Consider the following 48693-nt stretch of genomic DNA (forward strand, 5'->3'; position numbering starts at 1 on the left):
CCGGAAGCTAAGACCCACAGCGCCGATGGTACTGCACCCGGGAGGGTGTGGGAGAGTAGGTCACCGCCGGACATCTTTTGAAAGTGAAGGGCTCCACCATGACGGTGGAGCCCTTCACCCATTTAAAACGGCGAACGAGGTAGGTCGACCCCGTTAGGCTTGGGGTATGAGCCCATCGCTGTTCTCGCACGCTGCTGAAGAACCTCAGCCTTCCAAAGTCTTGGAACCGATTACCTTTGAGGTCACGGTCCCGCACGCGCCGGAACAGGCCTTTGAGGGTTTCACCGACCTGATCCACCTCTGGTGGCCGGTGGATACCCACAGCATCTTCGGCGACGGGTCCCACGTTGAGTTCGAAGAGACAGTCTTGACAGAGACATCGGACAGGGACGAGGTCCGCAACTGGGGCGACATTCTTGAATGGGAGCCGGGCCGGCTGCTATCCCTGACCTGGCACCCCGGAGCAGGGCCTTTAACGGCCACCAGACTCGAAGTCCGGTTCACGGCTGAGGGCCAGAGTACCGTCGTACGGCTGAGACACTCAGACTGGGGCCAAGCGGCCGATGGTGCAGAACGGCGACTAAAGTACCAGCAGGACTGGCCGTCCGTGCTGAGCAAATATGCGAGGTTCATGGGGGCCATTCGCTGAAGTAGCGCTCCCCTGAAATCGACACGGCAAGGACTCCTGGCTCTGGCCAGCTTCCCCAGCCGTGCACAGCCCGCGTCTTTGGACCGGAAATATCGAACGACAAGATTCGGAAGGCCCTACCTAATGACTGACTCCATCATTAGCGCACTGCAAGCAGCGCTGCCGGCGGAACAGGTTAGCGTCCGTGAGGATGTACTGGCCGCACATGCCCTGGACCAGGGGCCGGTCATAGACCACAAACTGCCCATCGCCGTTGTGTGGGCGAAAAGCGTTGAAGACGTGCAAGTCGTCATGAGGCTGGCGCATACGCACAGCGTGCCGGTAGTTTGCCGCGGCGCTGGTACAGGTGTGTCCGGCGGCGCCCATGCCACGACCGGCTGCCTCGTGCTGAGCCTGGAACGAATGGACCGCATCCTCGAGATCCACCCCGAGGACGAAATCGCCCGTGTGGAGCCTGGCGTCGTCAACGCCGATCTGAATACTGCAGTGGCCCAATACGGGTTGATGTACGCTCCCGATCCAGCCAGCTACAAGACATCCACGATCGGCGGCAACGTCGCGACGAACGCGGGAGGACTGCGCTGCGCCAAGTACGGCGTGACCCGTGAATCAGTCCTGGCTCTCGACGTCGTGCTTGCTGACGGCACACTTATCCGGACCGGGCGCCGGTCCTTCAAGGGCGTGGCGGGCTATGACCTGACGGGTCTTTTCGTGGGCTCCGAGGGCACCCTCGGCGTCGTTGTAGGGGCCACGGTGCGGCTGCGCTACCTGCCTGCCGATGTACAGACGATTGCCGCATTCTTTCCGGAAGTGACGACGGCGGCCGCCGGTGTGCTGGCCGTCGGCAAGGCGCGTGTGCAGCCGGCCATCATGGAGTTGCTCGACGGCAACACGCTGCTCCAGCTGGACGCAGAACAGGGCTCCGACCTGCGCCAGCGCGGCGGTGCGCTGCTGTTGATCCAGACCGATGGCTTTGCGGCCGAGACCGAAGCGAAGATCGTCCGGCAGGTGCTGCAGGGTCTCGGTGCCACTGTTACCGCTGAAGTCAGTGAGGAAGCCGTCCGTTTGGTGGAGCTGCGCCGGCACAGCCGCGGTGCGGAAGTCGACGATGTCTACCGCGTGGGCGAGGACGTTGCTGTGCCTCGGTCCCAGCTGGTCCACTACATCGCCGAACTCGAGCGGATAGCCGCTGACCATGAAGTCGGGCTCAAAGTTGTGGCGCATGCCGGCGACGGGAACCTCCATCCAACCTTTTGGGTGTCGGCCGGAGAGGCGGAGAAGGTTCCGGTACTTAACGCCGCGCTGGATGAGTCCATTGAGGTGGGCCTTGCGCTGGGCGGCACCATTACCGGCGAACACGGTGTCGGTCAGTACAAAGTGCGTTGGCTCCCGCTTGAACAGCGGGAAGAAGTGCTGGAGCTGCAGCGCGGGATCAAGGCGCTGTTCGACCCGAAGGGGCTGCTGAACCCGGGCAAGGCATTGCCGGAACGGATCGAGGCGTAGGCTGTGGTTGTGCGTAAAGAGACATTATGGGAAGCCCAGAAGCGTGAGAACCCGGGCCATTCGGCCTGGTACATCCAGCGTTTCGAGAATATGCGAGCCCAAGGAAACGACCTTCACGGCGAGGCCCGGCTGATCGATGCCATGGCAGAGCGGGGCAGCCGGATCCTGGACGCCGGCTGCGGCCCGGGCCGGCTGGGCGGTGAGCTGGCGGTCCGCGGCCACCAAGTGGTGGGTGTCGACGTCGATCCGGAGCTGATCGAAGCCGCGCGGCGCGACCACCCGGACGTCAACTGGTTCGTCGGAGACCTGACCGAACTGGACCTGCCTTCACAGGGGGTTGCCGAGGCCTTCGACCTGATCGTTTGTGCGGGCAACGTGCTCACATTCCTGGCTCCCGGTACGGCTCCGGAAGTCCTGGCGGGAATGGCGCGGCACCTGGCACCGGAAGGCCGGCTGGTGACTGGGTTCGGCGCCGGCAGGGGATACGACTTCGACCAGTTCATGGCAGACGCATCCGGTGCCGGCCTGGCCGCCGACCACAAGTTCGGGACCTGGGACCTGCGTCCCTTCACACCGTCCTCGGACTTCCTGGTGGCCGTCTTCAGCCTGGCCAGGTAAAGCCTGTCGCCGGCCCTGCACTGATCAGTGCGTGGTCCAGGGGCCTTACACAACTCCGGGGGTTCCCTCGCGGGGCCTATTCGTCGTCGTTGTTGTTCTCGTTGTCGAGTGAGTTCGCGGCGAGCAGCCTGGCGGTCTTGTCATCGGGGTTGAGCAAAATCGCCGCTTCGTCCCGGCGGTGGCGCAACACATCGTCGATATAAGCCTGGACCGCTTCCGCCAGCGGCACATTGCGGCGCTGGCTCTCGGAGATGTACCAGCGGTGCTCGAGCACCTGGTGGACCACCTCAGCCGGTTCCAGCTTGCCCGCCAGCTCGCGCGGAATGGCTCGCACCACCGGCTCGAAGACGTGGCGGACCCACGCGTGGGCGCTGATTTCCTCGTCCAGATCCGGATTGTTGTCCGCGCGGTAGCCGTCCAGGTCATTGAGCAGCCGCCGCGCCTGATTTTCCTGCACGTCCAGTCCGGTCAGGCGGATCAGCCGGCGCTGGTGGTGCCCGGCATCCACGACTTTGGGCTGGAGCTGGATCTGGGACCCGTCCGGCGTTGTTTTGATGGAAAACTCTTCGACATCGAAACCGAGATCATTCAGCCGGCGGATACGGGCATTGACCCGCCAGCGGTCGCCCAGCTCGAAGGACTCCTTCTCGGTCAGTTCCGCCCACAGCTTGCGGTAGCTATCCATGATCCGCTCGCTGGTGGCCAACGGGTCGACCTTGTCCTCAATCAAGCCGCCTTCAAGCAGATCCATCAGCTCGCCGGCGATGTTGACCCGGGCTATCTCCAGATCGTACTCGCGCTGGCCGTTGGACAGCTTCGGGTAAAGCTCACCCGTCTCGGCATCCACCAGATAGGCGGCGAACGCGCCGGCATCCCGGCGGAACAAGGTGTTGGACAGGGAGACGTCGCCCCAGTAGAAGCCGACCAGATGCAGCCGGACCAGCAGCAGGGCCTGGGCATCGATCAGCCGGGTCAGCGTGTCCCTGCGCAGGGTCTGGGAAAACAGCGCCCGGTAGGGGAGCGAGAACTTCAGGTGCCGGGTGACCAGCACCGGATCCAGCTCCGCACCGTCCGTGGTGTGCCGGCCGCTGATGACGGCGACCGGTTCCACGCAGGGCACATCCAACCGCTGGAGCTTGCGGAGCATATGGTATTCGTGCCGGGCGATATGCTCGCTGGTTTCCTTGATGGCAATCACGGAACCGCTCAGATGCGCAAACCGGACAATATGCCGGGAAATACCGCGTGGAAGAGCGGCCAGGTTTTTCGCCGGCCACTCTTCCAACGCAATATGCCAAGGCAGGTCAAGCAGGCTCTCGTCCGTGGTGGCCGAGGTGATGTTCAGCGAACCCAGTGCCGCGGCCGCTCCGCCATTGTGCGAGCGGGGCAGTTTTCCCACCTGCCCGAAGTCGGTGGGTTCGTTGTGCCAGTTGGCGTCCATCTGCACCGGTCCGTTGAAAGAGCTGTCGGAATTCAGGCCTTGTCCGCCTCCAACGGCCGCTCCAGATCAGCCAGCGATGCATGAGGCGCCGCCGGCGCATTACCGCCCAGGCGCAGGCCGGTCTGAGTGTCGAACAGGTGCACATGGCCCTGCTTCGGGCGCACATACACGGTGGTGCCGGCCTTCGGCGGCGTGCGGCCGTCCACGCGGCCCGTGATGTCATGGCGGCTGCCGTTGACTTCGGTATGGCCATACACATAGGCGTCGGCGCCAAGTTCCTCGACCACATCGATCTCAACGGCCAGACCCTGGCCGTCCGGGGCCTGCTCCAGGTCCTCCGGACGCACGCCGAGCATGACGGTGCTGCCGTGCGCCGAACCGAGCACGTCGCGCGGCACCGGATAGACCGAACCGCCGAACTGGACGCCGCCGTCGGCCACCGGCAGTTCCAGCAGATTCATGGCCGGCGAGCCGATGAACCCGGCCACGAAGATGTTGGCCGGGGTGTCGTAGAGGTTGCGAGGGGAGTCCACCTGCTGCAGGATGCCGTCCTTGAGCACGGCGACGCGGTCGCCCATGGTCATCGCTTCGACCTGGTCGTGAGTGACGTAGACGGTGGTGACGCCGAGGCGCCGGGTCAGCGAGGCGATCTGCGTCCGGGTCTGGACGCGCAGCTTGGCATCCAGGTTGGAGAGCGGCTCATCCATCAGGAAGACCTGCGGATTACGGACAATCGCACGGCCCATGGCAACACGCTGGCGCTGGCCGCCGGAGAGCGCCTTCGGCTTGCGGTCCAGGTAATCCTCGAGGTCCAACAACTTGGCCGCCTCGCGGACGCGCTGGGCGCGCTCCTCCTTGGCGATGCCGGCGATCTTGAGCGCGAAGCCCATGTTCTCGGCCACCGACATGTGCGGGTAGAGCGCGTAGTTCTGGAACACCATTGCAATGTCCCGGTCCTTCGGCGGAACGTCGGTGACATCGCGGTCGCCAATCAGGATCCGTCCGGAGTTCACATCTTCCAGGCCTGCCAGCATCCGCAGGGAGGTGGACTTGCCGCAGCCGGAGGGGCCGACAAGGACGAGGAATTCGCCGTCCGCGATCTCCAGGTCAAGCTTGTCTACGGCGGGCTTCTCTGTGCCCGGGTACAAGCGCGTAGCATTATCGAACGTTACCGTTGCCATGGTGTTTCCCTTCACGGGCAGGTACGTGCCCGACGATCCGTTGTGATGGGTTGATATTCAGTTAGGTGAGCTGGCTCACGGAACCAAGTATTGCATGCGGAGGCAAATTCCTTGTTTGCGGCTTAGCACTGGGCATCCGGTAAGTTCAGTGGGGAAGCCGGTTCAGCCCTGCGGTGCGGCCCGGCGCAGTTCCGCCAAGGTTTCGAGCACCCGGGCAAAAGCGACCGGGGAGTCGACCCGGAAGGCCGCCCCGGAGTCCCCGGGGCCGATCTTGACGCCAAGATCCTGGGGCTGCAGGGCCTTGATGGCGTCCTCATCCGTGACGTCGTCGCCCGCGAAGAACACCGCGGTAGCCTCCGTAAACGCGCGCAGGAGTTCCAGGCCCTGCCCTTTGTCGGAGCTCAGGACCGAGGTCTCGAGTACCCGCTTGCCGTCCGTCAGGTGCAGTCCCTCGATGGCCGACAGCTGGCGGCGTGCTTCCTCGGTGGCCGCTTCGGCCACCGAATCTTCCGCGGTGCGGGTATGGAGCACGACGCCGGCCGGCTTGGCTTCCAGCCTCGTTCCCGGGTGGGCAGCAACCACCGTTTCGATCACCGCGGTGGCCTGGCGCAGCGCCAACGCCTGCGCCTGATCCAAGGTCAGGGCGGGGCTGCCGGGTCCGGTGAAAACTTCGGCGCCGTGCGAACCGATGAGCAGGGTTCTATCGTCCGGCGAGGCGACCAGCCGCAGACTCTCGAGAGCACGGCCGGAAATGAACGCCGTTGTTGTTTCTGGTAGTTCGAGCAGTTCCTTGACGGCGGCAGCGGCGGCCGGAAGCGCCCGGGCGTCTTCGGCGCGGGCGACAATTGGCGCCAACGTGCCGTCGAAGTCCAGCGCCACGAGCAGCCGCGGCGTGCTGCTGATTTTCTCCAGCGCGCGGAGCAAAGCCGGATCCAGCTCCACGCTGTTCTCGTTCATTGCGGACTGGTTGTCATTCATTGCTGCTCCCCGGTGTCTTGCCCAGGGTTTCGCCATCGAGGGCGCGGAGGAAGCTCTGGGACCATTGCTCGACGTCGTTCTGCAGGATCTGGCGGCGCATGACGCGCATCCGGCGGGTCGATTCGCCGGGGGCGATTTCGACGGCGCGCATGATGGCGTCCTTGAGCCCGTCGATATCGTGCGGGTTCACCAGGATGGCCTGTTTCAGGTGGTCGGCGGCGCCGGCGAACTCGCTGAGCACCAGTGCACCGTTGACGCCGGTCCGGGAGGCGACGTATTCCTTGGCGACCAGGTTCATCCCGTCCCGCAGGGCGGTAACCAGCATGACGTCCGCGGCAAGGTAGAGGGCCACCATCTCTTCCTTGGGGTAGCTGTGGTGGAGGTAGCGGATCGCGGTGTTGCTCAGGGTGTCGTAGGTGCCGTTGATCCGGCCCACCGCGCCCTCGATCTCCTCGCGCAGCAGCCGGTAGGACTCGACGCGCTCCCGGCTCGGGCTGGCCACCTGGATCAGGGCCGCATCTTCCACCGTCACCCTGCCGTCCTCGAGCAGTTCGCCATACGCCTTGATCCGGTGCTGGATGCCCTTGGTGTAGTCCAGCCGGTCCACGCCCAGCAGTACCGTCTTGGGGTTGCCCAGCTCCTCGCGGATCTGCCTGGCCCGTTCGATGACTTCGGGGCTCTGGGCCAGCTGGTTGATCTGGTCCACGTCGATCGAGATCGGGAAGGCACCGGCCCGGCAGATCCTGTCGCCGTCGTCGGTCCTGATGTTCACATGCTGGGACTTGATCGTGTGTCCGCTGAAACGCCGGACGCAGCGCAGGAAGTTGCTTGAGTCGCTGGGACGCTGGAAGCCCACCAGATCCGCCCCCAGCAGCCCCTCGATCACTTGGCGGCGCCAGGGCAGCTGGGCAAATATCTCCAGCGGCGGGAAGGGGATGTGGTTGAAGAATCCGATTTTCAGGTCTGGCCGCAGTTCGCGCAGCAGTTTGGGGACCAGTTGCAGCTGGTAATCCTGGACCCAGACGGTGGCTCCTTCCGCCGCGGAGTCGGCAGTGGCCTCGGCGAAGCGCCGGTTGACCGCCTTGTAAACTTCCCACCAGGTGCGGTGGAACTCCGGCGGGGCGATGACGTCGTGGTAGAGCGGCCACAGCGTCGCGTTGGAGAATCCCTCGTAGTACAGCTCCACATCATCGGCACTGAGCTCAACCGGCACCAGACGCATATCGTCGTGGTCGAAGGGCTTCAAGACTTCATCCGCGGCACCGTGCCAGCCGATCCAGGCCCCTTCCGTTTTTGCCATCACCGGTGCCAGGGCGGTGACCAGGCCTCCCGGCGATCGGCGCCAGCTATTGTCGCCGTCCTCGCCTGTAACGCGGTCTACCGGTAACCGGTTGGAGACTACGATGAAGTCATAGTCTCCAAAGCCGGATCCGTCTGTCGCGCCAGAATTGTTCGCCTTGGTTTCCGCCATGTGACTCTCCTGACCGTAGTGAATCCTGATATTGACTCTATAAGACAGGAACCATCCGGCAGTCCCGGTGCGTTAATAATGAATGTAAGTGCGGTGAGCTGCACCACGAGAACACCGCGAATATTGTAGTTTCAACTAAGCTTTTGTTCGGACGGCAGGACGTGGCCGCCAGCAGAGCCGAAAGACTTGAGGACATATGGCATCCCAGAACACCCCCAGGCCCACGAAGGCCGAGCGTACCGCCGAGGCGCGTGAAAAGGCCCGTCAAATGCGTGAAACGCAGCAACGCAAGGAAAAGCGCAATTCGCTGCTGGTCCGCTGGGGTGTTATTGGTGCTGTTGTCGCGATCGTCGCCATTGTCGCCATCATCGTGGCAACCAACCAGCGCGGGGACTTCCCCGATGCCGGTCCCACGCCGGCCAACGGCAACGAATACGGCGGCATCACGCTGACGTCCAGCACCGAGCTGGAACCGACCACGCAGACCACGGTGGATGTGAACAGCATCGACGCCGAGGCGGAGTCGCCGGCAGTGCCCAGCGGCATCGCCGAGGCCCCCGAGGGCGAGCCGGCCCAGATCGTGATTTACGTGGATGCAGCCTGCAGCCATTGCGCCACGTTCGAAGAGACCAACGGCGATCAGCTGAAGGAGTGGCTGGACAACGGCGATGCCACGGTTGAATACCGCGCTGTGGCGTTCCTCGACCAGCCGGCTACCGGCAACTACTCTTCCCGCGGCGCCAACGCCCTGGCTTGCGTGGCCGAATCTTCGCCGGAGAACTACCTCTCGTTCATGGAGTTGCTCTTCGAAAAGCAGGTACCCACCGGTCTCTCAAGCGATGAGCTGGCCGCCACTGCTGCCGAGGCTGGTGCCGAAGGTGCAGAAAGCTGCATCCAAGACGGGACCTACCGTCCCTACGCCGCGTACGCCGATGCTCTGGCCCGCGCCGACGGCGTCGGGGGAACCCCTGCTGTCTACGTCGACGGCCAGGTCTGGGATAACACCGGCGACTTCGTTGAGTTTGCCCAGCCGATCATCGACGCCCGCTCCTAATCCACATTCCGAAGGGGATGCCCGGTTGGATGCTTTGCGTTTCGCGCGAAGCGCCCAACTGGGCTAACCTTATCTAGCTGGAATTTCCAGCAGAGCTGGCTGCGAAGCCAGTGCGCCTCCTTAGCTCAGTTGGCCAGAGCACCTGTCTTGTAAACAGGGGGTCGCCGGTTCGAATCCGGCAGGGGGCTCCAGCGCGGAAGGCTTCGGTTCCTGAAGGTTAGGAACCGAAGCCTCTTTTCGTTTTTGGCAGTCCCGGCTGTGCGGACGTCCTGATGGTCTCCATGCGATGCGGCCGATGCGGCTTCCCCGGAAGCCCAACGAGGGGAAGAATGAAACGATGACGGATGCGCGCGGTCCTGCCGTGCCCCGGGAGAGCGGCGCCGGGGCAAGTGGGGGAGCAGGAGCAGGTCCATGAAATCCGTGCCGATCGGCGTCATTCTGGTCATCGGCGGGACAGTCGTCGGCGCCATCGTCGGTGCGTTCTACGGGTTCGTGCCCACAGCATTGTTTGCGTTCGCCAATGCACCGGCAACGGGTCGCGCCGGTGGCGTGGACATGGGGCAGTTTGCCCTGATGCTCGGCGCCATTGCCGGGGCTTTCATCGGGATCACGGCCAGCATCGTATCAATCACGGCTCTTCTCATCAGCGGGCGCCGGTTGCAGGGCAGGCTGTGGCTCAGGGCGGCGGTTGCCGGAGCCGGAGCACTGCTGGGTGCTGCTTTCGCATTCATCCTGATGATGACAGTACTGGGCGGCGGGGGTCCGTCCTGGTCGGAACTGCCCTCGGCCGCACCTGTCTTCCTCGCCGCGGCAATGTTGGCGGCCGTGGCCGTCTTGCTTCTGGACCGAATTTCGGGACTAAAAGCGGACACGCCGGAGCGTCATCCTTGACCCGATGAGGAGATGTGGTTAAAGGATTTCTAAAAAACGTTCCATCAAAGGAAGTAAGCATCTAAGCTTCTACTTGTGCAAAAAACTGTTAAACCATTCATTGCCTTGGCTGTGCTGCTGATGATGCTCCTGTCCGGGATGGGGCCTGCGTCCGCGGTCACCCGGACGGCCAGCGACCCCTTCGTCAAAGAGGTGTTGCGCCTGATCAACGAGGAGCGGGCCGGCCATGGACTGTCGCCGGTGGTCTGGAACCAGAGCGTCGGCAACGTCTCCCAGCAATGGGCGGAAGAGCAGAACAATCGCATCAACAGGGACAAGTACAGCCTCTCGACGATCCACCGTCCCGGCTACGGAAGCCAGCAAATCCCCGACGGTTACGACTGGTACACGGAAATCATCGGCATCAACAACAACGCCCAGCAGATCGTGGACTGGTGGATGAACTCTCCCGCGCACAAGGCAGGCATGTTGAGCCCAAGCGCCACGGACATCGGCATCGGCTACATGAAGACGACCAAGTCCGGCTGGTACGGCATGTACGTCGTTGTTGCCAATATCGCCGGCTATCCCGGCACACGTGCGGAACTGCCGCCGCATCCGGGCATTGACATGGCGTCCTTCAAAGACGGCGACGTCGCCGCCGTCGATTCCGCCGGAAACCTGTACAACTATCCCACCGCCTTCGGCGGCGACCTGTGGAAGCGCAGCTACATCGCCTCCGGGTTCAAGGGCGTGCTTGAAGTTGAAGTTGCCGACTGGAACGCTGACGGTATTCAGGACGTTGTAGCCAGGTGGAGCTCAGGGAAGCTGACCGTGCATTACGGGCTGGCGCGAGGAGGTCTGGCAGCGGCCCGTACCGTGGGCAGCTCCGGCTGGGCCAACTACGACATTACGGTGACCGATTGGCAACAGGGGGACCTGTACCCGGGAATGGTTGCCAAGAACGAGTCGAACGGCAGGCTCTATTACTACAACAATCCTTACGGTGAACGGCACGGCTCCCGCTTGCAGATCGGCGCCTCGGGCTGGGCGAACCTGGAAATATTCGCGCTGGACTTCGATTACGACGGCAGGATGGACCTGGTCGCCAAGACCCCGCAAGGCCAGCTGAAGCTGTACCGCACCCACGGCAACGCACGGTTCGTTTCCGAATACCGCAGGATCATCGGTGCGTCCGGCTGGAACACCATGCACCATCTGTCTTCCATTAACAATCATCTGGGGAATAGCAGGCCCGGCATTCTGGCACGGGATAGGTACGGGAACCTGCATCATTACCCGGTCTCGCCGAACCAGGTCAACCGGCGCAGCACCATCGGCCAAGGCGGCTGGGACACACTCATGCTGGGGAGCTAGCAGCGGGTTTGATCCGTTCAGGTTTCACGGTTTCGCCCTGAAGATCAGCAGGTCCCGCTTATAGTGGGCGGAGTGAGTCAAGGAGGCGGATGGTGAGCGAAGATAAACCGGAACTGGATCCGGAGATTGACCAGCGCGAAGACGGAGTGGTCATTGAACCCGGGTCCGAGATCGACGAGGACCTGGAGGACACGTTACCCCCAGCTTCGGAGGGAACGGGCGACGCAACGCCCTGACTGCAGTGCCCGGGGCACTGGGCGTGCCGGCCGAAGGCCCCGCTCCCGCGGGACCCTGTGTCCGTCCGGTCAGGAAGCCTTGGCTATCGCTGGGTAATGGCCCCAGGTGCCGTGGTCTACCTCGAGGACCGTGCCGCGCTCGCCGTAGAGGACGTTGACCGATTCTCCGAAGTGCTCGCAATCTTCATCCGGGCACGTGTCCGAGAGGTCTCCGGCATAGTCGTTGGCGAACCGCTGTTCCCATTCGTCTACTTTGCCCATGGCCCAGGCGTTCCCGTCATCCGCCAGGGCTTTAAGCACTTCGATGCTGTAACGCCGGCCCCGCTGAGGATGCCGGGCGGCAGTGGTTGCGCTGCCGCGTTGCAGTGATCCGGTGCTGGGTGTGTTCTTCGTGCTCATGCTCCCAATTTACGTCCCGCTACTGACAGTATTTGGTCTCTGCGTCGGCGCGTCCGGTATCAGGGAAGCTCAGGCCGAATGCCCGGCGTCCAGATCCAGCACCTGGGAGAACTGCAAGGGCTCTGTTCCCGGATCAGCCTCTATCTGGGAAGGGGCCAGCAGGAAGCCCACATGGTCGCCCAGATCAAACCGGTCCAGGACGTCCGCGATCATTCGGCGGGGACAGTCGGTCAGGACGGGAACACCGCCTGGTCCCTCCCGCCAATTGCAGGAGCCGAACTTGTCCACCTCGTCGCCGGTATTCTCCCCGAACAGGGCAGCGAGCTCCCGTTGGCCGGAACCTGGAACATGAACGCCGAGCACCTTGGCGTTCCGGGCCACACGGTAGGTGCGGTTTTGCTTTGAAATGCACACCATGAACCTGACGGGGCTGATGCTGCACTGGGTGGCAAATCCGACCAGGCAGCCGGACAATGACGTATCGAAGCCTTCGGTCGAAGCTGCCGTGACGATGTACATCGGATAATCGAGCCCGGAGACAAAGGCATCCGTGTCCACATCAGTGCTCATACTTTCTCCCGCCGCGCGTCATGCCAAATACCGGTGTCCGGCCGTTTAATTTCCATCCTACGGGCGGGCGTTCCGGTCTAGGAGCCGTCCGCGCCGCGAGGCAGCACGGGTTCTTCAGGACCGCTGCCACGGAGGAAGAACGCGCCGACGGCGCCTGCCAAGGTGGCGAAAACTGCGACGGAATAGACCGCCAGCAGCACTTCCAGCAGCCGCGCGAAGCCGCCCGCAGCAGTCAGTTCACTGCCGGTAATGGTCGACATGGCGGCTTCATGCAAGGCATCGCCGTACCGCTGATACGAGCCGGATACATAGAGCAGCTGGCTGGCGACCATAATGACCATGGCCGTGACTGCTGCGAGCCAACCGATCCGGCCCGAAAGCAGCCTGCCGGCTGAACGTCCGCCGCGGATACCGGCGGAGAGGACACTGCCGAATCTGGCCAGACGTGCCGCCCGGAACACCCGGAGCGCCTGCAACGCACGGAAAAAGCGCAGGAAGGGCACCAACAGGAAGATGATCTGCCACCAGTTGCGCTTCCAGAACCGGCGCTGGAACCTGGCTATGTAGGCGCGCAGCAGGAATTCCGCGACGAAGATGCTCCAGAACAGCCAGCCAAGAACCGACAGGAACGTCAGCAGCCCGGGCCGGGTGGCCAGCATCTGGCCGAGGACGACGAACACAAACAGCAGACCCAGGACGCCCATCGGCCGGTCGAGCCGGGCAGCCAACGCCTGGGCGCGGTCCAGACGTGCCGCTGTTTCCAGATCGTCGCGTGGCTGCGCCATGTACCCTCCAGCTCGTCCGTGCTGTGAACGACAGGTCATCTACCGAGTCATTCCCTGCCAACGCTAGCGACTGGACAGGGCCTCGGCCAGCCGCTGAATCGTGGTCGTGCCAAGGTGCGGGCAGGTTTTGCCCATTCTCCGCCTGGGCCTTGACGCCATCACGACGACGGCGTTGGCTGGTGACAGTGCGAAGGAGACATTGATGCGGCTTCATTTCCAGACAAAGCCACAACGCGCCGTCGTGCCTGCATCCAGCGGCGGCAGCGGGCCCGGCAGCGCTACGCAACGCAGCCGCGGCCGCAAGCGAAGGCGGACCGGCGCAGCGGCCGCGGTTGCCGCCGTCGTGCTTCTGGCCGGTTGTACGGCAACGGACCAGGAGCCGGGCACGCAGACGGAGGGCGCAGCCTCATCCCCGGCAGCAGAGCAGGCGCTCGAACAGGGTAGCAACGAAGGCGTTTCCATACCGGACATCGTTGCCGGTGTGGAGCCTTCCGTGGTCACTATTTTCACCGGGAGGGGTGGTCTGGGCAGCGGCGTCATTTACAGTGCGGACGGGCTGATTCTGACGAACGAGCACGTGGTCCGCGGGGTGGATGAAGTTGAGGTTGGTTTTGCAGATGGCAAGCGCGAGGCCGGCACCGTGGTGGCGGAGGACCCCGTGACGGATCTGGCCCTGGTCCAGGTGGAGCGGACCGGGCTGCCCGCTGCGGAATTCGAGCCGTCACTGCCCCGGGTCGGGGAGTTGGCAGTGGTGATCGGGAGTCCGCTCGGCTTCGCCAACACGGCGACGGCGGGAATCATTTCAGGGCTGCACCGGGAAATTCCCGGTTCGGCTTCCAACAGCCAGTCGCTGGTGGACCTGATCCAGACCGATGCCCCGATCAGCCCGGGCAACTCGGGCGGGGCCGTGGTCAACAGCGAGGGCAAAGTCATCGGCATCAGCGAGGCCTACATCCCGCCGCAGGCGGGGGCCGTAGCGCTGGGCTTCGCCATTCCGGCGGCAATTGCCATGGAGGTTGCCGAACAATTGCGCGAAGACGGCAGCGCCGAACATGCCTTCATGGGGCTGGGGCCGGCGGCCATCACGCCCCAGATCGCGGAGCAGCTTGGCCTGCCGGATACGCAGGGCGCCCTGGTGCTGTCCGTCGTGGACGGTGGTCCGGCCGCGGAAGCCGGGCTGGAGCCTGGCGACGTGATTGTGGGGCTGGGCGGCGAAGAGATCCAGACGCCCGAGGACCTGCTTGCGGCATTGCGCGCCCACGCACCGGGGGACAAGGTGGAAGTGGAGATCAGCCGGGGCAGTGAAGCCAGCCAGCTCACCGTCACGCTCGCGGACCGTCCCTCCGCCGAATGAGGCAGAGTCACGGCAGGCTGAATGAGGGCAATGCAGCAGCAGAATACGGCAACGCAGAGCAGCCGGAATAGAACAGGCTGCCGGCCGTTATGACTGGTGTGCCCCTAACCAAGATCCCCGTCTCCATTCTCGACCGTGCCAACTCCCGCTCCGGAGGAACCGAGGCAGAGGCCTTGAGGACGACGGCGAACCGCGCGCGCCGGGCAGAGGAGCTGGGCTACCACCGGTTCTGGGTGGCCGAACACCATGGCGTCCCGGGGATCGCCGGTTCGGCACCTACCGTCCTGATGGGGGTCATTGCCGCTCAAACGGGACGGATCCGCGTCGGCTCCGGCGGCGTGATGCTGCCCAACCACCAGCCGCTGGTGGTCGCCGAACAGGTCGCGACGCTGCAGGCGCTCTTTCCCGGCCGGATTGATCTTGGCGTGGGGCGCTCGGTAGGGTTCACGCCCGCTGTCCGGCAGGCGCTACGGCAGGACAAGGACGGCGCGGACCGCTTCGAGACGGATCTGGCCGAGTTGCTGAAGTTCCTGACCGGCGAGGCCGCAATTACCTCCCGGCCGTACGACGGCGGTGCTAGGCCGCCTTTCGTACTGGCCACGGGCAAAGGTGCCGACATCGCAGCCAAGGCGGGGCTCGCCGTCGTTGTTGGTGGTCCTGCCTACACCGGGCGGACGGGCATGCCGGCGGCGCTGGCCCGGTACCGTCGGAACTTCCGCCCCTCGCGGTGGTATCCGGAACCTTATGTCATTGTTTCGGCCAATGTCGCCGTGGCGGGGACTGCTGCCCGGGCGCGCGAACTCCTCCTGCCCGAGGCCTGGGCGCTGGCCCAGTCCCGCACCCGCGGCGAGTTTCCGCCGCTGGAACCGGTGGAAAGTGTCCTCCAGCGCCAGCTGACCGGGCGGCAGCAGAAGCTGATCGACGAAAGCCTTGCCTCGTCCATCTACGGCACTCAGGAGGAAGCCGCGGACCAGCTCGCCCGCTTGCTCGACGCCACCGGAGCCAACGAGTTCATGGTCACCGGGAACACCTTCGATCCGGCCGCGCTCGCCGACTCGGACGCCAGACTAGCGGAGCTGATGGGGCTGCCGAGCCAAAGCCCCGCCTGAACGGGCCGCCCTGGCTCAGGCTTACGCGCTGCGCTGGCGTCCGCCGAAGTCATCGGCGATACGCCCGGCCGCCGCCTGCAGACGGGGGAGGATTGTTTCGGCGATGGTCTCCTCCGGGCCGCGGTGGGTCTGCAGCGAGACATTGAGAGCGGCGATCAGGTCGCCGCCGCGGCGCACCGGAACCGCCAGCCCGCGCAGGCCGTCGTCGAGCTCCCGGGAGACCAGGGACCAGCCGCGCTCGGCCGTGCGCTCGACCTCTGCCCGCAGCTCGGCGATGCTGCTGACGGTGTGCTGGGTGTACTTGGTGATCTCGATGCCGTTGAAGAACGCTTCGCGGCTGGCCGGCGGCAGCCCGGCGACGAGCACGCGTCCCATCGAGGTGGCCCAGGCCGGGAACCGGGTTCCAACGTTCACCGAAACCCTGAGCATCCGCGGTGCAAGCACGCGGGAAATGTAGACCACGTCGGTGCCGTCCAGAATGCACAGCGATGTCGTCTCGTCCAGGTCCACGGCCAGTTGCTTCAAATGCGGTTCGGCGATTTGCGGCAGGGTCAGGCTGGAGAGGAAGGTGGCGCCGATATCCAATGCGCGCGGGGTCAGCTCGAAGACACTGCCATCATTGCGCAGGTAGCCCAAGTCGGTCAGCGTCAGCAGGAAGCGCCTGGCCGCGGCACGGCTGAGGTCCGCCTTCGCCGCGGCACGGGTGATGGTGAGGCGCGGTTCGTCGGCGCTGAATGCCAGCAGGACTGCGAGGGTCTTCTCCGCCGACTTGACCCAATAGGCAGGGGTCTCCCCGCTGACGGCTTCGTCGAGCTGTTCCATGGTCCTAACTTTCCTTGCGGGCAATCCCAGTGATTCTAGCCGTGTTTGCTCAGCAGGTATTGCGCGGAGAGGCGGACCGGGGCGTTGGGCGCGCCATACCCGTCGTAGCTGCGGCGGCGTTCGACTACTTCGAAGAAGACGCTTCCCACGGTGGCCGTGTAGAAGTGCAGGAACTCGCCCTGGTCATCCCGGTCGTACAGCAGGTTCAGTTCCTGCAGCGTGGCCAGCAACTCCGGGGCCAGCCGGAAGCGGGCCTGCAGGTCCGCGTAGTAGTTGGCCGGGATCTTCAGGAACTCCAGCCCGCTGGCCACCGCATTGCGGGCCAAAGCGATCAGGTCGGTGCAGCCAAAGGCGATGTGCTGCGGGTAGGCGGACTCTGCCGAGGGGCCAGGCTGTTCCATCACCAGCGGGGCGATGTTCAGGGCGAGGCGGACATTGCCATCCTCCGTCCGCATGACCTGACTGCGCACCAGACCTACCGGGCTGGGTACCTCGGTGGACGGCCGCGGGGCCAGCGACAGTGTGCTTTCGTAGAAGAGGACGCTTTCGTCGAAATGCTGCCAGGGCTGGGCCAGATTGACGTGGTCGATATGGGTGATCAGGTCCTGGCCGGACCTCGCGGCGCCGTCGGTAGCGAATTCGTCGGTCCAGGCCGCCGTTCCGTCCGGCGTCGCCTCGCAGAGGAAGATTTCCGTGGAGTCCGGTGCCTTGACCGCCTGGAGCACGGCTTCATTGGCCTGGCTCTGGCGCGGAACGGCGGTGGCCTTGAGCTGGAGGGCGCGGGAGGCGGCGACCAGGGGGTCTTCGACGTCGAAGGCCAGGGCCGCAATGGTCGGTTCGAGACCGCGGGCCTGCTGCTCGTTGATGATGATCCGGGCCTGTCCCTGAGTCCACAACTGCACCGGCTTAGTGCAGTGCCGGCCACGGAACGTGAAGCCGAGCTGCGAGAGCAGTTGCTGGACGTGCTCCGTGTTCTCCGCTTTGACCTCGGCGAAGTTGAAGCCGGTGGGTTCGGCCACCTGCGGCAGGGTGGCCAGCTGCATCGGGAAGCAGGCGTCCGGGCCATCGGTTTCAACCAGGTGGACCGAGGTGCGTTCCTCGAGCCAGATCAGCGAACGCATGGCATCGACGGCCGTGCGTTCCTCGTCGGCCTGGCGGAAGACGTCGTTGAAGATCTCCAGCGACACCACACCGTTGTAGCCGCTGCGGACGAGGTGGCCCATGAACTTGTCGAGTTCCCAGGCTCCCTCGCCGGGGAAGACCCGGTAGTGCCGGCTCCAGGACAGGATGTCCATGCTCAGCTGCGGCGCATCGGCCAGCTGGACGAAGAAGATCTTCTCCGCCGGGATCTTCTCGATCCCGGCAGGATCCCAGCCGCGGGAGAGGATGTGGAAGCTGTCCAGGCAGGTGCCGATGTTCGCGTGGTCCGCCAGGTCCACGATCCGCATGGCATGTTCGAAATCGTTGACGAACGTGCCCCAGGCCAGTGCCTCGTAGGCGATACGGATGCCGTAGCGGGCGGCGAGGTCGCCGAGGCGGCGCAGCTGGGCCGCGGCGAGTTCGTCGTCGTCGATCGTGGCGGTGCCGACGTTGCTGCAGAGCAGCATCAGGTCCATCCCGAGGGCCTGCATCAGCCGGAACTTCGCCTCGGCGCGGTAGAGGTTGTCCGCCAGCAGCTCTTCGGGCACGCCCTCGAAATCCCGGAACGGCTGGTACAGGTCCAGGCTGAGGCCGAGTTGGGCAGCCAGCGACCGGATTTCCTCGGGGCTGTGTGGGGAGACCAGCAGATCCTGCTCGAAGATTTCGATGCCGTCGAAGCCCGCGTTCGCACAGGCGTGCATCTTTTCTTCGAGCGTTCCGCTCAGGCAAACGGTGGCAATGGAGGTGCGCAACAGGGGACCTTTCGAAGGCGATGAAGAAATGCTAGAGGCCTTGGGCCAGGAGTTCGAGGAAGTGTCCGCGCATGCGGGCCGGATCCGGCTCGAGCCCGGTGATGTAACGGAAGGCATCGACGGCCTGGCCGACGGCCATGTGCCCGCCATCGAGCACACGGCAGCCCTTGGCCACGGCGGTCTTGATCAGTTCGGTTTCGACGGGGCGGTAGATAACGTCGGCCACCCAGTGCCGCGGCTCGAGCAGCTCGGTGTCCAGCGGCAGGCCCGGGTGGTTGTACATGCCCACCGGCGTGGCGTTGAGGAGCCCGTCGGCATCGGCCAGGACGGCGGGCAGGTCTTCCATCGGCGCGGCGGCGACCTGCTGCTCGGGGAAGAGTCCGGCCAACGCGGCGGCACGTTCGGCGGCGCGGGCCGGGTCAAGATCCAGAAGCGTCAGTTTCCGCGCCCCCTTCTTGAGCAGGGCGTAGGCGACGGCGGAACCGGCGCCGCCGGTGCCCAACTGCACCACCGAACCGAGTTCCGCGTCCGGCAGCCCGTGGTCCATGCCCATGCTGAAACCGGAAAAATCCGTGTTGTAGCCGATGAATTTGCTATCCCGGATCAGGACGGTGTTGACGGCGCCGAGCCGGCGGGCGTCGTCGGAAATCTCATCCAGGTGTTCCATCACCAGTTGCTTACAGGGGTGGGTGATGTTGAAGGCGTTGTAGCCGAGCTCGCGGCCCTGGCGCAGCAGTTCGCCGACGTCTTCGGCCGGACGGCCGAGCGATGTCAGGTCAATGGGCCGGTACAGATAGCGGATGCCGTGGTGGTCCGCCTCGCGCTCGTGCATGGGCGGCGTCAGCGACACCGTGATCCCGTCGCCGATCAGGCCGACTAGATATGACTCCGACACCGTGCTCATGTGGACACCTTCCCTCGTTCGGTTTCTGCACAATTGTACGCATATCGCACAGAAGATGGAAGGCCGAACGCAGCGGAGGCGGTTGCCTAACTCTGCTGCCTTGCTGGAGTTGGACGCAGGGTGCTTGAAGGTGGGCGGATCGGGTCTTGCGGATGCCCTGTGAGGTGGGCTACCTTTTAATGACCGTTCGATTTGTGCACAAGTGTGCGAGATGCGCACAGCCCAGCAAGGCGGGCCATCCGCCTCCGGATGTTTCCCCGGCCCGCCACAGATCCCGCAGCAGTTGCAAGGAGCACTCCATGACCGCCGTTCACCAAGAGGATGAGGCCTTCGCCCATCACGGCAAAACACCGAAGCGGGCAGCTATCGCCAGCTTCATGGGCAGCGCCGTCGAATACTACGACTTCTTTATCTTCGGCTCCGCCGCGGCCCTGATCTTCCCGCATGTGTTCTTCCCGGATGAAAGCGCGAATGCCGGCATCATGTCGCTGGCGACCTTCGGCTTCGCTTACGTCGCCCGCCCGGTCGGCGCCATCTTCGTGGGGCATTTCGGCGACAGGATCGGCCGCCAGAAGGTCCTGATGTTCACGCTGGTGCTGATGGGTGCCTCCACGTTCATCATCGGCTGTATCCCCGACTTCCAAACCATCGGTTGGTGGGCGCCAGCCATCCTGGTGCTTTGCCGCCTGATGCAGGGGCTGTCCGCCGCCGGCGAGCAGGCCGGCGCCAGTTCGCTGACGCTTGAGCATGCCCCCGACAACCGCCGTTCCTTCTTCACCTCGTGGACCCTGACCGGCACGCAAGGCGGCCAGATCCTCGCGGCCCTCGTCTTCATTCCTGTGGTGGCACTGCCGGACGAGATCAAGTACGGCATCGGCTGGCGCATCCCGTTCTGGCTCAGCGCGATTGTCGTCATCGTCACCTACTTCATCCGCCGTTCGCTGCATGAAACCCCCACCTTCGAGGCCGCCAAGGCCAACAACGAAATCGCGAAGCTCCCGGTCGCCGTGCTGATGAAGAACCACTGGCGCGACGTCCTGCGCGTCATCTGCTGCGCGTTCATCGCCGCCGTCTCCACCGTCTACGGCACGCTTGCGATTAAGTACGGGGCAGAAGTGGGCAGTGTCGATGAAGGCATCACCCTGTGGCTGGTGGTCGCCGGCAACGTGGGCGCCCTGTTCACCCAGCCGCTCTTCGGCAAGCTGGCGGACCGGATCGGCCGCAAGCCGGTCTTTATCTACGGCGCAGTCGGCAGCGCAGTCTTCATGCCGTTCTATCTGCTCTCGATGGAGTCGGGCAACACGCTGCTGCAGTTCGCCCTGTCCGTAGTGGTCTTCTCCTGCGCCTATGCCGCGGCCAACGCCGTCTGGCCCTCGTTCTACGCCGAAATGTTCAGCGCCAGGGTCCGCTTCTCCGGGCTGGCCATCGGCACCCAGCTGGGCTTCCTGATGGCCGGGTTCGCCCCGTCCATCGTCGCGGCCATCGGCGGGATCCAGGAAGGCGGCTGGGTTGCCACCAGCATCTTCACCGCGGTCATCTGCACCATCGCAGCGGTCTCCGCGCTGACCGCCAAGGAAACCTACAAGGTTCCGACGGAAGAGCTCGGCAAGCGTGAGCCGGTCACCGTCTAACCCCGTCCAGCTCCGACCAGTCGGCAAAGCCAGCGAACGACGCCGGCGGGAGACTTTTTCACAAAGTCTCCCGCCGGCGTCGCTGTTCAGTTGGGCCTTGTTTGAATGGCCTTGGCTGGTTTGGCCTGGTTCGTGTGGGCTACCCTGCGGCGAGCTGCTCGCGGACGGAGGGTGCCACTTCCTTGCCGTAGAGCTCGATGCTGCGCATCAGCTTCCCGTGCGGGAGCGTGCCGAGGCTGTACTTCATATCCCAGCGGTCCAGCCCCAGCCCCTTGGCTACCTTGACGATCTTGGTGGCCACGGTTTCGGGCGAGCCGACAAACAGGGCGCCGTCCGGGCCGGCCTCAGCCTCGAACTGTCCGCGGGTCATGCGGCTCCAGCCGCGCTCGCGGCCGATGCGTTCCTGCATGTCCACGTAGTGCGGCCACATCTCGTCCTTGGCCTGTTCGTCCGTGGCGGCGATGTAACCGGGGGAGTGGGCGCCAATGGCCAGCCGGGGCTGGCCGAACTGGTCGAGGGCCTTGTGGTAAAGCTCCACGAAGGGGGCGAAGTTCATCGGGGCGCCGCCGATGATGGCGAGCATGAGAGGCAAGCCGTAGTGTGCCGCCCGGACCACGGACTGCGGCGTGCCGCCCACGGCAATCCAAGTGGGGAGCGATCCCGAGGCTGTCGGCGGGTAGACCGATTTGTTGTCCAGCGGCCCCCGCGTCTGCCCGGCCCAGGTAATGGGTCTTTCCTTGCGGAGCTCGGTGAAGAGCTGGAGCTTTTCGTCGAACAGGATGTCGTAGTCGGCCAGATCCAGGCCGAACAGCGGAAAGGACTCGGTGAAGGAGCCTCGGCCCAGGATCACCTCGGCACGTCCGTTGGAGACGGCGTCGAGCGTGGAGAAACGCTGGAAGACACGCACCGGATCATCCGAGGAGAGCACGGTGACGGCCGAGCCCAGCCGGATGTTCTTGGTCTGGCCGGCGATGGCCGCCAGGACCACATCCGGTGCGGAGATGGCGAAGTCATCGCGGTGGTGCTCGCCGATGCCAATGAAGTCCAGTCCGACCTCGTCCGCCAGCACCGCCTCCGCGACAACATTGCGGATCACTTGATCCTGCGGGAGAAGCCTGCCGTCGGCGTCGTAAGTAACGTCGCCGAAAGTGTCCAGACCCAGTTCGATTTTCCTTGCCACGCTGCGGCGCCTTCCTGAAGAGCGGTCAATGCGTTTGCATCATTCGTGGCAACCGCTTGGCACGGGATCTTATTCCGCCCGGGCCGCGGGGTTCTTCATCGGTGCCACGAACATGCCGACCGGCCGCCGGATCCACCACAGCCCGGTGGCCGTCTTTTCCTGCCGGGTGGAGTAGCGGTAGTGGTAGACCAGCGCCCGGACCTGCCGAGGCTGTTCGCCGTCGAACGGATCGATCCTCAGTAGTTTCAGGGTCGCCCGGTCCGCGGCCAGCAGGCGCCGCAGGAACGGAATGAACCAACTGTCGCCGGGAGCCCCGAGGGCCAGGAACCACATCAGCCAATCCAGCCTCAGATGGTAGGGCGCGAACTGCCGCGGCATGCGTCCGGGGTCCCCGGGCTTGCCCTTGAATTCGTATTCCTGCCAGCTGACGCCGTCCGCCGAGCCTTCCACGATGATTTCGTAGCGCTCGCGGGTAATGCTGCCGAAGGCGCCGTAGGCATTGGCCAGGTGCCAGCGGTTGAAGCTGGTATTCATCAGCTGCCGCTTGGAGACCAGATTGCGTGCCGGCCAGAAGCTGAGATAGACCATCAACGCGGTCATGGCCAGGACGACGACGGCGAACCAGATCGGCGTCGGGGCGTAGCCCGGCGTGAGATCCGGACTGCCGGGGAGGACCGCGGCGAGGGCGTCGTCGCTAAGCGCAGCGGCCGCGGGCAGGATGGTCAGCCAGTTCAGCCACGCGAAGTTGCCCGAAACCACCAACCACAACTGGGTGACGATAATGATGGCTGCGGCAATACTGCCCACGGGCTGCGGGAAGAACAGGAAGAACGGGACCACCAGCTGGGCGAAATGGTTCCCGATGACTTCCACCTTGTGCAGCGGCTTGGGCAGATGGTGGAAGTACCTGCTGGCCGGGTTGGGCATCGGCTGCGTCTCGTGGTGGTAGTACAGGGCGGTCAGGTCCCGCCAGACCCGGTCCCCGCGGATCTTGATCATGCCCGCACCGAACTCCAGCCGGAACGTAAGCCACAGGAAAAGCCAGAGCACCGTAACCGGCGGGGCAATCTCATTGGATCCCAGGAACGCGGCCAGGAAGCCGGCTTCGAGCAGGAGCGTCTCCCAGCCGAAGCCGTAGAACGTCTGGCCTACGTTCACGATGGACATGTATAGGGCCCACAGCAGCAGGAAGGCAAGCATCGGCAGCCACGGCGGTCCCAGCTGCGGCAAGCCAACCACCAAGGTTGCGGCCACCGCGGCGCCTGTCCATGCGACCACGAGCAGCAGCTTGTCCGAATAGCGCCAACTGAACAGTGTGGGACCGCGGGCGGCCGAGCGGGCCAGATACCGGGGCACCGGCAACAGCCCGTGCTCGCCGAGCAGGGCACGGAACTGCGCGACGGCGGAGAGGAACGCGATCACGTAGACGGCGGCAATCCCGCGCTGCAGCACCTGCCGCGCGACCTCGAAACCATCGGCGTTCAACCAGTTCATGTACTTCCAACGTTAGGACCGCCGGCAACACTGTCAAGGCTTGCCCGGCCCGAGGGGTTACATCCCCCGTGTCCCCGGGACACAATGAAGGCATGAGGGATGCGGCGCAAGCAGAACACAGGCGGGCCGTCCTCGGAACCGCGGCCTTCGCCGCGGCTCCGGTGGTTGCCGCCGGACTTGTGCCCTGGCTGCTCACCCGCCGGCAGGCCCGGACCCCGGTACCCGGCGGGCTGCCGGCCAGAGCCGCCGGTGCCGTGCTCACCGCCGGAGGCGCCGCCGTCGTTATTGAATCCTTCGTGCGGTTTGCGCGGGAGGGCCTGGGTACGCCCGCGCCCATCGCGCCGACGAAGTACCTGGTGGTCACCGGGCCGTTCCGTTACGTGCGCAACCCGATTTACGTGGCGCTGCTGTCGATGGTCCTCGGCGAGGCGCTGATGCTGGGCCGGCCCAAGCTTCTCGGGTACGGCGCCGTGATGTCCGTTCCCGTGGGGCTTTTTGCCAGGCTGTACGAGGAGCCGGCCTTGGAGCGGCAGTTCGGCGATGAATACCGCCGCTACAAGCGCAACGTGCCAGGTTGGCTCCCGCGGCTGACGCCGTGGCGTGCCGAGGAAAGAAGCGGCATCGAAAGCTAGCCATCCTCCCCGTGGCGGGTGGCGCAGCGGCCGCCGCATGTGATGCGTTTCTCGACGCTTTCACGGCTCGCGGCAACGGCCGTGTGGGAGGATAAAACCGGCCAAAAATTCAGCCCGAAAACGCAGGAACGGAGGGGCAGTGCAGGACAAGGACGGCCAGCAGGATTCAGGTACTCCGATGTCGCCGCGGGTCGGCAGCCTGCCCATCATCAAAATCCCGCGTAAGCCCGCCGAAACGCCGGAAAATGGGGCTGGCGGGGAGACCGGAGAGCGCCCGGATCCGGGGTCGGGGACACCGCCGACGGCGAAGCAGCCGGTTGGCAAGAACGCGCCGCCCAAGCGACCGGGAACCAAGCCCAAGGCCAAGCCGGCGATCCCGAAGAAACCGGTGGCCAAAGAGGCCAAACCGGTTCCGTTCGGCACCGCCCCGCTGCCGATGCCCAAGGGCCAGCAGCGCACCAACGCCGCTGCCCGCCGGATGCTGCGCAAACTGGTGCAGGGCGAGGCGCCCCCTACCGCCCCGATGAGCATTGTTGAACGGCTCGCGGGAAGCCCGTATGCCAACCCCATGATCCAGGCGGCCGGTGTGGATACCTCAGCCCGGCTCACCCTGGACTTTGCGCTGGATCTGGCCGAGACCATGTTCCGCTACGGCGCCGGCGCCTTGGAAGTGGAAACGAGCATCATTGCCGTGACCGCGGCCTTCGGCCTGCGCGAGATCGACGTCGACATCACCAACCAGTCCGTGCTGATCAACTATGCCAAGGCAGATACGGTCCCGCTGACCCTGATGCGCGTGGTGCGCTCCTGGACGAATAACTACGCCGGTTTGTCCCTGGTCCACCAGCTGGTCACGGACATCGTCAACGGGGGTGTGGGGCGGACCGAGGCCAAGGAGCGGCTGCAGGAGATCGCCGCGCGGCCCAAGCCGTTTGCCAAGTGGATGGCCATCGGCGCCGGCGGCGTTTTCGCCGGTTCCATCGTGGCGTTCCTCGGCGGCGGGATCTTCGCGTCGCTGGTGGCGATGCTGTCAACCGTGCTGATGGGTCTGCTGGGCCGCAAGCTGGGCAAATGGCGGGTGCCGGACTTCTTTGTCACCGCAATCGGGTCCTGTCTCGCCACCGCGGTTGCCTTGCTGTTCTGGCAGCTGCAGGTTCCCTTGAGCCCGTCGCTGGTGATCGCGGGCGGGATTCTTTACCTGTTGCCGACCGGCCGCCTCGTCTCCGCGACCCAGGACGCAATTAACGGCTTCCCTGTCACGGCAGCCGGCCGTTTCCTCTCCGCTTTCCTCACCTTTGCCGCTATCGCCTCCGGTGTGGCCGTGGGCCTGGTGGGCGGCGAACTGGTGGGCGTCAGCCTGCCCCAGGTCTTCGTCGAAGGGGAGGGCGAATACCCCTATGTGGTGCGGGCGCTGCTGCTCATGGTGGCCACCATGGCCATCTGTATCACCGAGCAAACCAAGCTCAGCATGCTGGTGCCGACGGCCTTGGTAGGTCTCGTGGCACTGCTGCTCTACGACCTCGTCGTGATGGCGGGGATAGGCGAACGGATAGGTCCGGCACTGGCCGCCGTCCTCATTGGTTTCCTGGGCCGCATTGTCGGCTTGCGGATGGGCTCGCCGCAGCTGGTTGTGGCGGTGCCCGCCATCCTGTTCCTGCTGCCCGGACTGTCGATCTTCCGCGCCACCTACGATCTGACGGTCAACGTGGACGACCCGTTTGTGGGCGTGCTCAACCTCTTCGGTGCGCTGACGGTAATCCTGGCGATTTCCGGCGGCACGGTCCTCGGCGACAACCTGGCACAGCCCTTCACCCGGGACATGGGCTCCAACGAAGGCCGCCGTAGGAACCGCCGCCGCTAACCGATGCGGCCGCTAACTGACACCGCTAGCCACGTTGCCTAGGTGGCCGGGTAGTTCTCCGGAAAGATCTGCCCGACCTCGGTTCGCTTTTCCGCCTGGAACGCGTCCTCAGCCCGGCCGTACGCCCAGTAGCCGGAGATGGAAACCTGCTTGCGGTGCAGTCCACGGTCCTTGAACAGCACGTCGCGGAGCGATTTGATGGCACCGCGCTCGCCGTGGACAAACGCGTCCACTTCACCGGCTGGCCAATCAAGCCTTGCCACCGCATCCCGCAGCAGCGTGGTGGTGCCTGGTACCTGTCCCTGGCGGAGGAGCCAGTGGAACTGGATGCCGGCGGGGGCGTCGAGATCCTGGATGTCGGCTGCGGAATCCACTTCAATGAGGGCATGTCCCGTGGCGTTTGCCGGCAGTGCTTCGATGGCCGCGCCGATGGCAGGCAACGCGGAATCGTCCCCGGCCAGCAGGTACCAATCGGCGTCGGGGTTGGGGGCGTAGGCTCCGCCCGGGCCGGTGAACATAACCCAGTCTCCCGGCTGCGCCTTCAGCGCCCAGGGGCCTGCCAGTCCCTCGTCGCCATGCACAACGAAGTCAATGGCGATTTCCCGAGCGGACTGGTCCACGCTGCGGACCGTGTAGGTGCGGGTGACCGGCAGCTTGTCCGCCGGCAGGGTCTCTTTCAGTTCGGCGACGTCTACCGGGAGCTCCACCCCCAGTTCCGGGTCGAGGAAGAAGATCTTCACGTATTGATCGGTGGCGTCCTTGGCCTCAAACTTTCCGAAGCCCTCACCCCCGGCGAAAACCCGGACCATGTGCTCGGAGAGGCGTTCGGTCCGCAGCACCTGAAGGTTCGTTTGGGGTTTTCGGGGACGGGCGGGGCGGGCTGCAGGCTGGGCAGACATGAAACGGCTCCTGAATACGCAAGGCGTGGGACAGACAGATGGGGTACTACTAAGGACAACCTAACCCACCACCGGTTTTGTTCCCAACCACTATTACAGCGGCAACCGCCAGTCCACCGGGTCCGCTCCTTCCGCCACCAGCAGTTCGTTGATCCGGCTGAAGGGGCGGGAGCCGAAGAAGCCGCGTGAGGCTGACAACGGACTGGGATGCGCAGATTCGATCCGCGGGACCGCGTCCAGCAAGGGTGACAGGTTCTGCGCATCCCTGCCCCACAGGACCACGACCAGCGGACCGCCCCGCGCCACGAGCGACTTGACCGCCAGTTCGGTCAGCTCTTCCCAGCCCTTGCGGCGGTGTGCCCCGGTCTTGCCGGCCTCCACGGTGAGTACCCGGTTGAGCAGCAGCACACCCTGATCCGCCCAGGAAGACAGATCCCCGTGCGGTGCCGGCGGAATGCCCAGGTCAAAGTCCAGCTCCTTGTAAATGTTGGCCAGGCTGCGGGGCAACGGCCGAACACGCCGCTCGACCGCGAAGCAGAGGCCGATCGAATGCCCGGGCGTGGGGTAAGGGTCCTGCCCGACCACAAGGACCTTGATGGCCGAGAGCGGTTGCCGAAAGGCCCGCAGAATATTGGCCGGTGCCGGCAGGATCTCACCGCCCGCGGCACGCCGCTGCTCAAGGTAGGTAGCCAGTTCATGCACGGTTTCTGTAACCGGGGCCAGGACTTCGGCCCACTCGGGGTGCATGACCTCGCCCAATCCGGCCGGTGCGGAGAACGGAAAAGGCTCCCGGGTGTCCACTGCTGACGCGGTGGCCGGAAGCTCAAACAGTGCGCCGTCGTCGTCAGTCATCTTCCTATAATCGCCGATCGCCGCCAGAGCAAGCGAGTCGCGGTCCATCCCGGGTCGCCATGCGCGGCTGCCGCGGCGTGCGCAAATGACAGGCCGGTGATTCGTTACCATGGTGGAGGACAGTTTCCCCTGCAAACAAACGGAAGTGATGGTGTGTCTTGGCTGGTTCCGTCGATGCCAGTGCGTTTTCCCTTGACGCCGAGCTGGATTCATCGAGCCCGCTGAGCGAACGCGACCAGAAAATGCTGGCGCTGGAACGGCAGTGGTGGAAGTACGCGGGCGCCAAGGAACAGGCCATCCGCGAGCTCTTCGACATGTCCGCCACGCACTACTATCAGATCCTCAATGGCCTGATCGATACCGAAGAGGCGCTGGCCCATGATCCGATGCTGGTCAAGCGGCTGCGCAGGCTGCGGACGTCCCGCCAGCGCGCACGGACTGCCCGCCGGCTGGGCACGGACGCCTAGCTCCGGGTCCAACGGTTCGACCGCGCAGATATTTTCGATACAACTAAGGACGCACTCTTAGCGATGACCAAGTATTCCCGGGACGAGTTTGACCAGGTGCCCGAAACTTCAGACCGCCACGGCGTCCACCGGGCCCACATGGCCGCGTCGAAATCCAGCGGACTCGGCCTGATCATCCTGGCCACCGTACTGGCGCTCGCCGTCGGCGTCCTGTCCTTCTTCGTCCTGCCGCTGCTCGGTGCGGGAGGCGCAAGCACGGAATTACAGGCCACGGCAGCGCCCTCGGCGAAGACTGCATCCGCGAGTGCATCCGAGGAACCGGCCGAATCCACGGAGGACGCCAGCGAACCCGCAGTGGACGCAGCCGGCGCAGCCACCGAAGCGGCCGAAGAAGCCTCGGACGAGCCCACTACGAAGCCCGCCAAGGAGCCGACCGAAGAACCCGTCGATGAGGCCGGCGAAGCTGCCGCGGCCGTGAATAAAGCTGATCCAGTGCTGATCTTCAACAGCGTCGGCGTCACCGGACTCGGCGGTACGGTGTCGCAGACGGTCACGTCCGACGGCTGGGCCGTCGGGGTGGTGGATAACTGGCAGGGCACGCCCATGGCCAACTCCGTGATCTTCTACAACCCCGGCCAGGGAGCCAATGCGCAGGCGCTGGGTGAACTCCTGGGCATCAACGACCTGCGCGAGACCGGGCAGGGCGCAGTCTCCGAGTATGTCACCGTGGTACTGGGCCCTGGATTCCAGCAAAACGGCTGATCACAGCCCTGTTTGGCCCGCCTGGACTGCTTTCGCGGCGGCGAAATTACACCTCCATAACATTCTCTCTGCCAGCGCTCACCCGTACTGCAGCATGGGTAGAGTGAGCCCATCTCCGGCGCCGGAAACAGAGGCGGCGGGGCCAGGTCTAGAAAATAATGGAGAACAATATGGCGCAGGGAACCGTCAAATGGTTCAACGCGGAAAAAGGCTACGGCTTTATCACCGTCGATGAAAACGAAGCTGACGTATTTGTGCATTGGTCCGCCATCCAGATGGATGGTTACCGCTCCCTTGAGGAGGGCCAGCGCGTGGAGTTCGAAATCGGGGAAGGGCAAAAGGGGCCGCAGGCCGAGGAAGTGAAGTTCGCTTCCTGATCTTTGCCAAAGTACGACGGCGGCGTGCGGCTATTGATTCAGCCGCACGCCGCCGTCGTATGCAGTTATAAACAGAACCCGCGGCCCTTTCGGCGGGGAGGCTGCTGCTACTCCTTGAGCGGAATGCCCTTGGCGTCGCGGCGGAACATCTCGGCTCCGACCAGGATCATGATGCCTTCAACGAAGCCCCAGACCGCACCGAGGCCGAAGGTGACGATGGTGACCACGATCTGCAGGATCCCGATGCCGACGTAGCCCAGATAGAAGCGGTGGATGCCCAGGCCGCCGAGCAGAATGCCCAGCAAGCCGCCGATCAGGCGGGACTTCTGTTCCGGGTAGCCGGCGTAATACGGCTGGCCCGGCTGGCCATAGGGAGCCTGGCCGTACTGCGGCTGTCCATACGGATTCTGGCCCTGAGGTGGTTGCCCATAGGGGGTCTGCCCCTGCGGTGGCTGGCCGTAAGGCGGTTGATCCTGCTGCGGCTTGCCGTACTGGGGCTGCCCGTACTGAGGCTGGCCCTGTGGTGCTTGGCCGTAGGGAGGCTTCCCTCCGGGCGCCGGCTCACCGGGCATGTTGCCCAGGGGCTGCGTGGGATTTGGGCCCGCGCCCCGCAGCGGCTCGGTGGGATTTTCCCCGCGGGATGGTCCGGGCTGGTCCTGTCCGGCTTTGTCCTGCTTGCCGTCCGGATTTTCCGACATGTTCTTTTCCTTCGGTATGTGATGGTGCTGCGTGACTACCTACAATCTACGGCCCGGCACGGGCCCGGACTATCGGGGCCCACCCTGATCTTGGGGTCAGTGGTGCTCAGGGTGTTACGCGGAGGGTGAAGCGGCCCGACTAATGCCGGCTGCAGCTTGCACTCGACTCTGGTGAGTGCTAATTATTGTGTTAGCACTCTCGCTGGTTGACTGCTAAGCAGTCGGCCGACGGGGGAGAGTGAAAAAATCCAAACCACTGGGGTGAGGGTAGCGGTGCGGCGTAAAGAGATCGCCGTCGTCGTTATCCGTCCGTCGCGGGCATCGCAGTGGTTAGCAGTCCTGGTTTATCCAAGGCTGCGCCCGCTGTCTACTGTCCAGAAGGGACGTATGCCGCCATGGCAAAGATCATTAGCTTTGACGAAGAGGCCCGCCGCGGTCTCGAGCGTGGACTGAACATCCTCGCTGACGCAGTTAAGGTCACGCTCGGCCCGCGTGGTCGCAACGTTGTCCTCGAGAAGAAGTGGGGCGCTCCCACGATCACCAACGATGGTGTTTCCATCGCCAAGGAGATCGAGCTCGACGATCCGTACGAGAAGATCGGCGCAGAGCTCGTCAAGGAAGTTGCCAAGAAGACCGACGACGTCGCCGGTGACGGTACCACCACCGCAACCGTGCTCGCCCAGGCCCTGGTCAAGGAAGGCCTGCGCAACGTTGCCGCCGGTGCCGATCCGCTGAGCCTGAAGCGCGGCATCGAAAAGGCTGTTGACGCCGTCACCGCCGAGCTGATCTCTTCCGCCAAGGAAATCGAGACCAAGGAGCAGATTGCTGCTACCGCCTCGATCTCTGCAGGCGATCCGCAGATCGGTGAACTGATCGCCGAAGCTCTCGACAAGGTCGGCAAGGAAGGCGTTGTCACCGTCGAGGAGTCCAACACCTTTGGCCTCGAGCTCGAGCTCACCGAAGGTATGCGCTTCGACAAGGGCTACATCTCCGGCTACTTCGTCACCGACGCAGAGCGCCAGGAAACGGTCCTCGAAGACCCGTACATCCTGATCGTCAACTCCAAGATCTCCAACGTGAAGGACCTCGTTGCAGTTCTGGAGAAGGTCATGCAGTCCGGCAAGCCGCTGCTGATCATCGCTGAAGACATCGAGGGCGAGGCTCTGGCCACCCTGGTTGTCAACAAGATCCGTGGCACCTTCAAGTCCGTCGCCGTCAAGGCTCCGGGCTTCGGTGACCGCCGCAAGGCTCAGCTGGCTGACATCGCCATCCTGACTGGTGGCCAGGTCATCGCCGAGGAAGTTGGCCTCAAGCTGGAGAACGCAACCCTCGAACTGCTGGGCCAGGCCCGCAAGGTTGTCGTCACCAAGGACGAGACCACCATCGTTGAAGGTGCCGGCGACGCCGAGGAGATCGCAGGCCGCGTTTCCCAGATCCGCGCCGAGATCGACAACTCCGATTCCGACTACGACCGCGAGAAGCTGCAGGAACGTCTGGCCAAGCTGGCCGGCGGCGTTGCAGTCATCAAGGCCGGTGCCGCAACCGAAGTTGAGCTCAAGGAACGCAAGCACCGCATCGAGGACGCTGTCCGCAACGCGAAGGCTGCCGTTGAAGAGGGCATCGTCGCCGGTGGCGGCGTTGCGCTGATCCAGGCCGGCGCCAAGGCGTTCGCCAACCTGAACCTCGAGGGCGACGAAGCAACCGGCGCCAACATCGTCAAGGTTGCCATCGATGCTCCGCTGAAGCAGATTGCGTTCAACGCTGGCCTCGAGCCGGGCGTTGTTGCCGACAAGGTCCGCGGCCTGCCTTCGGGCCACGGCCTGAACGCTGCAACCGGTGTCTACGAAGACCTGCTGGCTGCCGGTGTGAACGATCCGGTCAAGGTGACCCGCTCTGCTCTGCAGAACGCGGCCTCCATCGCCGGCCTGTTCCTCACCACCGAGGCTGTTGTCGCTGACAAGCCCGAGAAGAACGCTCCGGCCATGCCGGGCGGCGACGACATGGGCGGCATGGGCGGTATGGGCGGCTTCTAGGAAGTCCGGCGCAAGCCGCTTCCGGGCCGGTCATCGTCTGACCAGTTCCAACAGGAAGGCACGGTTCCCGATCGGGAGCCGTGCCTTCCCGGTTAAGTCTCGCCCAGTTCGGCGCCCAGGTTCTGCCGGGCCTGGGCCAGCCAGAGCTTGCGAGCGGTTTCCGTCTTGTACAACGGCTCCATGGCCAGCAAGCGGCGGACGACGGCGGCGCGGCCGGCTGCGAAATCAGCGTCACCGACGTGCGCATACTCTTTCCGGACTGCAGCGAGGTAGCGGCGGTAGTCCTCCGGCGGGCTGCCGAGAACCGATAGGTCTGCATCGCACAGCATGGCACCGGACGCGTCTTCATCAGCCGGTGCATGGTGCGCTGTCAGCAGGACCAGACGGACGGTCTCAGCGACCTCCTCAGGTCTGCAGCCGGCGTCGGCCAGCTTCTCGCTTGCCAGTGCCGCGGAATCTTCTTCATCCTTGCCTGCCACCCCGTTGTAAACCGCGTCGTGGAACCACGCTGCCAACCAAACCGCCCGGGACTCCGGTCCTGGCCGCTCGCCATGATCCTGAAGCGTGCGCAGGGCCTCGATGACCGCAAGTAGATGCGTCTGATCGTGGTAGTGCCGGTGGTCCTCGCCCCATCGGGAAATGAGCTCCAGGCCCAGACGTTCCTGCGCGGGAAGCAACGCGTTCCAGCGCTTCAGCAGTACGTGCTCCAGTTTTCCGCGCCTGCGGCGCGCCGGCACCCGCAGTCCGCTGCCGATCAGCCGTCGTACCAGTTCGCCGCCGGAAACGGCTAGGGCACCTCGGGCGACAAGTTCTGCATGCCGCTCTGCCGGGACATCGTAATGGTCCAGGTCGAAGGCCCGGCGGGGAATCCGGGCCGCCGCCGCAAACTCGTGCAGCTGATCCAGCGACGAGTCCGAGACCAGATGTGAAAAATGCGTGCCGTGGGCTGGCCAGAGCGGAGGATCGATAAGAATTGCCACCCTGCCAGCCTATGTCCGTTGGAAGCTTGCCGATCTGAAAAGATGGAGACTATGACGATTACTGCTGCTGCCGACGGTTCGGCCCTCGGCAATCCAGGACCTGCTGGCTGGGCCTGGTACATTGACGAAAATTCCTGGGCAGCGGGAGGCTGGCCGCACGGAACCAACAACCAGGGCGAGCTCATGGCGGTGCTGGATCTGTTCCGTGCCACCGAACACCTGCCGGAAGAGCCCCTGCACATCCTCTGCGACAGCCAGTACGTCATCAACTGCATCACCAAATGGATGCCGGGCTGGAAGCGCAAAGGCTGGCGCAAGGCCGACGGTAAAGCCGTGCTTAACGTGGACCTCCTCAAGCAGATCGACCAGGTCATCAAGGGCCGCAGTTACAAGTTCGAATGGGTGAAGGGCCACGCTGGGCACGACCTGAACGAAGCAGCCGATGTGCGTGCCCGGGCAGTTGCCTCGGCTTTCCAAAACGGATCGGTCATACCCCACGGGCCGGGCTTCCAGGGCCGGGCGGCCTCAGCCGCCGCGGACACTCCCGCCGTCACCCAATCGGCGGTCCGAGTTCCGGAGCCCCACGTATCTCAGCGGACCGAGAGCCCGGAGAGCCTGGAACCGGATCTGTTCTCCGAGCTGGAGGACTTTTCCGCGCCCGACGCACAGGAACCTGTCGAGGAACTGGTGGTCAGGCTGGAACAGGAACTCCTCAGCCCCGGTACACGAGCCGACTTCGGACGTCTTGCTGTGCTCCTGCACCCGGACTTTACCGAGATTGGGCAGTCGGGCCGGATGTGGACCAGGGACGACACGATCAGTGCGCTCCAGGGAGATCCGGAGGCGGAAGCAACCGTGGAGGTCTTCGCCGCTGAACGGCTTGGCGAAGACAGCGTCCTGCTGACATACCGCAGCAGCTCGCGGACCGGCTCGGCTCTGCGCAGCTCACTGTGGCTCCGCGAGGGGGAACAGTGGCGGCTGCGGTTCCATCAGGGAACGCCGGAACAGAGCTAAGCGGCAGCGGCGGCGCGGGGTCCAGTTGGGGGATTCCGGCCCGACTGCAGTACTTGGGTCACGCCATGAACATGCGTGCGTTGGCCTCTTCGGCCTGAGCATACTGCTGTGATGCCTGTGCCAGCGCCGTGTTGATGCTGGCCAAGGACTCTTCAACCTTCAGCTGCGTTGCACGCCAGTCGGTGATCAACTGCTGGAAGTTCGCGGAAGCCGAACCTGTCCACAGCGATTCCAGCTCCCGCAGCCCGGACTGCATGGTGTTCACCTCCGCCTGCAGCCGTCCGATGGTGCCCTGGACCGCCATGCTCTTGGCGTTCAAGGCCTCACTGTCCACATGGAATACAGCCATGATGTTCCCTTCGAAGTAGTTGATCCAACGGATACTTCGAGGCTAGGGAGCGTGCGGAGCGCAGGCGAGGGGCCGGCCAGCGATTGTGGATAACGCAGAGTTCAAGGACCGGAGTGGAGGACGACAACCCTTGTGTCGATTTCGGCTTCCACCGGCCCAGGGGCAACTGTCGCTGCCCTAGGATCAGTTGTATTCGAAGACGCTGCGGTCGTCGTCGGGAGCTGGCTCAAACGGAATCCGGATGGACATGGTGGCCCCGCCGCCTTCCGTGTCCAGCAGTCGCACAGTGCCGTCATGCTGGGCGACCAGCGCAGCGACGATGGCCAGGCCAAGTCCGGTACCGCCGGTCTCGCGGTAGCGTGAGGAATCCGCGCGGTAAAAGCGTTCGAAGACCCTGGCCGCTTCTTCTTCCGATATCCCGGGACCGTGGTCGCGGACCTCGATCACGGAGTCCTTTTTGTCGTCGATGACAGGTTCAACGCCGACGGCTATTTCGATCGGCGATCCCTCAGGCGTGTAGCGGAGTGCGTTGGTCATCAGGTTCGCCACGACCTGACGCAGTCTGCCTTCGTCCCCGACGATGGGTGCAGGCTGGGGCCCTGCACCGTCGAGCCCGATGACCTTGATGTCCCGGTCCGGGGCGCTGGCACGGGCGTCCATTGCAGCATCGTTGCCGAGCAGCAGCAGGTCCAGTGGCTTTGCCTCCAGCGGACGCTGTTCATCCACGCGGGCAAGAGTGAGCAGGTCCTCGACGAGCTGGCCCATCCTGGTAGCCTCGCTTTCGATCCGACCCATGGCCGCGCTGACGTCGTCTTGGGTCTGCAAGGCCCCGTGGCGGTAAAGCTCGGAGAATCCTCGGATGGTTACCAGAGGAGTGCGCAGTTCGTGGGAAGCGTCCGCGACGAATTGCCGCATGCGCTTTTCGGAAGCCGCGCGGCCTGCGAAGGCCGTTTCAATGTGGGCGAGCATAGCGTTGAGCGAACTGGAAAGCTTGCCGATCTCCGTGTTCGGGTTACCCACTTCGACACGGCGGGTCAGATCGCCAGCGGCGATGGCTGCCGCAGTTTTTTCGACTGTGCTCAGGGGTTTAAATGCTCGCGTGATTGCCAACCACGCGATAGTCGAAGCTGCCGCGGTGGCAAAGAGCCCGAGCAGAAGCGCACTAGCTGTAAATCGCTCCACAGTGTCATTCACTTCCTTGTAGGGAAGTGCAATGGCGATGGAACCATCTGCAAGGCCATAAACTTTGTATCGCCAACCGTCGCTATCAGCGGTGGTCCCTGGCGCGTTGAACGAACGCGTTTCGCTTGGCAGGGGCTCTTGAGCGGTAAAAGGCGGGATGATCGGCAGGTCTACAAGCGCAGAGCGTGTCGTTTCTTCGTTTCTCACAGGATGCAGTACGGCAAGAGGCTCACCGTCCTGGTCCATCAAAACGGCGTAGTAGCGGTTGGTTCCTGCATTCGCGCCCCGAATAATCTGGCGGCTGATGGTCTGGGCGTTGTTCTTGATGTCCGTATCCATCTGACTTATCAGATCGTTCCTCAGGGAATGGATCATCAGGGCCGACGTCAGGGCGATGGTAGCGGCCATCAGCACACAGATGATTGCAACCAACTGTGTACGAAGCGAGGCCGACTTCCACCGTTGGATCACGGTCAGCGCTTTTCCGACGTGCGCAGCAGGTACCCCACACCACGCTTGGTTTGAATAAGTGCCGGAGCCTCAGGGTTGGCGTCGATCTTCCGGCGCAGATAGGAGATGTAGGACTCCACGATGGATGCGTCGCCGTTGAAGTCATACTCCCAGACATGATCCAGGATCTGCGCCTTTGACAGCACCCGGTTCGGGTTCAGCATCAAGTAGCGCAGCAGCTTGAACTCGGTGGGGGAGAGGTCGATGACCAGCCCGCCCCGGCGGACCTCGTGGGCGTCGTCGTCGAGTTCCAGGTCGTCAACCTGGATGACGGCGTCGTCTTCGAGCAGCGGCTGGGTCCGGCGCAGCACGGCGCGGATCCGGGCCACCACTTCGTCGAGGCTGAAGGGTTTGGTGACATAGTCGTCGCCGCCGACGGTCAGGCCGGTGACTTTGTCATCGGTGTCGTCGCGGGCCGTGAGGAAGACGACCGGGAAGTGGCGGCCGGCCGCGCGCAACCGGCGGGTCACGGTGAACCCGTCCATGTCCGGCAGCATGACGTCCAGCACCGCCAGGTCAGGGTTGTGTTCCTCCGCGGCAGCGAGGGCGTCCCGGCCGTTTGCCGCGGCAATAACTTCGAACCCGGCAAAGCGCAGGGAGGTTGAAAGCAGTTCCCGAATATTCGGTTCGTCGTCAACTACTAGCAGTTTTGCTTCAGGTTCGTTTTTCTTCACGCTTTTTAGTATGCTCACAGATTCTGGGAGTTGTCTGTACATTTCTTGGGTGCCGGCCCAGTGCCAGCCGTTACCCAGCCGCAAGAAATAACGACGGCGGGGCCTCCTTTTGCACGCACGCAGCCACGGGCATCTGGTTCTCAGGCCTCCTCTCGGCGACTGTAGATTTCCACCGGGGCGAGCGTTCCTTCGCGGATTGCTTGGGCCAAGTGCCCCATCCTGACGGGTCCTTCCGGCCCGAGTACCAGCCGCATGCCGGCCAGCCGAGGATCGTTTTCGGACAGCCGGGCCTGTGCGCGGGACAGGAATTCCAGCGCGAAGCCGTGCCGGTTGCGCTCGCCGGTCACCGTGAAGCCGGCTGCCTCCAGCTCCCGGACATAGTCCTGGGGCGAACGGAGGTAGGACGTTTCGGCGCTCGCCGCCCACGGCAGGGGAAATTGCGGGTCGCCCTCGCCGGTGACCATGATGTCGTAGACGGCGAAGACTGCCCCGCGCCTGAGCACCCGGTGGACTTCGCGGAACAGCGAGTCCTTGTGTGCGACGTTCATGCCGACGTGCATCATGGTTGCCGCGTCGAATTCGCCGTCGCTGAAGGGGAGGTCCAGGCCGCTGGCCTTGGAGAAACTGACCTGGCCGGTCAGACCGCAGCGCCGGGTCAGGGATTGGGCCGTGGTCACAAAGGACGGGGTGAGATCCACACCCTGGACCGTCGCGCCGAAGCGGTGCGCGAACAAACGGGCCGGTCCGCCGATGCCGGAGCCGATGTCCAGCACCCGCATGCCGCTGCTGATCCCGGCGCCGCGGGCCACGTTCTCGGCAGCGTCGGCGCCGCCGACATGGAACTGGTCCACCGCGGCCAGATCATCCGGCTCGAAATGGTCCGGATCGAGGCCGACAGCTGCCATCCCGGCGAGGATGGCATCCTCCAGATCCGGCTTCCCGTAATGCTCGGCGACAACTTGTTCAGCGTCCACGGCGGTCTCCCCACTGGTTTGGATGGCTGAAATTCTACGCCCCGCCGGAGTCCCCGGCCCGGCTCAGCTCCCCGTCTTTCCCACGTCCTTGGCGTCGAGGATGGTGTAGGCGTAGCCCTGTTCCGCAAGGAAGCGCTGGCGTTTGGCGGCGAAGTCCTGGTCCAGCGTGTCCCGCGCCACCACCGTGTAGAACCGCGCGGCCCGGCCGTCCGACTTGGGCCGGAGCAGCCGTCCCAGCCGCTGGGCTTCCTCCTGCCGCGAGCCGAACGAACCGGAAACCTGGATCGCCACCGCGGCCTCGGGCAGATCGATCGAGAAGTTGGCGACCTTGGAAACCACCAGGGTGTGCAGCGAGCCGGAGCGGAACTCGTCGAAGAGCCGCTGGCGCTGCTTCACCGAGGTCTCGCCCTTGATCAGCGGCGCGTCCAGCCGTTCGGCGAGCTCGTCCAGCTGGTCGATGTACTGCCCGATCACCAGCAGTTGCTCGCCCTTATGGTGGGCCACCAGTTGCTCCACCACACCGTTCTTGGTATCGGAAGTCGCGCAGAGGCGGTACTTGTCGGCGTCGTCGGCCATTGCATACGCCACGCGCTCGTCGCGCGGCAGATCCACCCGCACCTCCACGCAGTCCGCCGGGGCAATGTAGCCCTGCGCCTCAATGTCCTTCCACGGGGCGTCGTAGCGCTTGGGACCGATCAGTGAGAACACCTCGCCCTCACGGCCGTCCTCGCGCACCAGCGTCGCCGTGAGCCCGAGCCGCCGCCGCGCCTGCAGATCCGCGGTCATCCGGAAGATCGGCGCCGGCAGCAGGTGGACCTCGTCGTAGATGATCAGGCCCCAGTCGTTGTTGTCCACCAGCTCCAGATGCGGATAAAGCCCGCCGCGGCGCAGCGTGAGCACCTGGTACGTCGCGATGGTTACCGGCCGCACCTCCTTGAGCGAGCCGGAGTATTCGCCGATCTCGTCCTCGGTCAGCGTGGTGCGCTTGAGCAGCTCGTCCTTCCACTGCCGCGCGGAGACCGTGTTGGTCACCAGGATCAGCGTAGTGGTCTGGCTCGTGGCCATCGCCGCGGCGCCCACCAGCGTTTTGCCCGCACCGCAGGGAAGAACGACGACGCCGGAACCGCCGGCCCAGAAGTTCTCCGTAGCCACCTGCTGGTAGGGGCGGAGCTTCCAGCCGTTCTCCACCAGCGCGATCGGATGCGGCGTGCCGTCCACGTAGCCGGCGAGGTCCTCCGCGGGCCAGCCGAGCTTGAGCAGCAACTGCTTGAGCTGGCCGCGCTGCGAGGAATGCACCACGGTGGTCTCGCCGTCGATCCGCGGACCGAGCAGCGGCTGGATCTTCTTGGCGTGCATGACCTCCTCAAGCACCGGGTAGTCATCGGTGCGCAGCACCAGCCCGTGCTGCGGGTCCTTTTCCAGCCGCAGCCGGCCGTACCGGGACATCGTCTCTTCAATATCGATCAGCAGCGCATGCGGCACGGGAAAGCGCGAATACTCCAGCAACGTGTCCAGCACCTGCTCGGCATCCAGCCCGGCCGCGCGCGCATTCCACAGGCCCAGCGGCGTGATCCGGTAGCTGTGCATATGCTCCGGCGCGCGCTCGAGTTCGGCGAAGGCCGCGATAGCGTGGCGCGCCTCGGTGGCCTGCTCGTGGTCCACCTCCAGCAGGATGGTCTTGTCGCTCTGGACGATCAGCGGCCCGTCAGCCATCGGTGGTGCTCCTCTTCTTGCCGCCGGCCTCATCGACCAGCTCGATGTCCATCACGCGGTGGATCGAGACCACGCGCTCGCTGTCGCGCTCGGCGTCGAAGACCCGCAGCCGCCCGCCGCCCACGGAAAGCGGCTGCAGGACCTCGTGCCGGTGGGCCCCGTTGGGTTCCACAATTCCGATCCGCACCGGCCGCTTGAGCCGGATCGCCTTGCGGAGGGTCTCCAAGGCCAGCAGCGGTTCGGCCTCGGCGCCGGCGGCGGACTTGGCCGGCGTGCCTGCTCCGCGCAACCGGTCCAGCTGGGCCTGCAGGTCTTCGTCCGTGAGCACCCAGGGATTGGTCCGGACCGGGAACGACGACGGCGCGCTGCCGGCTACCCGGCCAACCCCGCCGGAGTCGGAGGTACTTCCCGCGGCGTCTTCCACGCCGCCGGCGCCACCCGCAGCGGCGAGGGCAACGCCGTCGTCGTCCTTGTCGGGTGCGGGGGAGTAGCCGAGCCCGCGCAGGGTGTGCAGCAGTTCGCGGGCGCTCGACTTCGACGCCAGCACCGTGGGCGCCAGCCTGCGCAGCCCCAGCAACGCGGCCCGCGGATCCGCCAGCAACGCGTCGAGGAGTTCAGGGTCGTCGCCGCGCAGGTAGGAGGACATGGTGCCCACCCGGACGGCGCCGTGCCGGGCGGCGGTGTCTTCGACCAGGTAGCGCAGGGGTTGCGGCACCTCGGTGGCCGAGTGGCGGGTCAGGAACTCAAGGATGCCCTCGGCGTCCTGCCCCGCATCCAAGGCCCGGCGGACGGAATCCGCGGAGAACCGGTAGATGGCGGCGGGCCCCTGCCCCTCGGCGGTGGACAGCAGCGCCAGTTCGCGGTTCACCGCCGGCTCCAGGTAGCCCGGGGCTACGGCCGTCAGATCCGCCTGCAGCAGGAAATGGCTCAGCGGTTCCGGCAGTTGGCGATCGAGTAACTCCGCGGCCTCCTCCGGCTCGCCGGCCGCCAGCGCGACGCCCAGCTCGGTCAACGCGCCGGAGCCGAGCAGGCCCAGCCGCGCGGCCTCGACCAGCATGCCCGGCACCAAACGCTCAAACCGGCGACGGAGCCGCGGCTGGTGCCAGCAGAGGTAATCGGTCACCAGGGACTCCGCCGGGACCGCCATCGATGTGCCGTCGCCAACCGGGAGGGAGAGTTCGGCGAGGGCATCAAGCAAACGACGGCGGACGGCAGGGGCATCGGGACGCGACGCTTCCGCGGCGAGGGCATTAATGCCGGACTTCGCCGCGTCGGGCCGGGAGCCAGGCTGGGCGGGGGACCCCACGAGCGCGGGCGCACGGTCGAGCGCCAGCCACGCCGTGGCCAGCAGCAGCCACTGATGGTGACGGGCGAACCCGGCGTAAGCGCCGGCGTCGTTGGTCTTCCACTTGCTGGTGTCCACGTCCAAGGTGAGCAGCCCGGCCGCGGCCGCCAACTCAAGCAACCAGCTCACCTCGCCGGTGTCCACGCGCAGCTCGTCCGCCAGCCGCTTGATTTCCCGCACGCCGACACCACCGGCGCGCAGCGTCGCCACCGGAGTCGCGTCCGTGAGCACCAGGAGCTCGGAAACCAGCCGCAAGGTCTCGGCGACGGCGGAATAGGCGGCGTTGTCGCGCAGGCTGGCCCGGACCGTCCGCGCTGTCCCCGTTGCGGACCTTGGGGACCCTGCGGACCCCGCGGCTTCCCCGTCCGCCCCGGCGAACCCGGGGGCCGAGGTTGCCCAGGGGTTGATCACGGCTCCGCCGCGGGCCGCGATCCCGGCAGCGCGCGGCAGCTCAACGTGGCTTGCATCCACCGGCACCAGCAGACCGCGGGCGAGCATCCACTCCACCGGCGAGGCCCCGGCATCGTGCACTTCAAGGTTCCGGAGCGCCTGCGGGACCGTCCCCACCGGGGAGCGGCGGAACCGCTCCAGCAGCTCGCCGGTCTTGGCCGGCGCCTCGTCCAGGAGCGACTCCCAGGTGCCAGACGCGGAGAGCCAGGATTCCAAGGCGCGGGCAGCAACGGAAGCCTTGTCTGCCGGAGGCAGCTCCGCAAGCCCGTCGGCACCGGCGAGCGGGTAGCCGGCGGCCCTGAGGGCAACGACGACGGCGACCATCCGTTCGCCCGCCTCGGCGCTGGCGGCGGCGAGTTTCGCATAGGTACGGCCCAAACCGGCAGGATACGGACCGAGCACATCCGGAAGGCTGGCAACGGGGAGGAACCCCGCCTGCCGGTCCGCTCCGGCCGGAACGGGTACCAGCAGGCCCAGCGTATGCAGCTTGGCGAGGTAGGCGTCCAACTCCTGCACGGTGGTGTTGCCTGGCTGCTGCACGAGGTTGTCCGGCGCAGCGACGAGCAGCGGTTGGAGTGCCTCCGCGTCAATGCCGGTGCCGGCGTCGATGTCGGTGGTCAGGACGATCGTTTCGAGCAGGTCCAATTCCGGCCGGGAAAGTTTCTCCAGTGCCCGCTGCAGACTGATTCTGGTGCAAGCCCTGGCGGCCAGGGCGGAAAAATCCGGAACCGGAGGCAGGCACAAATCCGGGCGGGCGCTCAGCAGCGCCCGCAGCTGGCTGTCGCTGCGGGCAGCCAAATCATCGGCCAACGCACGGATGGAGGACATCAGATTAACGTTACCCCGCCCGGCAAGCCCCGAAGCCGGCGGGAAGGCACCGGTATCAGCGCCGGAGCGGGTTGGACCGACGTAACTTCCCGTTAGAGGCTGCGCCGGCGCCTGATGCTGCGCAGGATCAGGAAACCCATCAAGAGGAACGCCACCGGGAAACCCATCCAGGCGATGGCAAGGAAACCGGGCCAGGCTTCGTGCCCGAAGAGGGCGCTGACCAGGATCACGGTCAGGCTGGCAAGTCCCGCGAGGGATAGGACAGCGGCGATACTCACCAAGGCGATCAGCAGCCTGCTCGTCTCCGGGCGGGCCGCGGAACTGGACGACGGAACAGGGGCGGACATGCAGATAACGCTAACAGCGGACATGTTGCCGGCAAAGTCCGGGTCGGCTGTCGGAACAAGCTAATCTAGATAGAGACTTCCCCGTCTATGGTTACCGTACAGCCAGCACAGATCGCTGGTACCGGAACCTGCACGGGACATGAAAAGCGCAGCAGCGGGCGATTACCCTGCAATGGAATCGTAGAACGAGGTAACTGAAGTGCCCATCGGCAAGGTCAAATGGTTTGACACGGAAAAAGGTTTTGGATTCCTGGCCACGGATGAGGGCCAGGAAGTCTTCCTGCACGCCTCCGCGCTTCCGGCCGGTGTCACCGACGTCAAAGCCGGCACCCGTATGGAGTTCGGCGTGGCCGAGGGACGCCGGGGAGCGCAGGCCCTTTCGGCCCGCATCATCGATGCCAAGCCGTCCGTCGCGAAGGCTGTCCGGAAGCCGGCGGAAGACATGGCCATCATCACCGAGGACCTCATCAAGCTGCTCGACGGCATCTCCAACGGGCTCCGCAAGGGCCGCTATCCCGACAAGGCACACTCGGCCAAGGTCGCTGCCGTGCTGCGCCACGTCGCGGATCAGCTGGACGTCTGAGCCGGCGGGGTCCATACATGAGCAGCGCTGAGACAGAAACGGAATCTGCAGTGGAACCGACAGTAGACACCGCCGCGGAAAGCACTGCTCCGGTACGACGCCGGCCCGCTGCCAAGCGGCCAGCCAAGCTGGATGCACTGCTGGCCGCTGCCGTGGACCGAGCCCGTCAGGGCGTGCTTGAAATGGCTCCGGCAGAACAGGTCGGCGACCACGTGGGCGTGGTGGCTGAGGCCGAGCGACTGGTAGTCCACCGGTTCGAATCCAAACTCCCCGGCTACGTCGGCTGGCAGTGGTTCGCCTCGCTGGCGCGCGCACCGCGGAGTAAAGAGATCACGGTCTGCGAAATCGGACTGCTGCCCTCGGAGAAGTCGTTGCTGTCACCGGACTGGGTTCCGTGGGCCGAGCGGGTCCGTCCGGAAGAGGCCGCCGCGGAAGCGGAGAGCCTCGCGGACGAAAACAGGGCAGAAGAAAACAACGGCGGCGAAAACAACGACGGCGCCGGCCAGACCTTGGACCAAGCCGCGAACGACGTCGATGGCGCCACCGAAGCTGGGCAGCCAGACGAAGCTGCCGCTCCGGCGATGGTCGAGACCGCTGACCATGCAGCGGCCGACCCGGATCCCTCGGCTGAGGAAGCTACCTCGCAAGCCGGCCCAGCTGAGGCTAACGCGGAGGCAGCTGAGGCCCGTCCGGAAACAGGCGAGTCCGACCTCGAAGCGCCTGAGACGCACCGGCATCCGGAGGCATCCGCCTAACCCACCCGCGGCCACATGAATCTGCGGCAGAAAGGAGCGCCTGTATAGATGTTCCGTTCGCTGCAGTTCTTCAACTACCGCATCTGGTTTGTGGGGGCGATCGTCTCCAACATCGGCACCTGGATGCAGCGGACCGCTCAGGACTGGCTGGTTTACGACATCCTGACCAAGCAGGACGCTGCAGCCATGGGCATCGTCATGGCGCTCCAGCTTGGCCCGCAGTTGCTCATGGCACCGTGGTCGGGACTGATCGCGGACAGCTTCAACCGGCGCCACCTGCTCATGATCACCCAGGTTTCCATGGCGCTGCTGGGCCTCGGGCTGGGTCTCATGGTGATCACAGGCGTTGTGGAGCTCTGGCACGTCTACGCCTTCGCCCTGGCCTTGGGCATGGTGTCCTCCGTGGACGCCCCGGCCCGGCAGACCTTTGTCTCGGAGCTCGTGCGCGATGAATTCCTGCCCAACGCCGTCGCGCTGAACAGCACCTCCTTCAACCTAGCCCGCATGGTGGGACCGGCCGTCTCGGGCGTGCTCACGGTCGCCGTCGGACCTGGTTGGGTTTTCCTCATCAACGCGGCCACGTTCGGGGCGATGATCGCAGCTCTGCTGGTGATCCGCGGCAGCGAATTGCGCCCGCTGCCCAAGGCAGGCAAAGGCAAGGGCAGAATCCGCGAGGGATTCCGCTATGTGCGCCGCCGGCCGGACCTGATGATCGTCATGACGGCGATCTTCATTATCGGAACCTTCGGGCTGAACTTCGCCATCTATATTGCGGCCATGGCCCGGACCGAATTCGGCGGGCACGCCGGCGACTTTGGCTTGCTGTCGTCCGTCATGGCCATCGGCTCGGTCATGGGATCGCTGCTCGCCGCACGCCGTGACCGGCCCCGGCTGCGGTTCATTTTCGGGGCCGCGGCAGCCTTCGCGGTCTCCTGCACAGCAGCAGCCCTGGCGCCTAACACCTGGTTGTTCGGCCTGGCCCTCGTGCCCATCGGGGTCTCAGCGCTGACCATCATGACCAGCGCGAACGCCTACGTGCAGACCAATACGGACCAAGTGATGCGTGGACGCGTGATGGCCTTGTACATGGCAATCTTCATGGGCGGAACCCCGATCGGCGCGCCCATCGTCGGCGCCGTGACCGATGCGTTCGGGCCACGATGGGGCCTGGGCGTGGGCGCGCTTGCCGGGCTGGCCGCGGCGCTGGTGGGCTTCATCTGGGCATGGCGCGCCAAGCAGATGCGTTTCCAGTACGACCGCACTGCCAAACGGAAGCTGCGCATTACTTATCTGCAGCAACGGCCGTAGGCTGCCGGAGCCGTGGCGCGGGCTGGGTCTACCCGGCCCGGAGCATGCAGCACCGCACAAACAAGGAGGCACCCTGGAAAACCAGGGTGCCTCCTTGTTGCAGTTGGCGGTTGCAGTTGGCGGGAGTCAGCCGTTCAGCTGCTCGATCACGTAGTCCACGCAGTTGAGCAGGGCGCTGACGTCTTCCGGCTCGATCGCGACGAAGGTGGCGATACGCAGTTGGTTGCGGCCAAGCTTGCGGTACGGCTCAACATCCACCACGCCGTTTGCCCGCAGGACCTTGGCGACGGCGGCGGCGTCGATCGAATCAACGAAGTCCACCGTGGCAATGACGTTTGAACGGTGGTCGGGATTAACCACATACGGCGTGGCGACGGCGGATGCCTCGGCCCAGCTGTAGACGCGCCCGGCGGAATCGGCGGTGCGGTTGGCGGCGAACTCCAAGCCGCCGTTGTTGTTGAGCCACTCGATCTGGTTGTTCAGGGTCACCAGGGTGGTCAGGGCCGGCGTGTTGTAGGTCTGGTTCTTCAGCGAGTTGTCGATCGCTGTCTGCAGGTTCAGGAAGTCCGGGACCCAGCGGTCGGTGGCGCCGATCTTTTCGGCCCGCTCCAGCGCTGCAGGGGAGAACATGCCCAGCCAGATGCCGCCGTCGGACGCGAAGTTTTTCTGCGGGGAGAAGTAGTAGACATCGCTCTCGGAGACGTCAACATGCAGCCCGCCCGCGGCGGAGGTGGCGTCTACGAGGACCAGCGACCCTTCGTCCGCTCCGGCCACACGCTTGACCGGAGCGGCAACGCCCGTGGAGGTTTCGTTCTGCGCCCAGGCGTAGACATCGACCCCGGCTTCCGCCTTCGGGCTGGGCAGGGAACCGGTCTCGGCCGTAATGATGGAGGATTCGGCCAGGAAGGGGGCTTTGTTCGTGGCCGCGGCAAACTTGGAGCTGAATTCACCGAATGAGAGGTGCTGTGCCTTGTTCTCGACCAGACCGAAAGTTGCGACGTCCCAGAAAGCAGTGGCCCCGCCGAGGCCGAGGATAACTTCGTAGCCCTCGGGGGCCTGGAAGAACGTCTGAAGGCCCTCGCGCACGCTGCCCACAAGGTTCTTGACCGGTGCCTGGCGGTGGGAGGTGCCCAGCAGATCCCGGCCGGCCGCCACAACAGCGTCGATCTGTTCGGAGCGGATCTTGGACGGTCCGGCACCGAAGCGACCGTCCTGGGGGAGCAGGTCTGCGGGAATGCTTATTGACTGGTTGTCGCTCATAAGGGCTTCTTCCTGGCGGGCTTACGGTGATCTTTAGACAGTTCGCCATTGAACCTCCACACATTCTGTCGCAGGCATCCGGCTGTCCGATAGTTGAGACGCGCATATTTCGCATAATGGACGTGTGACGCTGCGCGTTCCGTACTCTGTCGTGTGTCTGGTGCAAACACGGGGATTATCGGGCCCTGCGGCAAACAAGATAACCTTAGTTGGGGGACCACGACGCCGGTGCGTCGGCTTTCGGATCTATCCCGCCACCTGCGCTGAGGAGCAAGAATTCCAGTGACTGATCTCATCGACACAACCGAGATGTACCTTCGGACCATTCTCGAGCTGGAAGAAGAGAACATCGTTGCCCTGCGGGCCCGCATTGCGGAGCGCCTGCGCCATTCCGGACCTACCGTTTCCCAGACCGTGGGACGGATGGAGCGTGACGGTCTGGTTGTTGTCTCCGGCGACCGGCACCTGGAACTTACGGAGAATGGCCGGCGCCGCGCCACCGAGGTGATGCGCAAGCACCGGCTGGCCGAACGCCTCCTGGCAGACGTCATCGGTCTGGACTGGGCTTATGTCCACGACGAAGCGTGCCGGTGGGAGCATGTGATGAGCGAGCGTGTGGAGCAGCGCCTCTATGAACTGCTGGGCAGACCTACTGTGTCGCCTTACGGGAATCCCATCCCGGGACTCGAGGCCCTCGGTGGACAGCCGGCCGAGCAGTTCATCAACGGTGTTGTTAACCTCACAGAAGCGATGCGAACATACCAGGCGTCGGACACCGTGACCATTATCCGGCTGGCCGAGCCGATCCAGGTGGAGCCGGAGCTGCTTCTGCAGCTTGACGAGGGAGGCCTGAAACCCGGGGCCAAGCTGCAGCTGGAGACCGTTGGCGAATACATTTCAGTACGTGTCCCAGGCATCGAGGGCGCCCTCGAGCTGCCGCCGGAGGTGGCTGGCCACATCTTTGTGGCGTTCGATTCCGTCCCAGCTGGAAACGCTTAACCGGATTGTCCACAGGGTGGATAACCGAATTATCACTCTGAAGGGTTTCCCTTTATAGTTGTTGCTTGACGCCGATGCATTGGCGTTACCTGATCCGTAGCCGAACCCTGTCAGCGGATCAGAGACCCGCATTGACAGGGGCGGAGGACCCACCATCGGCAGCCCACCCAGCTGCCTAGGGGTGAAGCCACGCTTGATGTCGGTACCAGCTGCTTATTGCGCTGATGCCGCACGTCTTGTGGCCGAGTTATCTCTTACTCGAATCCGACAGCTAACTTCGCAGGCTTATAGGAGAGGGAAGACTTTTGTCAGAACAAAGAGCCACGGGACGGCGTCGTTCGGCCGCCCCGGCAGGTAGGTCGCGGCCGCGTTCAGGAAGTACCGGCCGTCGACGCGCCGAAGCTGCTCCGTCGCCCGCTGCTGCAGTGGTCCGCGGTGCAGGCCACAAGGCCGCCATCGTGGCAACCGCCTCCGGCATGGCACTTACGGTCCTGCTGCCCACCACTGCAGGTGCCTCAGCGTCCGGCGAACCGGCCGTTGATGCGGCAGCGGCCGAAGTCGCTGCCGTGGCTGCGGCGCCCGTAACCGCGGCAGCGGAAGTTGATCTGCACTTTCAGCGTGCCGGCCTGACGAGCAATTTCGATCCGGACACCAAGCTCGAACAGGTCATGGTGGCATCCGGCAGCGATGCCAAGGCCGTCAGCAGTGAGGGCACCCTGTCCCAGCCGATGGACATGGAGAGCATGAAGATGACCTCCCCGTTCGGTATGCGGGTTAATCCCGTGACCGGATATGCCGGTGAAATGCATACCGGCCAGGACTACGGCGCAGCCTGCGGCTCGCCGGTGTACTCCGCCGCCGGCGGCACGGTTAAGGAAGCCGGTTGGTTCGGCGGCTACGGCAACCGCGTAGTGGTGGACCACGGCAACGGCCTGGAGACCACCTACAACCACCTGACAAGCATCAGCGCCAAGATCGGCGACACCGTCAGCCGTGGGGATTTGTTGGCCCAAAGCGGTACGACCGGTAATTCCACCGGCTGTCACCTCCACTTTGAGGTAGTTGTCAATGGCGACATGGTCGACCCCAAGGGCTGGCTGTAACCAAAGGCACACCATTCCGTGACCGGAATGTGACTTGGACGATGAAACGTTATAGTGTCGAACCCGTGCCGAAAACCGATAGAGGTTTGGCACCTCCGGGTGGATTGCCTAGCTCTGCCACTTCCCGGGGTCCGTTCGCAACGATTTCGCATGGCAGAGGCGGGGGAACCAACTTCCGGGCTTCTTAGGAGGCCCTTGGGGTTAAGTTGTGGATGTTCTT

46 protein-coding genes, 1 tRNA gene, 1 rRNA gene and 1 riboswitch are annotated in these 48693 nt (G+C 64.7%); of the genes, 24 read left to right on the top strand and 24 right to left on the bottom strand.

The annotated features are described in order from the left end of the window. The 4 genes from rrf to HGO92_RS17340 form a co-directional block, all read left to right on the top strand. A 5S ribosomal RNA gene (gene rrf / locus HGO92_RS24755) occupies positions 1 to 72 on the top strand; the annotation flags it as partial. A gap of 94 nt (positions 73 to 166) precedes the next feature. Next, a complete protein-coding gene (locus HGO92_RS17330) occupies positions 167 to 649 on the top strand; it encodes an SRPBCC domain-containing protein (protein WP_169997054.1) in 483 nt (160 codons plus the stop codon). A gap of 123 nt (positions 650 to 772) precedes the next feature. Continuing rightward, positions 773 to 2152: an FAD-binding oxidoreductase gene (locus HGO92_RS17335; protein WP_169997056.1), complete on the top strand. Its 1380-nt coding sequence runs from the start codon at positions 773 to 775 to the stop codon at positions 2150 to 2152. 9 nt (positions 2153 to 2161) lie between these two features. Continuing rightward, positions 2162 to 2770 carry a methyltransferase domain-containing protein gene (locus HGO92_RS17340; RefSeq protein ID WP_169997058.1) on the top strand — a complete coding sequence of 203 codons (609 nt, stop codon included), beginning with the start codon at positions 2162 to 2164 and terminating at the stop codon, positions 2768 to 2770. Between the two features lie 76 nt (positions 2771 to 2846). On the opposite strand, the gene HGO92_RS17345 is transcribed toward HGO92_RS17340, so the two are convergent. The 4 genes from HGO92_RS17345 to HGO92_RS17360 all read right to left on the bottom strand — a co-directional run bounded on the left by HGO92_RS17345 (position 2847) and on the right by HGO92_RS17360 (position 7841). Beyond that, positions 2847 to 4211 (bottom strand): DUF4032 domain-containing protein, encoded by a 1365-nt coding sequence (locus HGO92_RS17345; RefSeq protein WP_169997060.1) that lies wholly within the window; start codon positions 4209 to 4211, stop codon positions 2847 to 2849. Positions 4212 to 4243: 32 nt separating this feature from the next. After that, positions 4244 to 5392 carry an ABC transporter ATP-binding protein gene (locus HGO92_RS17350; RefSeq protein ID WP_169997062.1) on the bottom strand — a complete coding sequence of 383 codons (1149 nt, stop codon included), beginning with the start codon at positions 5390 to 5392 and terminating at the stop codon, positions 4244 to 4246. Between the two features lie 162 nt (positions 5393 to 5554). Next, on the bottom strand, positions 5555 to 6370 hold the full coding sequence (gene otsB, locus HGO92_RS17355; protein WP_440915785.1) for a trehalose-phosphatase: 816 nt from the start codon (positions 6368 to 6370) through the stop codon (positions 5555 to 5557). Continuing rightward, on the bottom strand, positions 6363 to 7841 hold the full coding sequence (locus tag HGO92_RS17360) for an alpha,alpha-trehalose-phosphate synthase (UDP-forming) (RefSeq protein WP_169997064.1): 1479 nt from the start codon (positions 7839 to 7841) through the stop codon (positions 6363 to 6365). Before HGO92_RS17360 ends, otsB begins: the two co-directional genes overlap by 8 nt. 196 nt (positions 7842 to 8037) lie before the next feature. Here HGO92_RS17360 and HGO92_RS17365 point away from each other — a divergent pair, with 196 nt between their 5' ends. From HGO92_RS17365 to HGO92_RS17385, 5 genes are all read left to right on the top strand, one after another. Continuing rightward, complete coding sequence (locus tag HGO92_RS17365) at positions 8038 to 8895, top strand: DsbA family protein (protein WP_169997066.1); 858 nt, start codon at positions 8038 to 8040, stop codon at positions 8893 to 8895. Positions 8896 to 9009: 114 nt separating this feature from the next. Next, positions 9010 to 9086, top strand: a tRNA-Thr gene (locus tag HGO92_RS17370). A 220-nt stretch (positions 9087 to 9306) separates the two neighbouring features. Beyond that, positions 9307 to 9786, top strand: a complete 480-nt coding sequence (locus tag HGO92_RS17375; protein WP_169997068.1) for a hypothetical protein — start codon at positions 9307 to 9309, stop codon at positions 9784 to 9786. A gap of 75 nt (positions 9787 to 9861) precedes the next feature. Then, positions 9862 to 11142, top strand: coding sequence for a CAP domain-containing protein (locus HGO92_RS17380; RefSeq protein WP_169997070.1), 1281 nt, complete (start codon positions 9862 to 9864; stop codon positions 11140 to 11142). 92 nt (positions 11143 to 11234) lie between these two features. Further along, on the top strand, positions 11235 to 11378 hold the full coding sequence (locus HGO92_RS17385) for a hypothetical protein (RefSeq protein ID WP_205834628.1): 144 nt from the start codon (positions 11235 to 11237) through the stop codon (positions 11376 to 11378). 69 nt (positions 11379 to 11447) lie between these two features. On the opposite strand, the gene HGO92_RS17390 is transcribed toward HGO92_RS17385, so the two are convergent. The 3 genes from HGO92_RS17390 to HGO92_RS17400 form a co-directional block, all read right to left on the bottom strand. Then, a complete protein-coding gene (locus HGO92_RS17390) occupies positions 11448 to 11777 on the bottom strand; it encodes a hypothetical protein (protein ID WP_169997074.1) in 330 nt (109 codons plus the stop codon). Positions 11778 to 11846: 69 nt separating this feature from the next. After that, positions 11847 to 12347 (bottom strand): flavin reductase family protein, encoded by a 501-nt coding sequence (locus HGO92_RS17395; RefSeq protein ID WP_169997076.1) that lies wholly within the window; start codon positions 12345 to 12347, stop codon positions 11847 to 11849. 77 nt (positions 12348 to 12424) lie between these two features. Continuing rightward, positions 12425 to 13132 (bottom strand): ion transporter, encoded by a 708-nt coding sequence (locus HGO92_RS17400; RefSeq protein WP_169997078.1) that lies wholly within the window; start codon positions 13130 to 13132, stop codon positions 12425 to 12427. Between the two features lie 127 nt (positions 13133 to 13259). Here HGO92_RS17400 and HGO92_RS17405 point away from each other — a divergent pair, with 127 nt between their 5' ends. Together HGO92_RS17405 and HGO92_RS17410 are read left to right on the top strand one after the other, a co-directional pair. Beyond that, positions 13260 to 14486 (top strand): S1C family serine protease, encoded by a 1227-nt coding sequence (locus tag HGO92_RS17405; RefSeq protein ID WP_240974723.1) that lies wholly within the window; start codon positions 13260 to 13262, stop codon positions 14484 to 14486. A gap of 89 nt (positions 14487 to 14575) precedes the next feature. Continuing rightward, a complete protein-coding gene (locus HGO92_RS17410; protein WP_169997080.1) occupies positions 14576 to 15595 on the top strand; it encodes an LLM class flavin-dependent oxidoreductase in 1020 nt (339 codons plus the stop codon). A gap of 21 nt (positions 15596 to 15616) precedes the next feature. On the opposite strand, the gene HGO92_RS17415 is transcribed toward HGO92_RS17410, so the two are convergent. From HGO92_RS17415 to HGO92_RS17425, 3 genes are read right to left on the bottom strand one after another with little or no spacing between them, the layout of a single operon-like run. After that, positions 15617 to 16417 carry an IclR family transcriptional regulator domain-containing protein gene (locus HGO92_RS17415; protein ID WP_169997082.1) on the bottom strand — a complete coding sequence of 267 codons (801 nt, stop codon included), beginning with the start codon at positions 16415 to 16417 and terminating at the stop codon, positions 15617 to 15619. Between the two features lie 35 nt (positions 16418 to 16452). Then, complete coding sequence (locus tag HGO92_RS17420) at positions 16453 to 18309, bottom strand: bifunctional sugar phosphate isomerase/epimerase/4-hydroxyphenylpyruvate dioxygenase family protein (RefSeq protein WP_169997084.1); 1857 nt, start codon at positions 18307 to 18309, stop codon at positions 16453 to 16455. Positions 18310 to 18340: 31 nt separating this feature from the next. Further along, a complete protein-coding gene (locus tag HGO92_RS17425; protein WP_169997086.1) occupies positions 18341 to 19213 on the bottom strand; it encodes a shikimate dehydrogenase in 873 nt (290 codons plus the stop codon). Between the two features lie 299 nt (positions 19214 to 19512). Here HGO92_RS17425 and HGO92_RS17430 point away from each other — a divergent pair, with 299 nt between their 5' ends. After that, positions 19513 to 20844, top strand: a complete 1332-nt coding sequence (locus tag HGO92_RS17430) for an MFS transporter (RefSeq protein WP_169997088.1) — start codon at positions 19513 to 19515, stop codon at positions 20842 to 20844. Positions 20845 to 20983: 139 nt separating this feature from the next. Here HGO92_RS17430 and HGO92_RS17435 read toward each other — a convergent pair whose 3' ends face one another. Both HGO92_RS17435 and HGO92_RS17440 read right to left on the bottom strand, forming a co-directional pair. Continuing rightward, the gene (locus tag HGO92_RS17435; RefSeq protein WP_169997090.1) at positions 20984 to 22024 is read right to left on the bottom strand and encodes an Atu2307/SP_0267 family LLM class monooxygenase; all 1041 of its coding nucleotides are present in this window, start codon (positions 22022 to 22024) and stop codon (positions 20984 to 20986) included. Between the two features lie 69 nt (positions 22025 to 22093). Beyond that, positions 22094 to 23518, bottom strand: a complete 1425-nt coding sequence (locus tag HGO92_RS17440; RefSeq protein WP_169997092.1) for a lipase maturation factor family protein — start codon at positions 23516 to 23518, stop codon at positions 22094 to 22096. Between the two features lie 92 nt (positions 23519 to 23610). On the opposite strand from HGO92_RS17440, the gene HGO92_RS17445 reads away from it, so the two are divergent. Both HGO92_RS17445 and HGO92_RS17450 read left to right on the top strand, forming a co-directional pair. Then, a complete protein-coding gene (locus HGO92_RS17445) occupies positions 23611 to 24150 on the top strand; it encodes a methyltransferase family protein (protein WP_169997094.1) in 540 nt (179 codons plus the stop codon). Positions 24151 to 24289: 139 nt separating this feature from the next. Continuing rightward, positions 24290 to 26011: a threonine/serine exporter family protein gene (locus tag HGO92_RS17450; protein WP_440915786.1), complete on the top strand. Its 1722-nt coding sequence runs from the start codon at positions 24290 to 24292 to the stop codon at positions 26009 to 26011. Positions 26012 to 26049: 38 nt separating this feature from the next. On the opposite strand, the gene HGO92_RS17455 is transcribed toward HGO92_RS17450, so the two are convergent. Further along, positions 26050 to 26910, bottom strand: a complete 861-nt coding sequence (locus tag HGO92_RS17455; RefSeq protein WP_169997096.1) for a siderophore-interacting protein — start codon at positions 26908 to 26910, stop codon at positions 26050 to 26052. A 93-nt stretch (positions 26911 to 27003) separates the two neighbouring features. Continuing rightward, the gene (locus HGO92_RS17460) at positions 27004 to 27762 is read right to left on the bottom strand and encodes a uracil-DNA glycosylase (protein ID WP_169997098.1); all 759 of its coding nucleotides are present in this window, start codon (positions 27760 to 27762) and stop codon (positions 27004 to 27006) included. Between the two features lie 158 nt (positions 27763 to 27920). Between HGO92_RS17460 and HGO92_RS17465 the strand changes: the two genes are divergently transcribed. From HGO92_RS17465 to HGO92_RS17475, 3 genes are all read left to right on the top strand, one after another. Then, complete coding sequence (locus HGO92_RS17465; protein ID WP_074699753.1) at positions 27921 to 28229, top strand: DUF3263 domain-containing protein; 309 nt, start codon at positions 27921 to 27923, stop codon at positions 28227 to 28229. Positions 28230 to 28292: 63 nt separating this feature from the next. Further along, positions 28293 to 28991, top strand: coding sequence for a LytR C-terminal domain-containing protein (locus HGO92_RS17470; protein WP_169997100.1), 699 nt, complete (start codon positions 28293 to 28295; stop codon positions 28989 to 28991). Positions 28992 to 29161: 170 nt separating this feature from the next. Further along, positions 29162 to 29368, top strand: coding sequence for a cold-shock protein (locus tag HGO92_RS17475; protein ID WP_169997102.1), 207 nt, complete (start codon positions 29162 to 29164; stop codon positions 29366 to 29368). Between the two features lie 107 nt (positions 29369 to 29475). Here the strand turns inward: HGO92_RS17475 and HGO92_RS24310 are convergent, their stop codons facing one another. Beyond that, positions 29476 to 30066: a TM2 domain-containing protein gene (locus HGO92_RS24310; protein ID WP_169997104.1), complete on the bottom strand. Its 591-nt coding sequence runs from the start codon at positions 30064 to 30066 to the stop codon at positions 29476 to 29478. A 395-nt stretch (positions 30067 to 30461) separates the two neighbouring features. Here HGO92_RS24310 and groL point away from each other — a divergent pair, with 395 nt between their 5' ends. Further along, on the top strand, positions 30462 to 32099 hold the full coding sequence (gene groL, locus HGO92_RS17485; protein ID WP_074699749.1) for a chaperonin GroEL: 1638 nt from the start codon (positions 30462 to 30464) through the stop codon (positions 32097 to 32099). A gap of 92 nt (positions 32100 to 32191) precedes the next feature. Here the strand turns inward: groL and HGO92_RS17490 are convergent, their stop codons facing one another. After that, positions 32192 to 33079 (bottom strand): DUF4031 domain-containing protein, encoded by an 888-nt coding sequence (locus HGO92_RS17490; protein WP_169997106.1) that lies wholly within the window; start codon positions 33077 to 33079, stop codon positions 32192 to 32194. A gap of 51 nt (positions 33080 to 33130) precedes the next feature. On the opposite strand from HGO92_RS17490, the gene HGO92_RS17495 reads away from it, so the two are divergent. Beyond that, a complete protein-coding gene (locus tag HGO92_RS17495) occupies positions 33131 to 34093 on the top strand; it encodes an RNase H family protein (protein ID WP_169997108.1) in 963 nt (320 codons plus the stop codon). Between the two features lie 58 nt (positions 34094 to 34151). On the opposite strand, the gene HGO92_RS17500 is transcribed toward HGO92_RS17495, so the two are convergent. From HGO92_RS17500 to HGO92_RS17530, 7 genes are all read right to left on the bottom strand, one after another. Next, the gene (locus HGO92_RS17500; protein ID WP_074699746.1) at positions 34152 to 34442 is read right to left on the bottom strand and encodes a WXG100 family type VII secretion target; all 291 of its coding nucleotides are present in this window, start codon (positions 34440 to 34442) and stop codon (positions 34152 to 34154) included. Positions 34443 to 34625: 183 nt separating this feature from the next. Beyond that, positions 34626 to 36032: a sensor histidine kinase gene (locus HGO92_RS17505; RefSeq protein ID WP_169997237.1), complete on the bottom strand. Its 1407-nt coding sequence runs from the start codon at positions 36030 to 36032 to the stop codon at positions 34626 to 34628. A 65-nt stretch (positions 36033 to 36097) separates the two neighbouring features. Continuing rightward, positions 36098 to 36808: a response regulator gene (locus HGO92_RS17510; protein ID WP_169997110.1), complete on the bottom strand. Its 711-nt coding sequence runs from the start codon at positions 36806 to 36808 to the stop codon at positions 36098 to 36100. A 140-nt stretch (positions 36809 to 36948) separates the two neighbouring features. Beyond that, complete coding sequence (locus tag HGO92_RS17515; protein ID WP_169997112.1) at positions 36949 to 37782, bottom strand: methyltransferase domain-containing protein; 834 nt, start codon at positions 37780 to 37782, stop codon at positions 36949 to 36951. Positions 37783 to 37845: 63 nt separating this feature from the next. Continuing rightward, complete coding sequence (locus HGO92_RS17520; protein ID WP_169997114.1) at positions 37846 to 39495, bottom strand: DNA repair helicase XPB; 1650 nt, start codon at positions 39493 to 39495, stop codon at positions 37846 to 37848. Continuing rightward, on the bottom strand, positions 39488 to 42118 hold the full coding sequence (locus HGO92_RS17525) for a helicase-associated domain-containing protein (RefSeq protein WP_169997116.1): 2631 nt from the start codon (positions 42116 to 42118) through the stop codon (positions 39488 to 39490). The genes HGO92_RS17520 and HGO92_RS17525 overlap by 8 nt, the downstream gene beginning before the upstream one ends. A 92-nt stretch (positions 42119 to 42210) precedes the next feature. Continuing rightward, entirely contained in the window at positions 42211 to 42465 is a 255-nt protein-coding gene (locus HGO92_RS17530) for a hypothetical protein (RefSeq protein ID WP_169997117.1), read from the bottom strand. A gap of 199 nt (positions 42466 to 42664) precedes the next feature. On the opposite strand from HGO92_RS17530, the gene HGO92_RS17535 reads away from it, so the two are divergent. Genes HGO92_RS17535 through HGO92_RS17545 form a run of 3 tightly spaced genes read left to right on the top strand, consistent with a single transcriptional unit; the run spans position 42665 to position 45111 of the window. After that, positions 42665 to 43048, top strand: a complete 384-nt coding sequence (locus tag HGO92_RS17535) for a cold shock domain-containing protein (protein WP_169997118.1) — start codon at positions 42665 to 42667, stop codon at positions 43046 to 43048. 50 nt (positions 43049 to 43098) lie between these two features. After that, on the top strand, positions 43099 to 43803 hold the full coding sequence (locus tag HGO92_RS17540) for a DUF3027 domain-containing protein (RefSeq protein ID WP_346769001.1): 705 nt from the start codon (positions 43099 to 43101) through the stop codon (positions 43801 to 43803). A 48-nt stretch (positions 43804 to 43851) separates the two neighbouring features. Then, on the top strand, positions 43852 to 45111 hold the full coding sequence (locus tag HGO92_RS17545) for an MFS transporter (RefSeq protein ID WP_169997120.1): 1260 nt from the start codon (positions 43852 to 43854) through the stop codon (positions 45109 to 45111). Between the two features lie 126 nt (positions 45112 to 45237). On the opposite strand, the gene serC is transcribed toward HGO92_RS17545, so the two are convergent. Next, positions 45238 to 46371, bottom strand: coding sequence for a phosphoserine transaminase (gene serC / locus HGO92_RS17550; protein ID WP_169997121.1), 1134 nt, complete (start codon positions 46369 to 46371; stop codon positions 45238 to 45240). Between the two features lie 282 nt (positions 46372 to 46653). Between serC and HGO92_RS17555 the strand changes: the two genes are divergently transcribed. After that, positions 46654 to 47370, top strand: a complete 717-nt coding sequence (locus tag HGO92_RS17555) for an iron-dependent transcriptional repressor DtxR (protein WP_169997122.1) — start codon at positions 46654 to 46656, stop codon at positions 47368 to 47370. Positions 47371 to 47458: 88 nt separating this feature from the next. Further along, positions 47459 to 47671, top strand: a riboswitch (cyclic di-AMP (ydaO/yuaA leader). Positions 47672 to 47795: 124 nt separating this feature from the next. Further along, the gene (locus HGO92_RS17560) at positions 47796 to 48473 is read left to right on the top strand and encodes a M23 family metallopeptidase (protein ID WP_346769002.1); all 678 of its coding nucleotides are present in this window, start codon (positions 47796 to 47798) and stop codon (positions 48471 to 48473) included. Positions 48474 to 48693: the final 220 nt, after the last annotated feature.

It is taken from the genome of Crystallibacter degradans (genome assembly GCF_012952295.1).
GTDB classification, from domain to species: Bacteria; Actinomycetota; Actinomycetes; order Actinomycetales; family Micrococcaceae; genus Crystallibacter; species Crystallibacter degradans.

Coding starts and splice junctions, on each gene's coding strand:
- HGO92_RS17520 (WP_169997114.1), bottom strand. CDS start 39,495: ATGGCTGACGGGCCGCTGATCGTCCAGAGCGACAAGACCATCCTGCTG.
- HGO92_RS17375 (WP_169997068.1), top strand. CDS start 9,307: ATGAAATCCGTGCCGATCGGCGTCATTCTGGTCATCGGCGGGACAGTC.
- HGO92_RS17330 (WP_169997054.1), top strand. CDS start 167: ATGAGCCCATCGCTGTTCTCGCACGCTGCTGAAGAACCTCAGCCTTCC.
- HGO92_RS17460 (WP_169997098.1), bottom strand. CDS start 27,762: ATGACTGACGACGACGGCGCACTGTTTGAGCTTCCGGCCACCGCGTCA.
- HGO92_RS17525 (WP_169997116.1), bottom strand. CDS start 42,118: ATGTCCTCCATCCGTGCGTTGGCCGATGATTTGGCTGCCCGCAGCGAC.
- HGO92_RS17495 (WP_169997108.1), top strand. CDS start 33,131: ATGACGATTACTGCTGCTGCCGACGGTTCGGCCCTCGGCAATCCAGGA.
- HGO92_RS17470 (WP_169997100.1), top strand. CDS start 28,293: ATGACCAAGTATTCCCGGGACGAGTTTGACCAGGTGCCCGAAACTTCA.
- HGO92_RS17365 (WP_169997066.1), top strand. CDS start 8,038: ATGGCATCCCAGAACACCCCCAGGCCCACGAAGGCCGAGCGTACCGCC.
- HGO92_RS17360 (WP_169997064.1), bottom strand. CDS start 7,841: ATGGCGGAAACCAAGGCGAACAATTCTGGCGCGACAGACGGATCCGGC.
- HGO92_RS17335 (WP_169997056.1), top strand. CDS start 773: ATGACTGACTCCATCATTAGCGCACTGCAAGCAGCGCTGCCGGCGGAA.
- HGO92_RS17430 (WP_169997088.1), top strand. CDS start 19,513: ATGACCGCCGTTCACCAAGAGGATGAGGCCTTCGCCCATCACGGCAAA.
- HGO92_RS17345 (WP_169997060.1), bottom strand. CDS start 4,211: ATGGACGCCAACTGGCACAACGAACCCACCGACTTCGGGCAGGTGGGA.
- HGO92_RS17500 (WP_074699746.1), bottom strand. CDS start 34,442: ATGGCTGTATTCCATGTGGACAGTGAGGCCTTGAACGCCAAGAGCATG.
- HGO92_RS17350 (WP_169997062.1), bottom strand. CDS start 5,392: ATGGCAACGGTAACGTTCGATAATGCTACGCGCTTGTACCCGGGCACA.
- HGO92_RS17545 (WP_169997120.1), top strand. CDS start 43,852: ATGTTCCGTTCGCTGCAGTTCTTCAACTACCGCATCTGGTTTGTGGGG.
- groL (WP_074699749.1), top strand. CDS start 30,462: ATGGCAAAGATCATTAGCTTTGACGAAGAGGCCCGCCGCGGTCTCGAG.
- otsB (WP_440915785.1), bottom strand. CDS start 6,370: ATGAATGACAACCAGTCCGCAATGAACGAGAACAGCGTGGAGCTGGAT.
- HGO92_RS17530 (WP_169997117.1), bottom strand. CDS start 42,465: ATGTCCGCCCCTGTTCCGTCGTCCAGTTCCGCGGCCCGCCCGGAGACG.
- HGO92_RS17440 (WP_169997092.1), bottom strand. CDS start 23,518: ATGAACTGGTTGAACGCCGATGGTTTCGAGGTCGCGCGGCAGGTGCTG.
- HGO92_RS17475 (WP_169997102.1), top strand. CDS start 29,162: ATGGCGCAGGGAACCGTCAAATGGTTCAACGCGGAAAAAGGCTACGGC.
- HGO92_RS17415 (WP_169997082.1), bottom strand. CDS start 16,417: ATGGAACAGCTCGACGAAGCCGTCAGCGGGGAGACCCCTGCCTATTGG.
- HGO92_RS17395 (WP_169997076.1), bottom strand. CDS start 12,347: ATGAGCACTGATGTGGACACGGATGCCTTTGTCTCCGGGCTCGATTAT.
- serC (WP_169997121.1), bottom strand. CDS start 46,371: ATGAGCGACAACCAGTCAATAAGCATTCCCGCAGACCTGCTCCCCCAG.
- HGO92_RS24310 (WP_169997104.1), bottom strand. CDS start 30,066: ATGTCGGAAAATCCGGACGGCAAGCAGGACAAAGCCGGACAGGACCAG.
- HGO92_RS17445 (WP_169997094.1), top strand. CDS start 23,611: ATGAGGGATGCGGCGCAAGCAGAACACAGGCGGGCCGTCCTCGGAACC.
- HGO92_RS17425 (WP_169997086.1), bottom strand. CDS start 19,213: ATGAGCACGGTGTCGGAGTCATATCTAGTCGGCCTGATCGGCGACGGG.
- HGO92_RS17410 (WP_169997080.1), top strand. CDS start 14,576: ATGACTGGTGTGCCCCTAACCAAGATCCCCGTCTCCATTCTCGACCGT.
- HGO92_RS17455 (WP_169997096.1), bottom strand. CDS start 26,910: ATGTCTGCCCAGCCTGCAGCCCGCCCCGCCCGTCCCCGAAAACCCCAA.
- HGO92_RS17390 (WP_169997074.1), bottom strand. CDS start 11,777: ATGAGCACGAAGAACACACCCAGCACCGGATCACTGCAACGCGGCAGC.
- HGO92_RS17400 (WP_169997078.1), bottom strand. CDS start 13,132: ATGGCGCAGCCACGCGACGATCTGGAAACAGCGGCACGTCTGGACCGC.
- HGO92_RS17505 (WP_169997237.1), bottom strand. CDS start 36,032: ATGGCCGCTACCATCGCCCTGACGTCGGCCCTGATGATCCATTCCCTG.